This window comes from Enterobacter cloacae complex sp. GF14B, from assembly GCF_004136805.1.
GTDB classification, from domain to species: domain Bacteria; phylum Pseudomonadota; class Gammaproteobacteria; order Enterobacterales; family Enterobacteriaceae; genus Enterobacter; species Enterobacter hormaechei_C.
Genome location: NZ_QFRV01000001.1, coordinates 57672 through 115342, shown reverse-complemented (window position 1 = coordinate 115342; position 57671 = coordinate 57672). Strand labels below are relative to the sequence as shown.

45 protein-coding genes, 1 pseudogene and 1 riboswitch (2 of these 47 cut by a window edge) are annotated in these 57671 nt (G+C 56.0%); of the genes and pseudogenes, 25 read left to right on the top strand and 21 right to left on the bottom strand.

Going from position 1 to position 57671, the window contains the following annotated elements; genetic code table 11:
* Both thrC and DD606_RS00480 read left to right on the top strand, forming a co-directional pair.
* A protein-coding gene (gene thrC / locus DD606_RS00485) for a threonine synthase (RefSeq protein ID WP_109948598.1) crosses the window boundary here: on the top strand, window positions 1-1155 show its 3' portion. It extends 132 nt beyond the left edge of the window; the window shows 1155 of its 1287 coding nt (coding positions 133-1287); the start codon falls outside the window, past its left edge; the stop codon is at window positions 1153-1155.
* Between the two features lie 246 nt (window positions 1156-1401).
* Window positions 1402-1689: a DUF2502 domain-containing protein gene (locus DD606_RS00480; RefSeq protein WP_003856489.1), complete on the top strand. Its 288-nt coding sequence runs from the start codon at window positions 1402-1404 to the stop codon at window positions 1687-1689.
* 31 nt (window positions 1690-1720) lie between these two features.
* Here the strand turns inward: DD606_RS00480 and yaaA are convergent, their stop codons facing one another.
* Window positions 1721-2494, bottom strand: a complete 774-nt coding sequence (gene yaaA / locus DD606_RS00475; RefSeq protein WP_022650381.1) for a peroxide stress protein YaaA — start codon at window positions 2492-2494, stop codon at window positions 1721-1723.
* Between the two features lie 66 nt (window positions 2495-2560).
* Complete coding sequence (locus DD606_RS00470) at window positions 2561-3994, bottom strand: sodium:alanine symporter family protein (RefSeq protein ID WP_129258065.1); 1434 nt, start codon at window positions 3992-3994, stop codon at window positions 2561-2563.
* A gap of 262 nt (window positions 3995-4256) precedes the next feature.
* Here DD606_RS00470 and tal point away from each other — a divergent pair, with 262 nt between their 5' ends.
* The 3 genes from tal (at window position 4257) to DD606_RS00455 (ending at window position 7352) form a co-directional block, all read left to right on the top strand.
* Window positions 4257-5210: a transaldolase gene (gene tal, locus DD606_RS00465; protein WP_003856481.1), complete on the top strand. Its 954-nt coding sequence runs from the start codon at window positions 4257-4259 to the stop codon at window positions 5208-5210.
* Window positions 5211-5320: 110 nt separating this feature from the next.
* The gene (mog, locus tag DD606_RS00460) at window positions 5321-5908 is read left to right on the top strand and encodes a molybdopterin adenylyltransferase (RefSeq protein WP_003856479.1); all 588 of its coding nucleotides are present in this window, start codon (window positions 5321-5323) and stop codon (window positions 5906-5908) included.
* A 121-nt stretch (window positions 5909-6029) separates the two neighbouring features.
* Window positions 6030-7352 (top strand): MFS transporter, encoded by a 1323-nt coding sequence (locus DD606_RS00455; RefSeq protein ID WP_003856476.1) that lies wholly within the window; start codon window positions 6030-6032, stop codon window positions 7350-7352.
* On the opposite strand, the gene satP is transcribed toward DD606_RS00455, so the two are convergent.
* Complete coding sequence (satP, locus tag DD606_RS00450) at window positions 7329-7895, bottom strand: acetate uptake transporter (RefSeq protein ID WP_109948597.1); 567 nt, start codon at window positions 7893-7895, stop codon at window positions 7329-7331. The genes DD606_RS00455 and satP overlap by 24 nt on opposite strands.
* A gap of 295 nt (window positions 7896-8190) precedes the next feature.
* Here satP and dnaK point away from each other — a divergent pair, with 295 nt between their 5' ends.
* The 4 genes from dnaK to nhaR all read left to right on the top strand — a co-directional run bounded on the left by dnaK (window position 8191) and on the right by nhaR (window position 13644).
* Window positions 8191-10104, top strand: coding sequence for a molecular chaperone DnaK (gene dnaK / locus DD606_RS00445; protein WP_003856470.1), 1914 nt, complete (start codon window positions 8191-8193; stop codon window positions 10102-10104).
* 87 nt (window positions 10105-10191) lie between these two features.
* A complete protein-coding gene (dnaJ, locus tag DD606_RS00440; protein ID WP_008502040.1) occupies window positions 10192-11337 on the top strand; it encodes a molecular chaperone DnaJ in 1146 nt (381 codons plus the stop codon).
* 173 nt (window positions 11338-11510) lie between these two features.
* Window positions 11511-12686 carry a Na+/H+ antiporter NhaA gene (gene nhaA / locus DD606_RS00435; protein WP_022650383.1) on the top strand — a complete coding sequence of 392 codons (1176 nt, stop codon included), beginning with the start codon at window positions 11511-11513 and terminating at the stop codon, window positions 12684-12686.
* Between the two features lie 58 nt (window positions 12687-12744).
* Window positions 12745-13644, top strand: coding sequence for a transcriptional activator NhaR (gene nhaR, locus DD606_RS00430; protein WP_003856462.1), 900 nt, complete (start codon window positions 12745-12747; stop codon window positions 13642-13644).
* A 58-nt stretch (window positions 13645-13702) separates the two neighbouring features.
* Here the strand turns inward: nhaR and rpsT are convergent, their stop codons facing one another.
* On the bottom strand, window positions 13703-13966 hold the full coding sequence (gene rpsT / locus DD606_RS00425) for a 30S ribosomal protein S20 (protein ID WP_003856458.1): 264 nt from the start codon (window positions 13964-13966) through the stop codon (window positions 13703-13705).
* A gap of 115 nt (window positions 13967-14081) precedes the next feature.
* On the opposite strand from rpsT, the pseudogene DD606_RS26615 reads away from it, so the two are divergent.
* The 10 genes and pseudogenes from DD606_RS26615 to DD606_RS00370 all read left to right on the top strand — a co-directional run.
* A pseudogene (locus tag DD606_RS26615) lies at window positions 14082-14287 on the top strand (DUF2575 domain-containing protein); the annotation flags it as partial.
* Window positions 14288-14294: 7 nt separating this feature from the next.
* Entirely contained in the window at window positions 14295-15221 is a 927-nt protein-coding gene (ribF, locus tag DD606_RS00410) for a bifunctional riboflavin kinase/FAD synthetase (protein ID WP_003856456.1), read from the top strand.
* 45 nt (window positions 15222-15266) lie between these two features.
* Entirely contained in the window at window positions 15267-18083 is a 2817-nt protein-coding gene (gene ileS / locus DD606_RS00405; protein ID WP_109948596.1) for an isoleucine--tRNA ligase, read from the top strand.
* Complete coding sequence (gene lspA / locus DD606_RS00400) at window positions 18083-18583, top strand: signal peptidase II (protein ID WP_003856452.1); 501 nt, start codon at window positions 18083-18085, stop codon at window positions 18581-18583. Before ileS ends, lspA begins: the two co-directional genes overlap by 1 nt.
* 116 nt (window positions 18584-18699) lie before the next feature.
* A complete protein-coding gene (fkpB, locus tag DD606_RS00395; RefSeq protein WP_003856450.1) occupies window positions 18700-19149 on the top strand; it encodes an FKBP-type peptidyl-prolyl cis-trans isomerase in 450 nt (149 codons plus the stop codon).
* Between the two features lies 1 nt (window position 19150).
* On the top strand, window positions 19151-20101 hold the full coding sequence (gene ispH / locus DD606_RS00390; protein WP_003856448.1) for a 4-hydroxy-3-methylbut-2-enyl diphosphate reductase: 951 nt from the start codon (window positions 19151-19153) through the stop codon (window positions 20099-20101).
* A 205-nt stretch (window positions 20102-20306) separates the two neighbouring features.
* Entirely contained in the window at window positions 20307-21128 is an 822-nt protein-coding gene (gene dapB, locus DD606_RS00385; protein ID WP_109948595.1) for a 4-hydroxy-tetrahydrodipicolinate reductase, read from the top strand.
* Window positions 21129-21582: 454 nt separating this feature from the next.
* A complete protein-coding gene (carA, locus tag DD606_RS00380; protein ID WP_032608475.1) occupies window positions 21583-22731 on the top strand; it encodes a glutamine-hydrolyzing carbamoyl-phosphate synthase small subunit in 1149 nt (382 codons plus the stop codon).
* Between the two features lie 18 nt (window positions 22732-22749).
* Window positions 22750-25974, top strand: a complete 3225-nt coding sequence (gene carB / locus DD606_RS00375; RefSeq protein ID WP_023315370.1) for a carbamoyl-phosphate synthase large subunit — start codon at window positions 22750-22752, stop codon at window positions 25972-25974.
* 140 nt (window positions 25975-26114) lie between these two features.
* Window positions 26115-26348 carry a YgdI/YgdR family lipoprotein gene (locus DD606_RS00370; protein ID WP_003856439.1) on the top strand — a complete coding sequence of 78 codons (234 nt, stop codon included), beginning with the start codon at window positions 26115-26117 and terminating at the stop codon, window positions 26346-26348.
* A gap of 48 nt (window positions 26349-26396) precedes the next feature.
* On the opposite strand, the gene DD606_RS00365 is transcribed toward DD606_RS00370, so the two are convergent.
* Window positions 26397-29408 (bottom strand): autotransporter outer membrane beta-barrel domain-containing protein, encoded by a 3012-nt coding sequence (locus DD606_RS00365; protein ID WP_080461308.1) that lies wholly within the window; start codon window positions 29406-29408, stop codon window positions 26397-26399.
* Between the two features lie 374 nt (window positions 29409-29782).
* Between DD606_RS00365 and kefF the strand changes: the two genes are divergently transcribed.
* The 3 genes from kefF (at window position 29783) to folA (ending at window position 32765) form a co-directional block, all read left to right on the top strand.
* Entirely contained in the window at window positions 29783-30313 is a 531-nt protein-coding gene (kefF, locus tag DD606_RS00360) for a glutathione-regulated potassium-efflux system oxidoreductase KefF (protein WP_003856435.1), read from the top strand.
* Complete coding sequence (gene kefC / locus DD606_RS00355; RefSeq protein WP_003856433.1) at window positions 30306-32171, top strand: glutathione-regulated potassium-efflux system protein KefC; 1866 nt, start codon at window positions 30306-30308, stop codon at window positions 32169-32171. The genes kefF and kefC overlap by 8 nt, the downstream gene beginning before the upstream one ends.
* Before the next feature lie 114 nt (window positions 32172-32285).
* Complete coding sequence (gene folA, locus DD606_RS00350; protein WP_003856431.1) at window positions 32286-32765, top strand: type 3 dihydrofolate reductase; 480 nt, start codon at window positions 32286-32288, stop codon at window positions 32763-32765.
* Window positions 32766-32804: 39 nt separating this feature from the next.
* Here the strand turns inward: folA and apaH are convergent, their stop codons facing one another.
* The 6 genes from apaH to lptD are packed head-to-tail and all read right to left on the bottom strand — an operon-like array spanning window position 32805 to window position 39540.
* Entirely contained in the window at window positions 32805-33653 is an 849-nt protein-coding gene (gene apaH / locus DD606_RS00345) for a bis(5'-nucleosyl)-tetraphosphatase (symmetrical) ApaH (protein ID WP_015572649.1), read from the bottom strand.
* Window positions 33654-33657: 4 nt separating this feature from the next.
* Window positions 33658-34035, bottom strand: coding sequence for a Co2+/Mg2+ efflux protein ApaG (gene apaG / locus DD606_RS00340; RefSeq protein WP_003856425.1), 378 nt, complete (start codon window positions 34033-34035; stop codon window positions 33658-33660).
* Window positions 34036-34038: 3 nt separating this feature from the next.
* Window positions 34039-34860, bottom strand: coding sequence for a 16S rRNA (adenine(1518)-N(6)/adenine(1519)-N(6))-dimethyltransferase RsmA (gene rsmA, locus DD606_RS00335; protein ID WP_003856423.1), 822 nt, complete (start codon window positions 34858-34860; stop codon window positions 34039-34041).
* Window positions 34857-35846 carry a 4-hydroxythreonine-4-phosphate dehydrogenase PdxA gene (gene pdxA / locus DD606_RS00330; protein WP_160863213.1) on the bottom strand — a complete coding sequence of 330 codons (990 nt, stop codon included), beginning with the start codon at window positions 35844-35846 and terminating at the stop codon, window positions 34857-34859. The genes rsmA and pdxA overlap by 4 nt, the downstream gene beginning before the upstream one ends.
* Window positions 35843-37129: a peptidylprolyl isomerase SurA gene (gene surA, locus DD606_RS00325; RefSeq protein ID WP_129258063.1), complete on the bottom strand. Its 1287-nt coding sequence runs from the start codon at window positions 37127-37129 to the stop codon at window positions 35843-35845. Before surA ends, pdxA begins: the two co-directional genes overlap by 4 nt.
* A gap of 53 nt (window positions 37130-37182) precedes the next feature.
* Window positions 37183-39540 (bottom strand): LPS assembly protein LptD, encoded by a 2358-nt coding sequence (gene lptD / locus DD606_RS00320; protein ID WP_048241407.1) that lies wholly within the window; start codon window positions 39538-39540, stop codon window positions 37183-37185.
* Between the two features lie 239 nt (window positions 39541-39779).
* Between lptD and djlA the strand changes: the two genes are divergently transcribed.
* Window positions 39780-40595: a co-chaperone DjlA gene (gene djlA / locus DD606_RS00315; RefSeq protein WP_023315375.1), complete on the top strand. Its 816-nt coding sequence runs from the start codon at window positions 39780-39782 to the stop codon at window positions 40593-40595.
* Between the two features lie 30 nt (window positions 40596-40625).
* Here the strand turns inward: djlA and rluA are convergent, their stop codons facing one another.
* From rluA to araB, 6 genes are all read right to left on the bottom strand, one after another.
* Window positions 40626-41285: a bifunctional tRNA pseudouridine(32) synthase/23S rRNA pseudouridine(746) synthase RluA gene (gene rluA, locus DD606_RS00310; RefSeq protein WP_003856412.1), complete on the bottom strand. Its 660-nt coding sequence runs from the start codon at window positions 41283-41285 to the stop codon at window positions 40626-40628.
* 12 nt (window positions 41286-41297) lie between these two features.
* Window positions 41298-44204 carry an RNA polymerase-associated protein RapA gene (gene rapA / locus DD606_RS00305; protein ID WP_003856411.1) on the bottom strand — a complete coding sequence of 969 codons (2907 nt, stop codon included), beginning with the start codon at window positions 44202-44204 and terminating at the stop codon, window positions 41298-41300.
* A 127-nt stretch (window positions 44205-44331) separates the two neighbouring features.
* A complete protein-coding gene (gene polB / locus DD606_RS00300; protein ID WP_003856409.1) occupies window positions 44332-46689 on the bottom strand; it encodes a DNA polymerase II in 2358 nt (785 codons plus the stop codon).
* Window positions 46690-46845: 156 nt separating this feature from the next.
* The gene (gene araD / locus DD606_RS00295; protein WP_129258061.1) at window positions 46846-47541 is read right to left on the bottom strand and encodes an L-ribulose-5-phosphate 4-epimerase; all 696 of its coding nucleotides are present in this window, start codon (window positions 47539-47541) and stop codon (window positions 46846-46848) included.
* Between the two features lie 86 nt (window positions 47542-47627).
* Entirely contained in the window at window positions 47628-49130 is a 1503-nt protein-coding gene (araA, locus tag DD606_RS00290; RefSeq protein WP_129258059.1) for an L-arabinose isomerase, read from the bottom strand.
* A gap of 10 nt (window positions 49131-49140) precedes the next feature.
* Complete coding sequence (gene araB, locus DD606_RS00285) at window positions 49141-50850, bottom strand: ribulokinase (protein ID WP_059294296.1); 1710 nt, start codon at window positions 50848-50850, stop codon at window positions 49141-49143.
* 337 nt (window positions 50851-51187) lie between these two features.
* Between araB and araC the strand changes: the two genes are divergently transcribed.
* Together araC and DD606_RS00275 are read left to right on the top strand one after the other, a co-directional pair.
* A complete protein-coding gene (gene araC / locus DD606_RS00280) occupies window positions 51188-52033 on the top strand; it encodes an arabinose operon transcriptional regulator AraC (RefSeq protein WP_003856402.1) in 846 nt (281 codons plus the stop codon).
* Window positions 52034-52151: 118 nt separating this feature from the next.
* Window positions 52152-52919: a DedA family protein gene (locus DD606_RS00275; protein ID WP_003856400.1), complete on the top strand. Its 768-nt coding sequence runs from the start codon at window positions 52152-52154 to the stop codon at window positions 52917-52919.
* A gap of 476 nt (window positions 52920-53395) precedes the next feature.
* Here the strand turns inward: DD606_RS00275 and thiQ are convergent, their stop codons facing one another.
* The 4 genes from thiQ to sgrR all read right to left on the bottom strand — a co-directional run.
* The gene (thiQ, locus tag DD606_RS00270) at window positions 53396-54097 is read right to left on the bottom strand and encodes a thiamine ABC transporter ATP-binding protein ThiQ (protein ID WP_032608486.1); all 702 of its coding nucleotides are present in this window, start codon (window positions 54095-54097) and stop codon (window positions 53396-53398) included.
* Complete coding sequence (thiP, locus tag DD606_RS00265) at window positions 54081-55691, bottom strand: thiamine/thiamine pyrophosphate ABC transporter permease ThiP (RefSeq protein ID WP_126297027.1); 1611 nt, start codon at window positions 55689-55691, stop codon at window positions 54081-54083. The genes thiQ and thiP overlap by 17 nt, the downstream gene beginning before the upstream one ends.
* Window positions 55667-56650 (bottom strand): thiamine ABC transporter substrate binding subunit, encoded by a 984-nt coding sequence (gene thiB / locus DD606_RS00260; protein WP_003856391.1) that lies wholly within the window; start codon window positions 56648-56650, stop codon window positions 55667-55669. Before thiB ends, thiP begins: the two co-directional genes overlap by 25 nt.
* 31 nt (window positions 56651-56681) lie before the next feature.
* A riboswitch (TPP riboswitch) is annotated at window positions 56682-56782 on the bottom strand.
* Window positions 56783-56818: 36 nt separating this feature from the next.
* Window positions 56819-57671: the 3' portion of an HTH-type transcriptional regulator SgrR gene (gene sgrR, locus DD606_RS00255; RefSeq protein WP_129258057.1), read on the bottom strand. The gene runs 803 nt beyond the window's last position; only the last 853 of its 1656 coding nucleotides appear in the window; its start codon lies beyond the right edge, outside the window — the gene reads right to left on this strand; its stop codon occupies window positions 56819-56821.

Sequence of the window (57671 nt, the reverse complement as noted above, 5' to 3'; positions counted from 1 at the left end):
GAACTGCTGAAGCAGGACTTTGTCACCCGCAGCACCAAAATTCTGTCTGCGTTTATCGGCGACGAAATCCCACAGGAGCTGCTGGAAGAGCGCGTGCGTGCGGCGTTTGCTTTCCCGGCGCCGGTGAAGCAGGTGGAGCCTGACGTTGGCTGTCTGGAGCTGTTCCACGGCCCGACGCTGGCGTTCAAAGATTTCGGCGGTCGCTTTATGGCGCAGATGCTGACCCACATCAGCGGCGACAAACCGGTGACCATTCTGACCGCGACTTCAGGCGATACCGGTGCGGCGGTGGCCCATGCGTTCTACGGCCTGAAAAACGTCCGCGTGGTGATCCTCTATCCGAAAGGCAAAATCAGCCCGCTTCAGGAAAAACTGTTCTGCACCCTTGGGGGCAACATTGAAACCGTGGCGATCGACGGCGATTTCGATGCCTGTCAGGCGCTGGTGAAGCAAGCCTTCGATGACGAAGAGCTGAAGGCGGCGCTGGGGCTGAACTCTGCCAACTCCATCAACATCAGCCGTCTGCTGGCGCAGATCTGCTACTACTTCGAAGCGGTGGCGCAGTTGCCGCAGGGCGCGCGCAATCAGCTGGTGGTTTCCGTGCCAAGCGGGAACTTCGGCGACCTGACGGCAGGCCTGCTGGCGAAATCACTCGGCCTGCCGGTGAAGCGCTTTATCGCCGCCACCAACGCCAACGACACCGTGCCGCGTTTCCTGAAGGACGGAAAATGGGCGCCGAACGCGACTCAGGCCACGCTCTCCAATGCGATGGATGTGTCACAGCCTAACAACTGGCCGCGTGTGGAAGAGCTGTTCCGCCGTAAGGTCTGGCGTCTGGGAGATCTGGGTTACGCAGCGGTGACGGACGAAACCACGAAAGCCACCATGCGCGAGCTGAAAGCGGTGGGCTATACCTCTGAGCCGCACGCGGCGATTGCCTATCGTGCCCTGCGCGATCAGCTTCAACCGGGTGAGTATGGCCTGTTCCTCGGCACCGCCCATCCGGCCAAGTTCAAAGAGAGTGTGGAAGCGATCCTGGGGGAAACGCTGCCGCTGCCAAAAGAGCTGGCCGAGCGTGCCGACCTGCCGCTGCTGTCTCATGAGCTGCCCGCAGACTTTGCCGCGCTGCGTAAGCTGATGATGACCCGAGCGTAAGTTTGTTGCCCGGTGGCGGCTACGCCTTACCGGGCCTACAACGGCTCAGAACGTAGGCCGGGTAAGCGCAGCGCCACCCGGCTTTTTTATGGAGAAATTAAGGAGAAAAACAGCAGGAAAAAAGCAGAAATTCCCAATAAATGCGGTCACTTAGCGTTTAGGATTGCAGAGAATAACATCCCCCGTTCCCATCACGTACTCTCCTTACATCGGCCCACGTTGGGCAAGAAGAATAAGGAGTCACCTATGTCTACCCTGAAACCTGCACTTATCGCGCTTTCACTGATGCTGGTCGCTCCCATGGCGGTGCAGGCAGCTGAGATCACCCTCGTGCCCGCGGTAAAACTGCAAATTGGCGATCGGGATAATAACGGGCACTACTGGGATGGCGGCCGCTGGCGCGACCATGACTGGTGGAAAGCACACTATGACTGGCGCGATAACCACTGGCGTCCGCACGATGAACATCGCGATCGTGACGATCACCACCGTCATGACGAGCGCCGCCCGGGCCCGGACCGGAAGCACCATTAACATAAACCCCGCCAGCTGGCGGGGTTGTCTTTTATTGCTCGTGACGCTTAAACACCAGCTCGTTTTTTCCTGACGATGCCTCGTCGAAGAAATACCCTTCACTGTTAAAGCCGGTGAGCTGCTCTGGCTTCGTCAGGCGGTTTTGAATGATGAAGCGGCTCATCAGACCGCGCGCTTTTTTGGCGTAGAAGCTGATTACTTTAAATTTGCCGTTTTTCTCGTCGAGGAATACCGGCTTGATAATGTCCGCATCCAGCTTTTTCGGTTTCACCGATTTGAAGTACTCATCGGAGGCCAGGTTGATCACCACGTTGTCCCCCTGGGCTTGCAGCGCCGCGTTAAGCTTGTCGGTAATGACATCGCCCCAGAACTGGTACAGATCTTTACCTTTAGCGTTTTCCAGGCGGATACCCATCTCCAGACGATACGGCTGCATCAGATCCAGCGGGCGCAGCACCCCGTACAGGCCGGATAACATGCGCAGATGCTGCTGGGCAAAATCGAAATCGGCTTCGCTAAACGTTTCTGCTTGCAGGCCAGTGTAGACGTCACCTTTGAAGGCCAACAGCGCCTGGCGGGCGTTGGCGGGCGTGAAGTCAGGCTGCCACTCATGAAAACGGGTGGCGTTCAGGTCGGCAAGTTTATCGCTGATGCTCATCAGCGAAGCGATTTGCGGAGCCGAAAGCTTACGCGCTTCGTGGATCAACTGTTGCGAGTAGTCCAGCAATTCCGGCTGGGTATAACGCTCAGTGGCGAGCGGGCTCTGGTAGTCGAGCGTTTTGGCAGGTGAAATCAGAATCAGCATATCCAGTCCTTGCAGGAAATTTAGAGCGACTTTAACAAAAAATCGCCCTGAATTGATCGATAGCTGTTATTGCCGCGGCAAATCATCCCAGGTGCCAGGGGCAATTTGTGACTCGATTTCGGGATAGCGTGAGGCGTCAAAGACGGGCTGTACGCCGAGCTTGCGCTGACGCAGATAATCGCGCGCGATCAGCGCCACAACCGGTGAAAGCAGCAAAATGGCCGTCAGGTTCGTGATGGCCATCAGCGCCATGATGACGTCCGCTATTTGCCAGACCAACGGCATACTGAGCAGGGAGCCGACGAAAACCATTCCCAGCACACCCGCGCGAAGGACGTTGCGGGTCAGACGCGAATTGACTTTCAGGAAGATAAGGTTGTTTTCGGCATAGATATAGTTCACCGCAATGGAACTAAAGGCAAAAAGTCCCACGACAAGTGCGACAAGGCCCGCGCCCCAGCCGCCGACGAGGGAGACCAGCGCCTGTTGTACCCAATGAATGCCTGCCGTACTACCGGACGGTTGCTCAGCGGCACCGGCCAGCAGCATGATCATCGCGCTGGCGGAGCAGATAACAATGGTGTCTGTGAAGACGCCAATCATCTGTACAATGCCCTGCGCGGCGGGATGCGGGGGCCAGGATGCGGCCGCTGCGGCGGCATTCGGCGTGGAGCCCATTCCCGCTTCGTTGGAGAACATGCCTCGCTGAAAACCCGCAGTGAGAGCCTGGCTAAGGGTGTAACCCAACGCGCCTGAAGCCGCTTCGCGCCAGCCGAACGCGCTTTGGAAAATGGTGACGATGACGTTCGGCACCTCGTCAATATGTATCGCGCATACCATCACGCTGGTGGACACCCACAGCAGCGCCATCAGCGGAACCAGCCACTGCATCAGGCGGGCAACCCCTTTGAGCCCGGTCACAATGGTCAGCAGGGTGAGAAGGGCAAGCGCGCCGCCCGTCAGCCACTCCGGACAATTAAAGGCAAAGCGCAGCGCGTGGGCGACGGAATTTGCCTGAACGGTATTGAAAATAAGGCCATAGGCAATCAGCAAAAAGATCGAGAACAGAACGCCCATCCAGCGCATTCCCAACCCGCGAGCCATATACCAGGCGGGACCGCCGCGAAACTGACCTTTGCCGTCTTTTTCTTTGTAGAGCTGTGCAAGCGAGCATTCAGCAAAGGAGGTGGCCATACCGATAATCGCCGTCACCCACATCCAGAATACCGCGCCCGGACCGCCCGCGCCGATCGCCAGCGCGACACCGGCCAGGTTACCGCTGCCGACGCGCGCGGCAAGGCTAGTACAGAGCGCCTGAAACGATGTCAGGCCGCCCGGCTGTGGGGTGACGCTGTTTTTCAGACTTCTGCCAAATTTGCGGATATAGCGAAACTGAATCAGCCCGCTGCGCCACGTAAACCAGATACCTGCTCCAGAAAGCAGGTATATCATGATCGAACCCCAGAGGACTTCGTTAATAATGAAAAAGAAATCAGGCACTAACGTCCCTCTTGTTGATGCCAAAGTGAATATGTAAGCGCTACCACTGAGTGTGCATGCTGTTACTTAGCAGCCTGTTAATATTCTGAGTTTATCATACTCTGCCTAAGCGCACTGTCTGCGGTTGCGCTGCCTCTCACTCGTGTTATCATCAGGGCAGACCGGTTACATCCCCCTAACAAGTAAACCTGTCATTTTTCCGCTGCTGGCAAGCTGTCGGTAGTGTGAATTATCCAGGGCACGTTAAAAGAGAAACACTATCATGACGGATAAATTGACCTCCCTTCGTCAGTTCACCACTGTCGTCGCTGACACCGGAGATATTGCGGCAATGAAGCTGTACCAGCCGCAGGATGCCACAACCAACCCTTCTCTGATCCTTAACGCCGCGCAGATCCCTGAGTATCGCAAACTGATCGACGAGGCGGTGACCTGGGCAAAAGCACAGAGCAATGACCGCGCGCAGCAGGTTGTGGATGCCACTGACAAACTGGCAGTGAACATCGGTCTGGAAATCCTGAAGCTCGTTCCTGGCCGTATCTCTACCGAAGTTGATGCTCGCCTGTCCTACGACACCGAAGCCTCTATCGCCAAAGCAAAACGCCTGATCAAACTGTACAACGATGCGGGCATCAGCAACGACCGTATCCTGATCAAACTGGCCTCTACCTGGCAGGGCATCCGCGCCGCTGAGCAGCTGGAAAAAGAAGGCATCAACTGTAACCTGACTCTGCTGTTCTCCTTCGCACAGGCGCGTGCATGTGCCGAAGCTGGCGTATACCTGATTTCTCCGTTCGTGGGCCGTATTCTGGACTGGTACAAAGCCAACACCGACAAGAAAGAGTACGCGGCGTCTGAAGATCCAGGCGTGATTTCTGTGACTGAAATCTACGAATACTACAAACAGCACGGCTATGAGACCGTTGTTATGGGCGCAAGCTTCCGTAACGTCGGCGAAATCATCGAGCTGGCTGGCTGTGACCGCCTGACCATCGCCCCTGCGCTGCTGAAAGAGCTGGCAGAAAGCGAAGGTGCTATCGAGCGTAAACTGTCTTACACCGGCGAAGTGAAAGCGCGCCCTGAGCGTATCACCGAGTCCGAGTTCCTGTGGCAGCACAACCAGGATCCAATGGCCGTAGATAAACTGGCGGACGGTATCCGTAAGTTTGCTATCGACCAGGAAAAACTGGAAAAAATGATCGGCGACCTGCTGTAATCATTCTGCGTGACCGGGTTCCCGGTCACGCGTCTTTCCCCCGCCTCTGTCTGAATTTTCTCTCTGCGTGTATCATTCCCTTTAATCAGTACTTTTTGAATGGAATGGATATGAATACCTTACGCATCGGCTTAGTGTCGATTTCTGACCGCGCCTCCAGCGGTGTTTATCAGGATAAAGGCATCCCTGCTCTGGAAGCGTGGCTGGGCAGCGCGCTCACTACCCCGTTTGAGATCCAGACTCGCCTGATCCCGGATGAGCAGCCGATCATTGAGCAAACCCTGTGTGAGCTGGTGGATGAGATGAGCTGCCACCTTGTGCTGACGACGGGCGGCACCGGCCCCGCGCGCCGCGATGTGACACCGGACGCGACGCTGGCTATCGCCGATCGTGAAATGCCGGGCTTCGGTGAACAGATGCGCCAGATCAGTCTACACTTTGTCCCGACGGCCATTCTTTCCCGTCAGGTCGGGGTGATCCGCAAACAGGCGCTGATCCTGAACCTGCCGGGGCAGCCGAAGTCGATAAAAGAGACGCTGGAAGGGGTAAAAGCCGAGGACGGAAGCGTTATCGTCCACGGTATCTTTGCAAGTGTACCGTATTGTATACAACTGCTTGACGGTCCGTACGTGGAAACTGACGGCAACGTGGTAGCAGCATTTCGCCCTAAAAGCGCTCGCCGCGAAACAATCTCCTGAAAATGATTAAAATGTGACATAAGCGCCAGCCGCAGTAGCGTGTAAATGGATTTACGATATAGTAATTTTTTCTTTACGATTGCTGTAAAAATAATCCACAACACATGCACAATGGTTCGCTATGTCACATAATACCCGACCTCTGAATCGACAGGACTACAAAACCCTCACGCTCGCTGCCCTGGGCGGCGCGCTGGAGTTTTACGATTTCATCATCTTTGTCTTCTTCGCCGCCGTTGTGGGGGCGCTGTTTTTCCCGGCGGATATACCGGAATGGCTGCGTCAGGTGCAAACCTTCGGCATTTTCGCTGCCGGGTATCTGGCGCGTCCGCTGGGCGGCATTGTCATGGCGCACTTTGGCGATCTGGTTGGGCGCAAGAAGATGTTTACCCTCAGCATCCTGCTTATGGCCGTGCCGACGCTGGCGATTGGCCTTTTGCCTACCTATGAGTCGATGGGCATTATCGCCCCGTTATTGCTGCTGCTGATGCGTATTCTCCAGGGCGCGGCCATCGGCGGGGAAGTGCCTGGCGCGTGGGTGTTTGTCGCTGAGCACGTCCCGGTGCGCCGCATCGGCATTGCGTGCGGAACGCTGACCGCAGGGCTGACGATCGGGATCCTGCTTGGCTCCGTAGTTGCAACCATCATCAATACCAGCATGACGCAACAGGCCGTTCACGACTGGGGCTGGCGTATACCGTTCCTGCTGGGCGGGGCGTTTGGGCTGGTGGCAATGTACCTGCGACGCTGGTTGCAGGAGACGCCTATATTTCTGGAAATGCAGCAGCGGAAGGCGCTGGCGCAAGAACTGCCGGTGAAAACCGTAGTAGTGCGGCATAAAAAAGCGGTAGTCGTGTCGATGCTTCTGACCTGGCTGCTGTCTGCGGGTATCGTGGTGGTCATTTTGATGTCGCCGGTCTGGCTGCAAAAACAGTACGGTTTTGCGCCTGCCGTGACGTTACAGGCGAACAGTATCGCGACAATTATGCTCTGCTTTGGCTGTCTGGCCGCCGGGCTGGCGGCGGATCGTTTCGGCGCCAGCGTGACCTTTATTGTCGGCAGCCTGCTGCTGGCCGCGTCGAGCTGGGCATTCTATCATCTTGCGGGCACCCATCCTGAACAGCTGTTCCTGCTGTACGGTGTCGTCGGGCTGTGTGTGGGCGTCGTTGGCGCCGTACCGTACGTGATGGTCCGCGCCTTTCCGCCGGAGGTACGCTTCACCGGAATCTCTTTCTCTTATAACGTCTCGTATGCCATTTTCGGCGGGCTGACCCCGATTGTGGTGACGGTGTTGATGGGGCTGTCGCCCCTTGCACCTGCGTGGTACGTGCTGGCGTTATCGCTGATGGGGCTGGTATTGGGGATGTGGCTTCGCCAGTCAGAGGGACGTCGTGCCCGCGACGCGGGCACGACAGAGGGATCAGTGTTTTTCACCAATCGGTAGAATGGTGCGGTCGAACTGCTCGTTCAGCACTTCACCCATGGCCAGGTAGATTGCGCTTGCGCCGCAAACCAGACCGACCCAGCCGGCAACGTGAACGATGCCTTCGTTATCCGCCAGGTGACCGATGGCCAGCAGGGCGAACAGGACGGTCAGGCTCAGGAAGACGAATTGCAGCGCGCGGTTCGCCTTGAGGGTGCCAAAGAACATGAACAGGGTGAACACGCTCCACAGTCCCAGGTACACGCCCAGGAAATGGGCGTTTGCCGCCTCCGCCAGGCCCATTTTAGGCATCAGCAGAATCGCGACCAGAGTCAGCCAGAAAGAACCGTAAGAGGTAAAGGCGGTTAAGCCGAAGGTGTTGCCTTTCTTATATTCCAGCAGGCCCGCAAAGATTTGTGCGATACCGCCGTAAAAAATGCCCATCGCCAGGATAATGCCGTCCATCGGGAACATCCCGATATTGTGCAGGTTCAGCAGAATGGTGGTCATGCCAAAACCCATCAGGCCCAGCGGAGCCGGATTAGCCAACTTAGTGTTGCCCATAAGTCCTCAAAAAATCATCATTAATATGGTGAAATGGTTAAACCCGCGCCAGTTCTCCCTGACGGGGCGCGGCATCATAATGGGCGGCATCGACGCCGTCTATGATCTCATCGGGGTGAAATTAAAAAATTTTTTATCCTTCCCCCTTGATGGATGCCGTTGTGACCCCATCTTGTAAGCAACCGCAGTGTGTGGACCTGAAAAAAATCAAATCTGGGCAGTTGAAAAAGCACGTTCTGCCCTTATTACAGGTACACAACCACATGTTGACTGAATTTTTAGTGGAGACGTTTAGATGGGTAAAATTATTGGTATCGACCTGGGTACTACCAACTCTTGTGTAGCGATTATGGATGGCACTACTGCACGTGTGCTGGAGAACGCCGAGGGCGATCGCACCACGCCTTCTATCATTGCTTATACCCAGGATGGTGAAACTCTGGTTGGTCAGCCGGCTAAACGTCAGGCAGTGACAAACCCGCAAAACACCCTGTTTGCGATCAAACGCCTGATTGGCCGCCGCTTCCAGGACGAAGAAGTTCAGCGTGACGTTTCCATCATGCCTTACAAAATCATCGCAGCCGATAACGGCGATGCATGGCTTGATGTGAAAGGCACCAAAACTGCACCTCCGCAGATCTCTGCTGAAGTGCTGAAGAAAATGAAGAAAACTGCGGAAGATTACCTGGGTGAACCGGTAACTGAAGCTGTTATCACCGTACCTGCTTACTTCAACGATGCTCAGCGTCAGGCAACCAAAGATGCTGGCCGTATCGCAGGCCTGGAAGTAAAACGTATCATCAACGAACCAACCGCAGCAGCACTGGCTTACGGTCTGGATAAAGAAGTTGGCAACCGTACTATCGCGGTTTACGACCTGGGTGGTGGTACCTTCGATATTTCTATTATCGAAATCGACGATGTTGACGGCGAAAAAACCTTCGAAGTTCTGGCAACCAACGGTGATACCCACCTGGGTGGTGAAGACTTCGATACCCGTCTGATCAACTACCTCGTTGACGAGTTCAAGAAAGATCAGGGCATTGACCTGCGTAACGACCCGCTGGCTATGCAGCGCCTGAAAGAAGCCGCTGAGAAAGCGAAGATCGAGCTGTCTTCCGCTCAGCAGACCGACGTGAACCTGCCTTACATCACCGCAGACGCGACCGGTCCAAAACACATGAACATCAAAGTGACCCGTGCGAAACTGGAAAGCCTGGTAGAAGACCTGGTGAACCGTTCTATCGAGCCACTGAAAGTTGCATTGCAGGACGCTGGCCTGTCCGTGTCTGACATTCAGGACGTTATCCTGGTAGGTGGTCAGACTCGTATGCCGATGGTTCAGAAGAAAGTGGCTGAATTCTTTGGTAAAGAGCCACGTAAAGACGTGAACCCGGACGAAGCGGTTGCTATCGGTGCTGCGGTTCAGGGTGGTGTACTGACCGGTGAAGTGAAAGACGTACTGCTGCTGGACGTTACCCCGCTGTCTCTGGGTATCGAAACCATGGGTGGCGTGATGACTCCGCTCATCAACAAAAACACCACTATCCCGACGAAACACAGCCAGGTGTTCTCTACCGCTGAAGACAACCAGTCTGCGGTAACCATCCATGTGATTCAGGGTGAGCGTAAGCGCGCGGCGGATAACAAATCTCTGGGTCAGTTCAACCTGGACGGTATTAACCCGGCACCACGCGGCATGCCACAGATCGAAGTCACCTTCGACATCGATGCTGACGGTATCCTGCACGTGTCTGCGAAAGACAAAAACAGCGGTAAAGAACAGAAGATTACCATCAAGGCATCTTCTGGCCTGAACGAAGCGGAAATCGAAAAAATGGTTCGTGATGCCGAAGCTAACGCGGAATCCGACCGTAAGTTTGAAGAGCTGGTTCAGACCCGTAACCAGGGTGACCATCTGCTGCACAGCACCCGTAAGCAGGTTGAAGAAGCGGGCGATAAACTGCCAGCGGAAGACAAAACTGCAATCGAAACTGCACTGAGCGCGCTGGAAACGTCTCTGAAAGGCGAAGACAAAGCGGACATCGAAGCGAAGATGCAGGAGCTGGCACAGGTTTCTCAGAAGCTGATGGAAATCGCTCAGCAGCAGCACGCACAGCAGCAGGCGGGCGCTGATGCTTCGGCGAACAACGCGAAAGACGACGATGTTGTCGACGCTGAGTTCGAAGAAGTGAAAGACAAAAAATAATCGCCCTGATGCAGGGTAAGTAATCGGCACGGGCGTAGGAGAATTCTCCACGCCCGTGCTCGCATGTTAAGGGGCTTAAAAAAACCAATGGCAAAGCAAGACTATTACGAGATTTTAGGCGTTCCGAAAACTGCGGAAGAGCGTGAAATCAAAAAGGCGTATAAGCGCCTGGCCATGAAATTCCACCCTGACCGTAATCAGGGTGACAAAGAGGCTGAAGCCAAATTTAAAGAGATTAAAGAAGCCTACGAAGTCCTGACCGATGCACAAAAACGTGCGGCCTATGATCAGTACGGACACGCGGCCTTTGAACAGGGCGGCATGGGCGGCGGTGGATTTGGTGGCGGCGGCTTCGGCGGCGGCGCTGATTTCAGCGATATCTTTGGTGATGTATTTGGCGATATCTTCGGTGGCGGGCGTGGCCGTCAGCGCGCGGCGCGCGGCGCAGACCTGCGCTATAACATGGACCTGACGCTGGAAGAAGCGGTTCGTGGCGTCACCAAAGAGATCCGTATTCCGACGCTGGAAGAGTGTGACGTTTGCCACGGCAGCGGTGCGAAAGCGGGGACTCAGCCACAGACCTGCCCAACCTGTCACGGTTCCGGTCAGGTGCAGATGCGCCAGGGCTTCTTCGCGGTGCAGCAGGCCTGTCCGCACTGTCATGGTCGCGGTACGCTGATTAAAGATCCGTGCACCAAATGTCATGGTCACGGTCGCGTGGAGAAAACCAAAACGCTGTCCGTTAAGATCCCGGCAGGCGTCGATACGGGCGACCGCATCCGTCTGGCAGGTGAGGGTGAAGCCGGCGAGCACGGCGCACCGGCAGGCGATCTGTACGTTCAGGTTCAGGTGAAGCAGCACGCCATCTTCGAGCGTGAAGGTAACAACCTGTACTGTGAAGTGCCGATCAACTTTGCGATGGCGGCGCTGGGCGGCGAAATCGAAGTGCCGACGCTGGACGGTCGCGTTAACCTGAAAATCCCTGGCGAAACCCAGACCGGGAAACTGTTCCGCATGCGCGGCAAAGGCGTTAAATCCGTTCGCGGTGGCGCGCAGGGTGACCTGTTATGCCGCGTGGTCGTGGAAACGCCGGTCGGCCTGAACGATAAGCAGAAACAGCTGCTGAAAGAGCTTCAGGAAAGCTTTGGTGGCCCGACAGGTGAGAAAAACAGCCCGCGCTCCAAAAGCTTCTTCGATGGCGTCAAAAAATTCTTCGACGATTTAACCCGCTAACCCGCCAGCTGGTTACTATCATTTAAAGCCCGGAAGCGATTCCGGGCTTTTTGCTTTATAGCGTTATACCTCGGTTAAACTGAATCTATAACCAATATTAATCTGTTTTTACCGATCTGTTTGCGCTGATATTATGGTTTTACCGAGGTATTGTTGTAAAAGAGAGTTTAAACGTGAAATTACTACACCGTTTCTTTAGCAGTGAGGCATCCGGCGGCGTTATCCTGATTATTGCTGCTGCGGCTGCCATGCTGCTCGCCAATATGGGCATGACACGCGATCTCTATCACGCATTTCTGGAAACGCCCGTCGAGCTGAAGGTCGGGGCGCTGGAAATTAATAAGAACATGCTGCTGTGGATCAACGATGCGCTGATGGCGGTGTTCTTCCTGCTGGTGGGCCTGGAAGTTAAACGTGAGCTGGTGAGCGGTTCGCTTGCCAGCCGTCAGCGTGCGGCGTTTCCGGTGATCGCGGCTATTGGCGGGATGATCGTTCCGGCGTTGCTCTTTCTCGCATTTGCGTGGCAGGATCCGGTTGCTCGTGACGGCTGGGCGATCCCGGCCGCAACGGATATCGCGTTTGCGCTCGGGGTCTTAGCCTTGCTCGGTAGCCGCGTCCCGGTAGCACTGAAAATTTTCCTGATGGCGCTGGCGATTATCGATGATCTTGGCGCTATCGTGATTATCGCGCTGTTCTACACCAGCGATCTGTCCGTTCTGTCGCTGAGCGTGGCGGCCGTGGCTATTGCGGTGCTGGCGTTGCTGAACGTCTTCAACGTTCGACGCACGGGGATTTATATTCTGGTGGGGATGGTGCTGTGGACGGCGGTGCTGAAGTCTGGCGTGCATGCCACGCTGGCGGGCGTCATCGTTGGCTTCTTTATTCCGCTGAAGGAACAGGACGGCAAATCGCCTGCCAGACAGCTGGAGCATGTGCTTCATCCGTGGGTGGGTTTTATGATCCTGCCGCTGTTTGCGTTTGCCAACGCGGGTGTTTCCCTGGCCGGGGTTACCCTGGACGGACTCACCTCTGTGCTGCCGCTGGGTATCATCGCCGGTCTGTTTATTGGTAAGCCGCTGGGCATCAGCCTGTTCTGCTGGCTGGCGCTGAAGCTGAAGCTGGCGTCATTGCCAAACGGAACCACCTTTAGCCAGATTATGGCCGTTGGCGTGCTGTGCGGTATTGGATTCACCATGTCGATCTTTATCTCGACGCTGGCGTTTGGCGCAAGCGCGCCTGAGCTTATCGTCTGGGCGAAACTCGGCATTCTTATCGGGTCGTTCCTGGCCGCGGTTATGGGTTACACCTTGTTGAAGGTGAAGTTGTCCGGACAGGCTGTCCAGGCATAACAGGAAACCGGGAGAAGGGAAGCCTTCTCCCGATAAACTATCAGGGAGTGAAAACGTGATGTCTCATTTGAACTATAACCATCTCTATTACTTCTGGCATGTCTACAAGCAGGGCTCGGTCGTGGGTGCCGCAGAGGCGCTCTACCTGACGCCACAGACTATCACCGGGCAAATCAAAGCCCTGGAAGAGCGCTTGCAGGGAAAGCTTTTTAAGCGGAAAGGGCGTGGCATTGAGCCGAGCGAGCTGGGTGAACTGGTATTCCGCTATGCGGACAAGATGTTCACCCTGAGCCAGGAGATGCTGGATATCGTTAACTATCGCAAAGAGTCGAACCTGCTCTTTGACGTGGGCGTGGCGGATGCGTTGTCCAAACGGCTGGTAAGCGGTGTGCTGGATGCGGCGGTGGTGGAAGATGAACAGATACATTTACGCTGCTTTGAGTCCACTCACGAGATGCTGCTGGAACAGCTGAGCCAGCATAAGCTGGATATGATTATTTCGGATTGTCCTATCGATTCCACGCAGCAGGAAGGCTTGTTCTCGGTGAAAATTGGCGAATGCGGTGTCAGTTTCTGGTGCATCAATCCACCGCCGGAAAAACCGTTTCCGGCTTGCCTGGAAGAGCGCCGCTTGCTGGTTCCGGGGAGGCGGTCCATGCTCGGACGTAAGCTGCTGAACTGGTTTAATTCGCAGGGGCTAAACGTAGAAATTCTCGGTGAGTTCGACGATGCGGCGCTGATGAAAGCCTTTGGCGAGGCGCACAACGCTATCTTCGTTGCCCCGACGCTGTATGCGCACGATCTCTATTCAGACGACAAGATTACCGAGATTGGCAGGGTGGATAACGTGATGGAAGAGTATCACGCCATATTCGCCGAAAGGATGATTCAGCATCCGGCGGTGCAGCGAATCTGCAACCGGGACTACTCGGCGCTGTTTACGCCGCCGGCAATCTGAAGGCATAAAAAAACCCGCGTTAAGCGGGTTCTTTCAAACAAGCAACAACAAGTGGCGATTAAGCCAGTTTGTTGATCTGCGCGGTCAGGTTTGCTTTATGACGCGCTGCTTTGTTTTTGTGGATCAGACCTTTAGCAGCCTGACGATCCACGATTGGTTGCATTTCGTTAAATGCGTTCTGCGCTGCAGCTTTGTCGCCAGCTTCGATTGCTGCGTATACTTTCTTGATGAAAGTACGCATCATAGAGCGACGGCTTGCATTGTGCTTACGAGCCTTTTCAGACTGAACGGCACGTTTCTTAGCTGATTTGATATTAGCCAAGGTCCAACTCCCAAATATGATCTATGTGGACAATTCAAAGGCCGAGGAATATGCCCTCTATACCTTCTTTTGTCAATGGATTTGTGCAAATAAGCGCCGTTAATGTGGCGACGCTACGTTACGTAGTGATGGCGCAGGATTCTACCAGCTTGTCGTTCGTGAATACAGCTTTTCGGCGTAAAAATCGCAGTTGGCGGGCAGATTTTTTTGCTGTGAAAGGTCAGCGTGATGAAATCATACGGCTTTCTGTTTAGCGTGAACAATCGCCGGTTAACCTTAACCGCTGTACAAGGTATACTTTGGCGATTTTCACTGTTTTGAGCCAGTCATGAAGCTGATACGCGGCATACATAATCTCAGTCAAGCCCCGCACGGGTGCGTGCTGACCATTGGTAATTTCGACGGCGTGCATCGTGGGCATCAGGCGCTGTTGCAGGGATTGCGTAAAGAAGGCGAGGCGCGAGGCCTGCCCGTCGTGGTGATGATTTTCGAGCCTCAGCCGCTGGAGCTGTTTGCAGGCGAGAAATCCCCCGCGCGGCTGACGCGTCTGCGTGAGAAGTTACGCTACCTGGCGGAGTCAGGGGTGGACTACGTCCTGTGTGTACGGTTCGACCGTCGTTTTGCCGCGCTGACCGCACAAAATTTTGTCAGCGACCTGTTGGTCAGGCAGCTTGGCGTGCAGTTTCTCGCCGTGGGCGATGATTTCCGCTTTGGCGCTGGTCGTCAGGGCGATTTCTTGTTATTACAGAAGGCTGGCCTGGAGTACGGGTTTGACGTCACCAGTACAATGACCTTCTGCGAGGGCGGCGTGCGCGTCAGCAGCACGGCGGTACGTCAGGCGCTGGCGAACGATGAACTGGACACGGCAGAAACGCTGCTGGGTCACCCGTTCACGATTTCAGGTCGCGTGGTCCATGGCGATGCGCTGGGCCGCACGATAGGTTTCCCGACGGCGAATATACCGCTGCGTCGTCAGGTCTCCCCGGTTAAAGGGGTCTATGCGGTGGAAGTGGCAGGACTGGGCGAGAAGCCTTTCTACGGCGTCGCCAACATTGGCACACGTCCAACGGTTGCCGGTGTGCGTCAACAGTTAGAAGTACACCTGCTGGACGTTGTAATGGACCTGTATGGTCGCCATATAGATGTGATACTGCGTAAAAAAATACGCAATGAACAGCGATTCGCTTCGCTGGATGAACTTAAGGCGCAAATCGCGCGAGATGAATTAACGGCCCGCGAGTTTTTTGGGCTTTAGAACCGGCTTAACTGCCTACGTGATAAATACGGAACCGAGAATCTGATGAGTGACTATAAATCAACCCTGAATTTGCCGGAAACAGGGTTCCCGATGCGCGGCGATCTCGCCAAGCGTGAACCGGGAATGCTGGCGCGTTGGACCGATGATGACCTGTACGGCATCATTCGTGCAGCCAAAAAAGGCAAAAAAACCTTCATTCTGCATGATGGCCCTCCATATGCGAATGGCAGCATTCATATTGGTCACTCTGTAAACAAGATTCTGAAAGACATTATCGTGAAGTCCAAAGGACTCGCGGGATATGACTCGCCTTACGTTCCGGGCTGGGACTGCCATGGTCTGCCAATCGAGCTGAAAGTGGAGCAAGAGTACGGTAAGCCGGGTGAGAAGTTCACCGCCGCAGAATTCCGCGCGAAATGCCGCGAATACGCTGCCACCCAGGTTAACGGTCAGCGCGCTGACTTTATCCGTCTGGGCGTGCTGGGCGACTGGTCGCATCCGTACCTGACCATGGATTTCAAAACCGAAGCCAACATCATCCGTGCGCTGGGTAAAATCATCGGTAACGGTCACCTGCACAAAGGCGCGAAGCCGGTGCACTGGTGCGTGGACTGCCGTTCTGCGCTGGCAGAAGCGGAAGTAGAGTATTACGACAAAACCTCGCCTTCTATCGACGTGGCGTTCGAAGCGGTCGATCAGGATGCGATCAAAGCTAAATTTGGTCTGCCTGGGGTAAGCGGTCCAGTCTCGCTGGTTATCTGGACAACCACCCCGTGGACGCTGCCTGCTAACCGCGCGATCTCCCTCTCTGGCGAGTTTGAGTATGCGCTGGTGCAGATTGATGGCCGTGCGGTTATCCTGGCGAAAGACCTGGTCGAAAGCGTACTGAAACGCGCGAACATCACCGATTACACCGTGCTGGGCACCGTAAAAGGCGACGCGCTGGAACTGATGCGCTTCAAACACCCGTTCCTGGACTTCGACGTTCCGGCGATTCTGGGCGACCACGTAACGCTGGACGCGGGTACCGGTGCGGTACATACCGCCGGTGGCCACGGCCCTGACGACTACAACATCAGCCTGAAGTACGGTCTGGAAATCGCCAACCCGGTTGGGCCGGACGGCTCCTACCTGCCTGGCACCTACCCGGCGCTGGACGGCATCAACGTCTTCAAAGCGAACGACATTATTGTCGACATGCTGCGCACCAGCGGCGCGCTGCTGCACGTTGAAAAAATGCAGCACAGCTATCCGTGCTGCTGGCGTCACAAGACGCCAATCATCTTCCGTGCGACCCCGCAGTGGTTCGTCAGCATGGATCAGAAGGGCCTGCGCGAGCAGTCTCTGAAAGAGATCAAAGGCGTGCAGTGGATCCCGGACTGGGGCCAGGCGCGTATCGAATCCATGGTGGCTAACCGTCCTGACTGGTGTATCTCCCGTCAGCGCACCTGGGGCGTGCCGATGTCGCTGTTCGTGCACAAAGAGACGCAGGAACTGCATCCGAACACCCTGGAACTGATGGAAGAAGTGGCGAAACGCGTTGAAGTTGACGGCATTCAGGCGTGGTGGGATCTCGACGCCCGCGACATCCTGGGCGCGGACGCGGACAACTACGAGAAAGTGCCGGATACCCTGGACGTGTGGTTCGACTCCGGTTCAACCCATGCCTCTGTGGTTGACGTGCGCCCTGAGTTCGCCGGTCACGCTGCCGACATGTATCTCGAAGGCTCCGACCAACACCGCGGCTGGTTCATGTCATCCCTGATGATCTCCACCGCCATGAAGGGCAAAGCACCTTACCGTCAGGTACTGACTCACGGCTTCACCGTGGATGGTCAGGGCCGTAAGATGTCCAAGTCCATCGGTAACACCGTTTCGCCGCAGGACGTAATGAACAAGCTGGGCGCGGACATCCTGCGTCTGTGGGTAGCCTCTACCGACTACACCGGCGAAATGGCGGTGTCTGACGAGATCCTGAAGCGTGCTGCCGACAGCTATCGTCGTATCCGTAACACCGCGCGCTTCCTGCTGGCGAACCTGAACGGGTTCGATCCGGTAAAAGATATGGTGAAGCCGGAAGAGATGGTCGTGCTCGATCGCTGGGCGGTAGGCTGCGCGAAAGCGGCGCAGGAAGATATCCTGAAAGCGTATGAGTCTTACGATTTCCACGAAGTGGTGCAGCGCCTGATGCGCTTCTGCTCCATCGAGATGGGCTCGTTCTACCTCGACATCATTAAAGACCGTCAGTACACCGCGAAAGCGGACAGCGTGGCGCGCCGCAGCTGTCAGTCTGCGCTGTACCACATCGCAGAAGCGCTGGTGCGCTGGATGGCGCCGATCATGTCCTTCACCGCGGATGAAATCTGGGGTTACCTGCCGGGCGACCGTGAGAAGTATGTCTTCACCGGCGAGTGGTATGAAGGTCTGTTCGATCTCTCCAGCACCGAAGCGATGAACGATGCCTATTGGGACGAGCTGCTGAAAGTGCGTGGCGAAGTGAACAAGGTTATCGAGCAGGCGCGCGCTGACAAGAAAGTCGGTGGCTCTCTGGAAGCGACGGTGACCCTGTACGCAGAGCCTGAGCTGGCCGCGAAGCTGACCGCGCTGGGCGATGAATTACGATTTGTCCTGTTGACCTCCGGTGCGAAAGTTGCGGATTATGCCGAGGCGTCTGCTGATGCTCAGCAGAGCGAACTGCTCAAAGGACTGAAGGTCGCACTGAGCAAAGCCGACGGTGAGAAATGCCCGCGTTGCTGGCATTACACTACCGATGTCGGTCAGGTGGCGGAACACGCAGACATCTGCGGACGCTGTGTAAGCAACGTCGCCGGTGACGGCGAAAAACGTAAGTTTGCCTGATGAGTAAAACTCTCTGTTCAACAGGACTGCGCTGGCTGTGGCTGGTGGTAGTGGTGCTGATTATTGATTTGGGGAGCAAGTTCCTGATCCTCCAGAATTTCGCTCTGGGGGATACGGTCCCGCTATTCCCGTCGCTTAACCTGCACTACGCCCGCAACTACGGTGCGGCGTTTAGTTTCCTTGCCGACAGCGGTGGCTGGCAGCGCTGGTTCTTCGCGGGTATCGCTATCGGTATCTGCGTCGTGCTGGCGGTGCTGATGTACCGCTCGAAGGCCACGCAAAAGCTGAATAACATCGCCTACGCGCTGATTATTGGCGGCGCGCTGGGTAACCTGTTTGACCGCCTGTGGCACGGCTTTGTGGTCGATATGATCGACTTCTACGTCGGCGACTGGCACTTCGCGACCTTTAACCTCGCCGATAGCGCAATATGCGTTGGTGCGGCGTTAATCGTGCTGGAAGGCTTCTTGCCTAAACCGGCAGCGAAAGAGCAGGCGTAACAAAACCAGCCGGGTGACGCGTAGCGATCCCGGCCTACAGAATTTGTGGCCCCCGTAGGCCCGGTAAGCGTAGCGCCACCGGGCAACAGGTGACCCAAAACAAGCGAGCAATTTGCATGTCTAAATCCGTACAGAGCAACAGCGCGGTTCTCGTTCACTTTACGCTGAAGCTGGATGACGGCTCTACGGCCGAATCCACCCGCAACAACGGCAAACCAGCCCTGTTTCGTCTTGGCGATACCTCCCTGTCTGAAGGTCTTGAGCAGCAGCTTCTCGGTCTGAAAGAGGGTGAGAAAAAAGCCTTTTCGCTGGAGCCGGATGCCGCGTTTGGCGTGCCAAGCCCGGATCTGATCCAGTACTTCTCCCGTCGTGAGTTTATGGACGCGGGTGAACCGGAGATCGGGGCAATTATGCTCTTTACCGCTATGGACGGCAGCGAAATGCCTGGCGTGATCCGCGAAATCAACGGCGACTCGATTACCGTTGACTTCAACCATCCGCTTGCCGGGCGCACTGTCCATTTTGATGTAGAAGTGCTGGAGATCGATCCGGCACTGGAGGCCTGAAATGCAGATCCTGTTGGCTAACCCGCGCGGTTTTTGCGCCGGTGTAGACCGCGCTATCAGCATTGTTGAAAACGCGCTGGAGATTTACGGCGCGCCGATTTACGTGCGTCACGAAGTGGTGCACAACCGCTACGTGGTCGACAGCCTGCGCGAGCGCGGTGCGATTTTTATCGAGCAGATCAGCGAAGTGCCGGACGGCGCAATTCTCATCTTCTCCGCGCACGGCGTCTCGCAGGCGGTACGCAACGAGGCGAAAAACCGCGATCTGACCGTTTTCGATGCCACCTGTCCGCTGGTGACCAAAGTGCATATGGAAGTGGCGCGCGCCAGCCGTCGCGGTGAAGAGTCAATTCTGATTGGTCACGCCGGTCACCCGGAAGTGGAAGGCACCATGGGCCAGTACAGCAACCCGGAAGGGGGCATGTATCTGGTTGAGTCACCGGAAGACGTCTTTACGCTGAATGTGAAAAACGAAGCCCGACTGTCGTTTATGACCCAGACGACGCTTTCCGTGGACGACACCTCAGACGTGATTGACGCCCTGCGCCAGCGCTTCCCGAAAATCGTCGGGCCGCGCAAAGATGATATCTGCTACGCAACCACCAACCGTCAGGAAGCCGTGCGCGCGCTGGCTGAACAGGCGGACGTGGTGCTGGTGGTCGGCTCGAAAAACTCCTCTAACTCTAACCGTCTGGCCGAACTGGCGCAGCGTATGGGGAAAGCGGCGTTTTTAATCGACGACGCAACGGACATTCAGGAAGCGTGGGTGAAAAACGCGGTCTGCGTCGGTGTTACCGCAGGCGCTTCAGCGCCGGATATTCTGGTGCAGAACGTCATTGCCCGCCTGCAAGAGCTGGGCGGTGGCGAAGCGGTGCCGCTGGAAGGCCGCGAAGAGAACATTGTCTTTGAAGTGCCGAAAGAGTTGCGTATTGACGCGCGAGAAGTGGAATAGTTCTTTATCTGATGAAAGGCCAGCACCTCCTGTGCTGGCCTTTTTTTTGCCCCAAACTTTATCGTGACGACAAAATCATGTCTTTTACTGATATTTAAGTCGGTTTCACGTTAAATTCTAATTATCGGTGTTTTCAGTTGGCAGGCTTTGCCAAGGCTGGTTAATCTGAAAACGGTTTACATCATTTTAACGTAAGAGAATAACTATGCATGATGCACAGATCCGCGTTGCTATTGCGGGCGCGGGTGGACGTATGGGTCACCAGCTGATTCAGGCGGCACTACAGATGGATGGCGTGGCACTCGGCGCGGCGCTGGAGCGTGAGGGTTCATCCCTGCTGGGAGCCGATGCAGGCGAACTGGCGGGCGCGGGCAAGACAGGCGTAACCGTACAGAGCAGCCTTGAGGCAGTGAAAGAAGACTTTGATGTGTTCATCGACTTTACCCGTCCGGAAGGCACGCTGGCTCATCTGGCGTTTTGCCGTCAGCACGGTAAAGGGATGGTGATTGGTACCACTGGTTTCGATGATGCCGGTAAACAGGCCATTCAGGACGCAGCCACCGACATTGCGATTGTCTTCGCTGCGAACTTTAGCGTCGGCGTTAACGTCATGCTGAAACTGCTGGAAAAGGCAGCGAAGGTGATGGGCAATTATACCGACATTGAGATTGTTGAAGCACACCACCGCTATAAAGTTGATGCTCCATCAGGCACGGCGCTGGCGATGGGCGAAGCGATTGCTCATGCACTTGATAAAGATTTAAAAGAGTGCGCGGTCTATACCCGTGAAGGACATACCGGCGAACGCGTGCCCGGGACAATTGGTTTCGCAACCGTTCGTGCAGGCGATATCGTCGGTGAACATACGGCGATGTTCGCCGATATTGGCGAACGTGTTGAGATTACCCACAAAGCGTCAAGCCGCATGACGTTTGCGAATGGTGCAGTTCGCGCCGCTTTGTGGCTTAACGCGAAGGAAAAGGGTCTTTTTGATATGCGAGATGTGCTTGATCTCAATAATTTGTAAGCGATATTACCCATCGTGATGTGGTTATTGCAGTCGTAATTACTTGATTGCATGGGGCAATAATTTATTGCCCTCTTATTTTATCCGTTTTAGATAAAAAATAATGCTTAGGCGGTATAAAGCTTATTGATGTGCCATTTTTCTGTGAAATATATGTAAATTTTGACCATCTGGTCCACTTTTTGTCACCCGCCTCCCTAAAATTCTAACAAACCTGCCGCGCAAGCGTTTTCCGGAATGATTTACCTGATCTTTTTGCCCATTAAATCCCATTCCAGATGCCAGGCTTGCAAAAGAATAAACAAAACTCCCGTTTTAAGTTGACTTTTACATGGCAAATCCCCAGAATGCCGCCGTTTGCCAAAAATCCGCTGGCAACACATTTGCATTGATCCATGATATGGTTATGAATTAATATGCAAATAAAGTGAGTGAATATTCTCTGGAGGGTGTTTTGATTAAGTCAGCGCTATTGGTTCTGGAAGACGGAACCCAGTTTATCGGTCGGGCCATAGGGGCAACGGGTTCGGCGGTTGGGGAAGTCGTTTTCAATACTTCAATGACCGGTTATCAAGAAATCCTCACTGATCCTTCCTATTCTCGCCAAATCGTTACTCTTACTTATCCTCATATCGGCAATGTCGGCACCAATGCGGCTGACGAAGAATCCTCTCAGGTACATGCGCAAGGCCTGGTCATTCGCGACCTGCCGCTGATTGCCAGCAACTTCCGCAACACCGAAGACCTCTCTTCTTACCTGAAGCGCCATAACATTGTGGCGATTGCCGATATCGATACCCGTAAGCTGACGCGTCTGCTGCGCGAGAAGGGCGCACAAAACGGTTGTATCATCGCAGGGGATAACCTCGATGCGACGCTGGCGCTGGAAAAAGCGAAAGCCTTCCCGGGTCTGAACGGTATGGACCTGGCGAAAGAAGTGACCACGGCGGAAGCCTACAGCTGGACGCAGGGTAGCTGGACGCTGGAAGGCGACCTGCCGGAAGCGAAACCGGAAAGCGAGCTGCCGTTCCACGTGGTGGCCTACGATTTTGGCGCCAAGCGCAACATCCTGCGTATGCTGGTTGACCGTGGCTGCCGCCTGACGGTCGTCCCGGCACAAACGTCTGCGGAAGATGTTCTGAAGATGAACCCGGACGGCATCTTCCTCTCTAACGGTCCTGGCGACCCGGCGCCGTGCGACTACGCTATCGACGCCATCAAGTCCTTCCTTGAAACCGATATCCCGGTATTCGGCATCTGTCTCGGCCATCAGCTGCTGGCGCTGGCGAGCGGAGCGAACACCGTCAAGATGAAGTTCGGCCACCACGGTGGTAACCACCCGGTGAAAGATATCGACAACAACACGGTGATGATCACCGCGCAGAACCACGGCTTCGCTGTGGATGAAGCGACGATGCCAGCTAACCTGCGCGTGACGCACAAATCACTGTTCGATGGTACCTTGCAGGGTATCCATCGTACCGATAAGCCTGCGTTCAGCTTCCAGGGCCACCCTGAAGCCAGCCCGGGCCCACACGATGCCGCACCGCTGTTCGATCACTTCATCGAACTTATTGAGCAATACCGTAAGATCGCTAAATAATCAGGAGCTGAGAAGACCATGCCAAAACGTACAGACATAAAAAGCATCCTGATCCTTGGCGCTGGCCCGATTGTCATCGGCCAGGCCTGTGAATTTGACTACTCTGGCGCGCAGGCGTGTAAAGCCCTGCGTGAAGAGGGTTACCGCGTCATTCTTGTGAACTCTAACCCGGCGACCATCATGACCGACCCGGAAATGGCGGATGCGACCTACATCGAGCCGATTCACTGGGAAGTGGTACGCAAAATTATCGAGAAAGAGCGTCCGGACGCGGTGCTGCCGACCATGGGCGGCCAGACGGCGCTGAACTGTGCGCTGGAGCTGGAGCGTCAGGGCGTGCTGGAAGAGTTCGGCGTGACCATGATCGGTGCGACCGCCGACGCGATTGATAAAGCAGAAGACCGTCGCCGCTTCGACGTGGCAATGAAAAAAATTGGCCTTGATACCGCGCGTTCCGGTATCGCGCACAATATGGAAGAAGCGCTGGCCGTTGCGGCTGAAGTGGGCTATCCGTGCATCATCCGTCCATCGTTCACCATGGGCGGCACCGGCGGCGGCATTGCCTACAACCGCGAAGAGTTTGAAGAGATTTGTGAGCGCGGCCTGGATCTCTCCCCAACCAAAGAGCTGCTGATTGATGAATCGCTGATTGGCTGGAAAGAGTACGAGATGGAAGTGGTGCGTGATAAAAACGACAACTGCATCATCGTCTGCTCCATCGAAAACTTTGACGCGATGGGGATCCACACCGGCGACTCTATCACCGTTGCGCCAGCTCAGACGCTGACCGACAAAGAGTACCAAATCATGCGTAACGCCTCGATGGCGGTACTGCGTGAAATCGGCGTGGAAACCGGCGGCTCTAACGTGCAGTTCTCGGTGAACCCGAAAACCGGCCGTCTGATTGTTATCGAAATGAACCCGCGCGTGTCCCGTTCCTCCGCGCTGGCCTCCAAAGCCACCGGCTTCCCGATTGCGAAGGTGGCGGCGAAACTGGCGGTGGGTTACACCCTTGACGAGCTGATGAACGACATCACCGGTGGCCGCACCCCTGCGTCCTTCGAACCGTCCATCGACTACGTTGTGACTAAAATTCCTCGCTTTAACTTCGAGAAATTCGCCGGCGCCAACGACCGTCTGACCACCCAGATGAAATCTGTTGGTGAAGTCATGGCGATTGGCCGCACGCAGCAGGAATCCCTGCAAAAAGCGCTGCGTGGCCTGGAAGTGGGCGCGACCGGCTTTGACCCGAAAGTCAGCCTGGACGACCCGGAAGCGCTGACCAAAATCCGCCGTGAGCTGAAAGACGCGGGCGCAGAGCGTATCTGGTACATCGCCGATGCCTTCCGCGCGGGCCTGTCCGTCGACGGTGTATTTAACCTGACTAACATTGACCGCTGGTTCCTGGTGCAGATTGAAGAGCTGGTGCGTCTGGAAGAGAAAGTGGCGGAGCTGGGCATCAACGGCCTGGACGCTGACTTCCTGCGTATGCTGAAGCGTAAAGGCTTCGCCGATGCGCGTCTGGCTAAACTGGCGGGCGTGCGCGAAGCGGAGATCCGCAAGCTGCGCGACCAGTATGACCTGCATCCGGTTTACAAGCGCGTGGACACCTGTGCGGCAGAGTTCTCGACCGATACCGCGTACATGTACTCCACCTATGAAGACGAGTGCGAAGCGAACCCGTCCGTCGACCGCGACAAGATTATGGTGCTGGGCGGCGGTCCAAACCGTATCGGCCAGGGCATCGAGTTTGACTACTGCTGCGTACACGCCTCTCTGGCGCTGCGCGAAGACGGTTACGAGACCATCATGGTCAACTGTAACCCGGAAACCGTCTCGACCGACTACGATACCTCCGACCGCCTCTACTTCGAGCCGGTTACCCTGGAGGACGTGCTGGAAATCGTGCGCATCGAGAAGCCAAAAGGCGTGATCGTGCAGTACGGCGGCCAGACTCCGCTGAAGCTGGCGCGCGCGCTGGAAGCAGCAGGTGTACCGGTTATCGGCACCAGCCCGGATGCGATTGACCGTGCGGAAGACCGCGAGCGTTTCCAGCAGGCGGTTGACCGTCTCAAGCTGAAACAGCCGGCGAACGCCACCGTGACCGCGATTGAAATGGCCGTTGAGAAAGCGAAAGAGATCGGCTACCCGCTGGTGGTGCGTCCATCCTACGTACTGGGCGGCCGCGCGATGGAAATCGTCTACGACGAAGCGGACCTGCGTCGCTACTTCCAGACGGCGGTGAGCGTTTCCAACGATGCGCCAGTGCTGCTCGACCGCTTCCTCGACGACGCGGTTGAAGTCGACGTGGATGCCATCTGCGACGGCGAAATGGTGCTGATTGGCGGCATCATGGAGCACATCGAGCAGGCGGGCGTGCACTCGGGTGACTCCGCCTGTTCTCTGCCAGCGTACACCCTGAGCCAGGAGATTCAGGACGTGATGCGCCAGCAGGTGCAGAAGCTGGCCTTCGAGCTTCAGGTTCGCGGCCTGATGAACGTTCAGTTCGCGGTAAAAGACAACGAAGTCTATCTGATTGAAGTCAACCCGCGTGCGGCGCGTACCGTACCGTTTGTCTCTAAAGCGACCGGTATTCCGCTGGCGAAAGTGGCGGCGCGCGTGATGGCTGGCCAGACGCTGGCTCAGCAGGGCGTCACGAAAGAAATCATCCCGCCGTACTACTCGGTGAAAGAGGTGGTGCTGCCGTTCAACAAATTCCCGGGCGTTGACCCGCTGTTAGGGCCAGAGATGCGCTCTACCGGGGAAGTAATGGGCGTGGGCCGCACCTTCGCAGAAGCGTTTGCGAAAGCGCAGCTGGGCAGTAGCTCCACCATGAGAAAATCTGGCCGTGCGCTGCTCTCCGTTCGCGAAGGCGATAAAGAGCGCGTGGTTGACCTGGCCGCCAAGCTGCTGAAACAGGGCTTCGAGCTGGACGCCACTCACGGTACGGCGATTGTGTTGGGTGAAGCGGGTATCAACCCGCGTCTGGTGAACAAAGTGCATGAAGGTCGTCCGCACATTCAGGATCGTATCAAGAATGGCGAATATACCTACATCATCAACACCACCGCAGGACGCCAGGCGATTGAAGACTCCAAGCTGATTCGCCGCAGCGCGCTGCAATACAAAGTGCACTACGACACCACCCTGAACGGCGGTTTCGCAACAGCGATGGCGCTGAATGCGGATGCCACCGAGAAGGTGATTTCGGTGCAGGAAATGCACGCGCAGATTAGCAAGTAACCCCCATTGCCCGGTACCGTTCGGTTACCGGGCAATTTTCCCATCTTAAGAACCTTCTGGTTTTTCATCCGCTTTCAGTCAGTTAGCCTAAAATAGTTAGGTCGATAACGAAAATTCAACTGAGAGCAGGGGAATACACCATGCAAAATAAATTACTGATCGCTTCCGTTCTGGCTGCCACCGCAATGTTCACCGTGGCGGGCTGTTCGTCCAATCAGGCCGTAAAAACCACCGATGGCAAAACGATTGTTACTGACGGGAAACCGCAGGTGGATGACGATACCGGTCTGGTATCGTACAAAAACGCCGAAACCGGTCAAACTGAACAGATTAACCGCGACCAGGTTAAATCAATGGGTGAGCTGGATAACTAAAAAAAAGCAGTGGCACATGCCACTGCTTTTTTGCTTCAGAATGATCGATTACCACCGATGGTTTAACAAAATATGACCGCCGTATGCGGCATAGCTGTTTTCACCCCATTCGCCGCTGGCTCGCAGGGAGATTGTCGTGGTTTCGTTCAGGTTGCCGGTTACGCCCAGCTCTAACTGACCACGATCTTCCGGCGTATCGTTGCTGACGGTCTCGTCGTTGAATGCCAGATCGTTTTGACCAGCACCTTTCAACCAGTTAACCGCGACGTACGGCTGCCAGGCCTTGACGTCCTTCTGCTGGAAGTAGCTTGCTTTAACGCCGAGACGACCAAAGACGCTGTCGTTGTCCAGGGTAGTGACGCGTACGCCGTCGCGATCGGTATGATTTTCCTGATCGAGATAGCTGTAGATCACCTGCGCCTGCGGCTCGATCTTCCAGGTACGTTCATTTTCTGACTGGATAACCCACGCGTGGCCGACTTCAACAGACGCGGCGAAACCTTCGCTATCGTAGTCTTCGTCGTTGCGGTTGCTGGTGACTTTGTTGTTGTACCAGCTGTATGCGGCCCAGGTATCAACGTAGCTGCCCAGACGTAATTTCTGATCTTCCTGCCAGGTGGCGTAAAGCCCAACATTGAAACCATCAACCTTACCCTGTGCGTCACGCACGTTGTGCTTCGCATCAGAGTGGGTCTTCGCCTGGCCTGCACCGAACATCCCGCCAGCACGCAGGATACCGTTATCCATTGGCTTGCTCATGAAATCGCTGCCGACTTGCAGTACGGTCGTGGTGGTGTCATAGCTGACTTTATCGCCACCCGCATCGTTCTCGTGATAGCGACCCTTAACGTACATCCAGGTGTTCAGGTCGTCTTCATTGCGGAAGGTGATCTGGTCGCGATCGTCACGTTTATGCAGGAACATGCCCTGTGCGGCAAGGTAGTTGCCTAAGTAAGCACCCACTTCAGGCGCCATGACTTCCGGCGCATTGTTACCGCCGTTGTCAGTGCTACCGCCGTTGTCGGTGTTGCCGCCGTTGTCAGTGTTACCGCCGTTGTCGGTGTTACCACCGTTGTCGGTGTTACCACCGTTGTCGGTGTTACCGCCGTTATCGGTGTTGCCGCCGTTGTCAGTGTTACCGCCGTTATCGGTGTTACCGCCGTTATCGGTATTACCGCCGTTATCGGTGTTGCCGCCGTTATCGGTGTTGCCGCCGTTATCGGTGTTGCCGCCATCATCGGTATTGCCACCGTCATCGGTGTCGTCAGAAGGATCATCAGAAGGCGTCGCCTTTGATTCCAGATACCAGTTGCCGTCACTGTGCTGGTAGAGGTTATATTCCCAGGCGCCTGCGACGACCGGTTTTGCCAGCGTCAGTTGGGCTTCGGAACTGCCGCCGATGCTGACAATTTCCATACCGTTAATGGTTTGCGCGCCTGCGCCGCCAATGTTGGTAATGCTGACGCCGGACTGACCGAAGCTGCTGCCCGTAATAGTGAGGTGGTCAGTTGGTGAATTATCTTCACCCAGGGTGCTGTTCATCACAATCTGGCTACCGTCAGAGCCGGTGTAGTCGCCATTAATCGTAAAATTATTGCCAACGCTATTATCAGCCGCACTGAGTAACAGCGTACCACCATTAGTCACGTTACCGTTGATGGTATCGACGTCGGAAGCGCTGAGCGTGGAGTTACCCTGGACGGCATTCCATGCCGCCAGCGTACCGCCGCTAAGAACTGCGATGTTGTTGTTCACTTCGCCTGCGGTGGCAAAGGTCGCGCCATTTTCAACGGTAACAGTGGCGTTACTGCCCTTGACGCCGAGCGTTGCGCCGGTGGAGACCAGCGTGGTGCCGCCGTGCAGAACCGTATCCCCTGTGTAGCTATTTTTGCCCGTCAGGGTCAGGGTGTTGGAGTCTACTTTTTCGACGTTACCGCTACCGGTCATGTCGGTGGCGAAAGTGAAATCGCTACCCTGATTGAAAATGACGGTACCGTTGTTGGTGATCCCACCGCTGAGCATCGCAGTTTTTTCGCCATCGCCCAGTTGCAGCGAGGCGTCTTTGGCCACCCGCGTATTACCGGTGTTGGATACTTCGCCCGCCAGGGTTAACGCGCCCTTGTCTATCAGCAAGGAGTCGCCAGAGCCAATAATGTCAATATCGCCCGACAGCGCCCAGTTTTCGCCGTTCATTGTGACGCTGGCAAAACCGTCCCCTTCATTCAGACCCACAAAATTGCTGTCTTCTGTACCGGTGCCGATCAGAGTGAGGGTGTTTCCCGTGGAATTGGTGGAAATAACGTCACCGACAAGGACGGAACCCGTATCAAGCACCAGCGTGTTATTTTTATTGCTGGCAAAAATAATAGCGGCTGTATTACCACTAATCGTTCCGCTATTCTTGATATCCAATTTTGCAGTATCTTTTACATTGATACCGTTCTCGGTTCCCTGCACAAGGGCACTGTTAGTAAGCTTGGTGTTGCCATTAGTTGCCGTAATAGCATCACCATTTGTACCGATAATTGCGCCACTGTTATTAATGCCAATACCATACCGAGTACTTAGACCCGTTTTTCCTTTTATCATTCCGGTGCTGGTATTGATAATGTTTACTGCGGAAGAGTTTTCGCCGACAAACATGCCATTTTCCGCACCGATAATATTTCCACTGTTATTAAAATCACCGAGCATTGACTGAATATTAACAGCATTCGCGGTGGTGGAGGAAATGGTTGCACCGATGTCGTTATTAATTAAAATGCGCTGTTCACCAGTATTAATATCCAGGCCATTTCCCGTGCCAGAAATATTGCCATAATTAGTGGTAGTAGTGGTAGTAAACCCAGTGACAGACACCGCCGCTTCACTACCCGCGGAGGATATCGTCACGTCTTTATTAATAACATATTCAGCATCGGCTGAAAAATCTTGAGGGACTGAGGTTGATTGATCAATGATTGCAGAAAATGCAACCGCGGGGGTGCATATCAACAAAGCAGGAAATATCTTCCCTAGAGTTTTGGTTGTATTATTTAATTTGAAGAATTTTTTGCTCATGTACACATCCATTTGAGTGAGAAGGAACATCAGATAACGTGTGTAAAACGTATATTGACTATCTTTAAGGTTGAGCTCAAAACAAAAAAGCATAAAATTATTATTTTTTCAATGAGTTATGTACAGGTTGATTTATTAAAATATGACTTAAGATAATCTAAAAATATTCGTTAAAAATATGAGTCTGCATAATCATTTTGCAGGGTTAATTCGTCGCTAGCGTGGTGCTCCTTCTTTCGCGTCAGTCGCGTTTGTATGGCGACAAAGGTTGCCAATCCTTGCGATTTACTTTGAAGCGGTCGTTAGCCTCTTTCAGTTGGGGGGGGAACTGTCTACACTCATTGCTACAAGAAAAGCAGAAGACAGGCATATTCATGGTTCTGATAATTTATGCGCACCCCTATCCGCAGCATTCGCATGCGAATAAGCGGATGCTTGAGCAGGCAAGGACGCTCGAAAACGTAGAGATACGTTCCCTCTATCAACTCTATCCTGATTTTAATATCGATGTCGCCGCCGAACAGGAGGCGCTCTCTCGTGCCGATCTGATCGTCTGGCAGCATCCGATGCAGTGGTACAGCACCCCTCCGCTGCTGAAATTGTGGATCGACAAAGTTTTCTCCCACGGTTGGGCATACGGACACAACGGCAACGCGCTTCATGGCAAAAGCCTGATGTGGGCTGTTACCACCGGCGGGGGGGAAAGCCATTTTGAGATTGGCGCCTTCCCCGGATTTGACGTGCTGGCGCAGCCGCTCCAGGCTACTGCCCTTTACTGCGGTCTGAACTGGCTTCCGCCTTTTGCGATGCACTGTACCTTTGTCTGCGACGATGAAACCTTGCAGGCGCAGGCTCGTCACTACAAACAACGCTTACTTGAGTGGCAGGAGACGCACAATGGATAGCCATACGCTGATACAGGCGCTGATTTATCTTGGCGCGGCGGCATTAATTGTGCCCGTGGCGGTTCGTCTGGGGCTGGGCTCGGTGCTCGGCTATCTGATTGCCGGGTGTGTAATTGGCCCCTGGGGTTTTCGGCTGGTGACGGATGCCGAGTCGATCCTGCATTTTGCGGAGATCGGCGTGGTGCTTATGCTGTTCGTGATTGGCCTGGAGTTGGATCCGCAGCGGCTGTGGAAACTGCGCGCCTCGGTGTTTGGCGGAGGCGCTCTGCAAATGCTGGCCTGCGGTCTGCTGTTGGGCGGGTTCTGCATTCTGCTCGGGATGGAGTGGAAAGTCGCGGAGTTGATCGGCATGACGCTGGCGCTCTCCTCGACGGCTATTGCCATGCAGGCTATGAACGAGCGTAACCTGACGGTGTCGCAAATGGGGCGCAGCACCTTCTCCGTACTGTTGTTCCAGGATATTGCTGCCATCCCGCTGGTGGCGATGATCCCGCTGCTGGCAACCAGCGGCGCATCAACGACGCTGGGGGCATTTGCCTTATCAGCGCTGAAGGTTGTTGGTGCGCTGGCGCTGGTTGTTCTGCTTGGTCGCTACGTAACGCGTCCGCTGCTGCGCTTTGTTGCTCGCTCTGGCCTGCGCGAAGTATTCAGCGCCGTTGCGTTATTCCTGGTGTTTGGTTTTGGATTGCTGCTTGAAGAGGCCGGGCTGTCGATGGCAATGGGCGCCTTCCTCGCGGGGGTCTTACTGGCTAGCTCCGAATACCGTCACGCGCTGGAAAGCGATATCGAGCCGTTTAAAGGATTGCTGCTGGGGCTGTTTTTCATCGGCGTCGGGATGTCTATCGACTTCGGGACGCTGGTGACCCATCCGCTGCGCATCATCATTCTGCTGGTGGGTTTCCTGGTCATTAAAATGGCGATGCTGTGGCTGATCGCCCGCCCGTTAAACGTGCCAAAACCGCAGCGTCGCTGGTTTGCCGTGCTGCTGGGGCAGGGGAGTGAGTTTGCTTTCGTGGTCTTTGGCGCAGCGCAGATGGCAAATGTACTCGATCCGGAATGGGCAAAAGCGCTGACGCTGGCGGTTGCGCTGTCGATGGCCGCAACGCCGATCCTGCTGGTGTTGCTGACGCGTCTGGAAAAAACGGGAAGCGAACAGGAACGAGAAGCCGATGAGATCGACGAGGAGCAGCCGCGGGTGATCATCGCCGGATTTGGCCGCTTCGGGCAGATTACCGGCCGTTTACTGCTCTCCAGCGGAGTCAAAATGGTTATCCTCGATCACGATCCTGACCATGTGGATACGCTGCGTAAATTCGATATGAAAGTATTTTACGGTGATGCGACCCGGGTTGATCTGCTGGAATCCGCCGGCGCGGCGAAGGCCGAGGTGCTGATTAACGCCATCGACGATCCAGAGACCAGTATGCAGATGGTTGAGCTGGTCAAAGAGCATTTTCCGCATCTGACCATTATCTCTCGTGCGCGCGATGTGGATCATTACATCCAGCTCCGTCAGGCGGGTGTGGCAGCCCCTGAACGTGAAACCTTCGAAGGGGCGCTCAAATCTGGCCGCATGGCGCTGGAAAGCCTGGGACTTGGCGCGTATGAAGCGCGTGAGCGTGCCGATTTATTCCGCCGTTTTAACCATGAGATGGTGGAAGAGATGGTGGCGATGGCGAGCAGTACGGCAACCGAACGCGCTGCGGTGTTTAAACGCACCAGCACCATGCTGACGGAGATCATCAACGAGGATCGTAATCACCTGTCGCTGGTTCAGCGCCACGGCTGGCAAGGAACGGAAGAGGGCAAGCATACCGGTGATCCTGAGGATGAACCGGAGAGTAAACCCTCTGCGTGAAGTGGAGTTGCCAGCAATATTAAAAAATTTCTAATTCTTTACCCTGCCGCCAGTCGACGAAAGATTAAGCTTTCCGTATAGTGGCGGCAATTTTTTGCATCCGGGAAATTTTCAATGATCAGTCTGATTGCAGCGCTGGCGGTAGACCGCGTTATCGGCATGGAAAACGCCATGCCGTGGAACCTGCCTGCCGATCTCGCATGGTTTAAACGTACTACGTTAAACAAGCCGGTAGTGATGGGCCGCCTGACCTGGGAGTCGATTGGTCGTCCATTGCCGGGTCGTAAGAATATTGTGATCAGTAGCCAGCCGGGCACTGACGATCGCGTGCAGTGGGTTAAGTCCGTTGATGAAGCCATTGCCGCCTGCGGCGATGCCGAAGAGATCATGGTGATCGGCGGCGGGCGTGTGTATGAGCAGTTCCTGCCAAAAGCGCAGAAACTGTATCTGACGCACATTGATGCGGAAGTGGAAGGGGATACCCATTTCCCGGATTACGATCCGGACGAGTGGGAGTCTGTATTCAGTGAGTTTCACGATGCGGATGCGCAAAACTCGCACAGCTACTGCTTCGAAATTCTGGAACGTCGTTAACGGTTTTATCCTCTCCTCGAAGGGAGAGGATAAACATCTTCAGGAGGCGACCGCCTCACCTTCGCCTAAGTCCAGCTGTCGGTTGGATGGCTGCACAAAGTAGGTCTTATCTTCCCAGCGTAAGCAGGTTAAATCCCCGCCCCAGCAGCATCCGGTATCCAGCGCGTAGATATTTTCCGGGGTGCCTTTTCCTTCCAGCGATGCCCAGTGCCCAAATACCACGCTATATTCGTTTGTCACGGGGCCCGGAATGGCAAACCACGGCTTAAGCGGCGCAGGCGCATTTTCCGGCGTATCTTTGCAATACATATCCAGCTGTCCGTTCGGGAAGCAGTAGCGCATGCGCGTAAAGGCATTGGTGATAAAACGCAGTCGCGCCAGGCCGCTGAGATCATCACTCCAGTTATTTGGCATGTCGCCGTACATCGCATCGAGGAAGAACGGGTAGGAGTCGCTCGCCAGCACCGCTTCGGCGTCGCGCGCGCAGGTTTTTGCCGTCTCAAGATCCCACTGAGGCGTGATGCCGGCATGCGCCATCACCAGTTTTTTCTCTTCGTCAATCTGTAGCAGCGGCTGGCGACGCAGCCAGTTGAGCAACTCATCGGCATCCGGCGCTTCCAGCAGGGGGGTAATGCGATCTTTCGGCTTATTACGGCTGATCCCGGCGTATACGGCCAGCAGATGCAGATCGTGGTTGCCCAGCACCATGCGCACGCTGTCGCCCAGCGATTTGACATAGCGGAGAACGTCCAGGGAACCGGGACCGCGCGCCACTAAGTCGCCCGTCAGCCAGAGCGTATCCTGCCCGGGGGTGAAGTCGACCTGTTTTAATAATGCGATCAGTTCATCGTAGCAACCGTGAACGTCGCCAATCAGATATGTAGACATTAGATTAATGAATAAGTGTAGGTACGGCGAGACGGAATACGGGAATAGCAATGCGGAAAGCATTACCGTCGGCATCGACCATTTCGTAATGGCCCTGCATGGTACCCAGCGGCGTTTCAATTACCGCGCCGCTGGTGTACTGATACTCTTCGCCAGGGGCGATATGGGGTTGTTCACCGACCACACCTTCGCCCTGGACTTCAATTTCACGGCCATTGCCGTTGGTGATAAGCCAGTAGCGCCCGAGCAGTTGCACAGGCATCCGCCCCAGATTGCGAATGGTTACGGTATAAGCAAAGACAAAACGTTCTTCATCCGGTGTGGATTGGGACTCAATGTAGACGCTTTGAACCTGAACACAGACGCGGGGCGAATCAATCATGGCTTAGCTCTCCTTCGGCGGCGCATTGTCGCTGATGTAATTAGCCAGCTTGCAGTACTGCTCTACGGAAATATTTTCCGCACGCATTGCCGGGTCGATGCCCAACTCAGCTAATACGTCAACGGTAAACAGATTGCCAAGGCTGTTACGAATCGTTTTACGGCGCTGGTTAAAGGCTTCTGTCGTGATACGGCTCAGCACGCGCAGGTCTTTGACCGGGTACGGCATCGTTTTATGTGGCACCAGGCGCACAACCGCAGAATCTACCTTTGGCGGTGGCGTGAATGCGGAAGGCGGTACTTCTAATACCGGGATCACGTTGCAGTAATATTGCGCCATCACGCTTAAACGACCATACGCTTTACTGTTCGGCCCTGCAACCAGACGGTTAACGACCTCTTTTTGCAACATGAAGTGCATGTCGGCAATGGCATCAGTATAGCTAAACAGATGGAACATCAGCGGGGTGGAGATGTTGTACGGCAGGTTACCGAACACGCGCAGCGGCTGTCCCATTTTTTCTGACAGTTCGCCAAAGTTCATGGTCATCGCATCCTGCTGATAAATCGTCAGCTTCGGCCCGAGGAACGGGTGCGTTTGCAGACGCGCGGCCAGATCGCGGTCGAGTTCGATAACGGTCAGTTCGTCGAGGCGTTCGCCTACCGGCTCGGTCAGCGCGGCAAGTCCCGGGCCGATTTCGACCATGGCCTGACCTTTCTGCGGATTAATGGCAGAAACGATACTGTCGATCACAAACTGATCGTTGAGGAAGTTTTGCCCGAAGCGTTTACGGGCTAAGTGGCCCTGATGGACTCGATTAGTCATTGAGTATTAACAATCATTTTGATGGCGAGATTAAGCGCCGTAATAAAACTGCCGACATCCGCTTTTCCCTGGCCTGCCAGATCCAGCGCAGTACCGTGGTCAACGGACGTTCGAATAAAGGGTAAACCGAGGGTGATATTCACCCCGCGGCCAAAGCCCTGGTATTTTAGCACGGGCAGACCCTGATCGTGGTACATCGCGAGTACGGCGTCGGCATTATCCAGGTATTTGGGCTGGAAAAGGGTGTCGGCAGGCAGAGGCCCGCTGAGGTTCATCCCCTTCGCCCGCATCTCCTCAAGCACCGGAATGATGGTGTCGATCTCTTCGGTGCCCATATGTCCGCCCTCACCCGCGTGCGGATTCAGGCCGCAAACCAGCACATGCGGCTGCGGAATGCCGAATTTGGTTTGCAGATCGTGATGCAAAATGCCAATGATCTCACGCAGGAGTTCAGGCGTAATGGCATCCGGAATGGCTTTGATCGGCAGGTGCGTTGTCACCAGCGCAACGCGCATTGCTTCGGTTGCCAGCATCATCACCACTTTCGGGCTGTGCGAACGCTCTTCGAAAAATTCGGTATGCCCGGTAAACGGAATGCCCGCGTCATTGATCACGCCTTTATGCACCGGACCGGTGATCAGGGCGGCAAATTCGCCCTGAAGGCAACCGTCACAGGCGCGCGCCAGCGTCTCGACAACGTAGTGGCCGTTTTCGGTGTGTAACTCGCCGGGGACAACAGGCGCACGAAGCGGAACAGAAAGCAGGGTGAGAGTACCAGACTGCTGCGGTGCGGGCTGTTGGCCTTCAACGTAAGGGAGGAGCGTTAAAGGCAGACCGAGCAAAGCTGCCCGGTCTTGTAACAGTGTTGCATCTGCACAGACAACCAACTCTACCGGCCAGCTGCACTGGGCGAGCTGAACCACCAGGTCAGGCCCAATCCCGGCGGGTTCGCCGGGGGTGATCACAACACGATGCGGTTTCATCAGTTGCTCAACACTTTCACGTAAGCGCTGGCGCGTTGTTCCTGCATCCAGGTTGCGGCTTCTTCAGAGAACTTACGGTTAAACAGCATGCGATACGCGCGGTCTTTCTGCGCCGCGTCGGTTTTATCCACGTTGCGCGTGTCCATCAGCTGGATCAGATGCCAGCCGAAGGAAGAGTGTACCGGCGCGCTCATCTGGCCTTTATTCAGCTTCATTAACGCATCGCGGAAAGCCGGATCGTAAATATCAGCGGCCGCCCAACCCAGGTCACCGCCCTGGTTTGCAGAGCCAGGATCCTGAGAGAACTCTTTTGCTGCTTTATCGAAGGTGGTTTTACCGCTCTTGATGTCTGCGGCGATCTGTTCCAGCTTCGCACGGGCCTGATCGTCAGTCATGATCGGAGACGGCTTAAGCAGGATATGACGCGCGTGAACTTCAGTAACCGAAATGTTCTGGCTCTGGCCGCGCAGGTCGTTCACTTTCAGAATGTGGAAGCCCACACCGGAACGGATTGGACCGACGATATCGCCTTTCTTCGCGGTGCTCAGCGCCTGGGCAAACAGGGATGGCAGCTCCTGAATACGCCCCCAGCCCATCTGGCCGCCTTTCAGCGCCTGCTGGTCAGCGGAATAGGTGATCGCCAGCTTGCCGAAGTCATCGCCATTACGCGCCTGCTCAACGATAGCGCGCGCCTGGCTTTCCGCCTCTGCCGCCTGATCGGAGGTTGGGTTTTCCGGCAGTGGGATCAGGATGTGGCTCAGGTTAAGCTCTGTGCTGGCATCATTCTGATTCCCCACCTGTTTTGCCAGGGCATCCACTTCCTGCGGCAGGATGGTGACGCGGCGACGGACTTCATTATTACGCACTTCTGAAATCAGCATCTCTTTACGGATCTGATTGCGGTAGGTGGCGTAGCTGATGCCGTCATAGGTGAGGCGGCTACGCATCTGGTCCGGGGTAATGTTGTTCTGCTTTGCAATGTTGGCGATCGCCTGATCGAGCTGCTCGTCAGAGATCTTCACACCCATTTTCTGGCCCATTTGCAGGACAATCTGATCCATGATCAAACGTTCCAGGATCTGGTGGCGCAGCGTAGCGTCATCCGGAAGTTGTTGACCTGCCTGGCCCGAGTTGAGCTTTACAGATTTCATCAAACCGTCAACGTCACTTTCAAGCACGACGCCGTTGTTAACCACAGCCGCGACTTTATCGACAACCTGTGGGGCCGCGAAGCTGGTATTCGCAACCATAGCGACACCGAGTAGCAGCGTTTTCCAGTTCTTCATACTTTTTCCATTTCAATTAACCGCAAAGCGGATTACGTTGTAAATCAAGCATATTACAATGAACTACGATACGGCAGAATGTTCGAGCGCAGCATCTGCTGCGTGCCCAGACCGTAGTTAGAACTCAGGCCGCGCAACTCGATATTAAAGCCAATCACGTTATCGTATTTACCCTGACTGTTTTGCGTATCCCAACCGTTAAGTTTGCGTTCGTAACCGACACGTATTGCGTAACAGCAGGAGTTATATTGCAGACCCAGCATCTGGTCAGCAGGTTTTTGGGCATTCGTGTCATAGTAGTAGGCCCCGACGACTGACCAACGATCGGCAATCGGCCAGCTCGCGGCGGTACCCACCTGTGAAATACCGTCTTTGTATGGGTCGGAAGTGGAATAATTAGGCAGTGTCGCCTGAATGTATTCCGGGCTGGCGTATCGGTATGTCAACTGCAACATACGGTCTTCATCACGACGATACTCGATGGCAGCGCTGCCCGTCGCGATATTGTCCAGTCGAGTATCGTACTGAACACCACCGCGCAGACCCCAACGATTCGTCATGCGCCAGTAAGTGTCGCCCGCCCATACCAGTGAGCCCGTTTTGTTGTCTTTCTCCCACTGAATTTTATCATCGCCAGTGCGTGATTCTGTGAAATAGTAGATTTGACCAACAGAAACGTTAAAACGTTCAACGGCAGCATCATCATATATACGCGTTGTGACGCCGGTCGTTAACTGGTTAGCAGACGCAATACGGTCAAGGCCGCCGTAGGTACGGTCGCGGAACAGGCCGCTATAGTCAGATTGCAGTAAAGACGAGTCGTAGTTTTGAATCTTGCTCTGATCGCGATAAGGCACGTACAGATACTGCATACGTGGCTCAAGCGTCTGGGTATATCCATCCGCGAGCATGCCCATATCGCGTTCGAAAATGAGCTTGCCGTCCATTTTAAACTGAGGGAGGACACGGTTTACTGAATCTGCAAGATCGTTCGCGTTGTTCGGATTCGCATTGTATTTATCAATATTTTTCTGCTGGTAGTGGGTGGCCATCACTTTGGCTTCGGTATTCAGGCTAGCCCAGTCGTTTGACCACGGCAGGTTGATCGTCGGCTCGATATGCAGACGCGTAGCTTCCGGCATATCTGAGTTGGTGTTGACGAAATGGACCGCCTGAGCGTAAACGCGCGTGTCGAAAGGACCCACATCGTTCTGGTACCAGTTCACGTCCAGCTGCGGCTCTGCACCGTAGGTGCTGTTTGTTTGCGTATCAAATACCTGGAACTGTTTGGTCGACACCGTCGCGTCAAAGTTCTCAATGGCGTAGCCCACGCTGAATTTCTGCGTGGCGTAACCGTCGGTACTGGAGCCGTATTTAGAATCAAAGTCGTTGAAGTAATACGGATCGCTGACTTTGGTGTAGTCGATGTTGAAGCGCCACACCTGATCCAATACCCCGGCGTGCTTCCAGTAGTACATCCAGCGGTGCTTATCACCTTCGCTTGGATGTTCGTCCTGGAAGACCTTATCTGATGGCAGATAATCAAATTCCATCAGACCCGCGCCCGCCTTGGTCAGATAGCGGAATTCGTTCTCCCACATGATGTTGCCGCGCTTATGGATATAGTGCGGCGTGATCGTGGCGTCCATGTTGGGCGCAATGTTCCAGTAGTACGGCAGGTAGAACTCAAAGTAGTTCGATGTGCTGTACTTGGCGTTCGGGATCAGGAAACCTGAACGACGTTTGTCACCCACGGGCAGTTGCAGGTAAGGACTATAGAAAATGGGCACCGGGCCGAGTTTAAAACGAGCGTTCCAGATCTCTGCAACCTGTTCTTCACGGTCGTGGATCACTTCACTGCCCACAACGCTCCAGGTATTTGACCCTGGCAAACAGGAGGTAAACGTGCCGTTTTCGAGAATGGTGTAGCGGTTTTCGCCGCGCTGCTTCATCAGGTCCGCGGTACCGCGCCCCTGACGACCGACCATCTGGTAATCACCTTCCCAGACGTTGGTGTCTTTGGTATTCAGATTCGACCAGGCTTTCGGACCTTTCAGGATGACCTGATTGTCGTCATAGTGCACATTACCCAGCGCATCCACCGTACGGACAGGCGCCTGAGCACCTTCCGGTTGCTTCTGGTGCAATTGCACTTCGTCAGCAAGCAGGCGACTGTTGCCCTGGTTAATATCGACATTGCCCGTAAAGGTTGCATTGTCAGGATAATTACCTTTTGCGCTGTCGGCATTAATGGTGACGGGTAAGTCATTCGTATCGCCTTTCACCAGTGGGCGATTGTAACTTGGGACGCCAAGCATACACTGCGAGGCGAGATCGGCTGCGAGCCCCTGTTGGCTATACAGGGCGGTGCCAATCATTGTGGCCAGAAGGGTGGGGATACGTTTTTTCATACGTTGTATTTTATTGTTCCGTCATCAGTGGCTACGGCTTACAAACGCTCAGAGACTATCTTACTCATCAGCGCAGTACCAGCGTTAATCCTGCCCGTTTGCGCGCCAGAGTGTTAGGCTCGCTATCGAATGACGAGTATGATAATGCAAATTATAGGCGATGTCCCTCAATTGACCGTGGCGCGACCACTGTAATGATGGCGTTGCGTCGGCCAGGAACATGACCATTCGGGGAGTATATGCAGTATTGGGGTAAAATAATCGGCGTTGCGTTCGCAATTATTATGGGTGCCGGATTCTGGGGTGTCGTTCTTGGCCTCATTATCGGCCATATGTTTGATAAAGCACGCAGCCGCAAAATGGCCTGGTTTGCCAACCAGCGCGAGCGCCAGTCACTCTTTTTCTCCACCACCTTCGAGGTGATGGGGCACTTAACCAAATCAAAAGGGCGCGTAACGGAAGCCGATATTCAGGTGGCCAGCGTCTTTATGGATCGCATGAATCTGCACGGCGAATCCCGCATCGCGGCGCAGAATGCGTTCCGGATTGGTAAATCAGATAACTACCCGCTGCGTGAAAAAATGCGGCAGTTCCGTAGCATCTGTTTCGGGCGTTTTGATTTAATTCGGATGTTTCTGGAAATTCAAATCCAGGCCGCCTTCGCGGATGGTTCTCTGCATCCGAATGAACGGGACGTTTTATATGTGATTGCCGAAGAGCTGGGCATTTCCCGCATGCAGTTCGACCAGTTCCTGCGTATGATGCAGGGCGGCGCGCAGTTTGGCGGTGGTTATCAGCAACAGCACTCCTCCGGCGGCTGGCAGCAGGCGCAGCGTGGCCCCACGCTTGAAGATGCCTGCAACGTCCTCGGCGTGAAGCCGTCTGACGATGTCACGACCATCAAACGCGCCTATCGTAAGCTGATGAGCGAGCACCATCCGGATAAGCTGGTGGCGAAAGGCCTGCCGCCAGAGATGATGGAGATGGCGAAGCAAAAAGCGCAGGAAATTCAGAAAGCCTACGAGCTGATTAAAGAGCAGAAAGGTTTTAAATAAAAAATGGCCCGACAGTGTCGGGCCATTTTTTCAGAAGTCCACCGGGGCTTTGAACGTCATGGCGTTGCCGAAAGCAGGGTGGGTAATGGTGAGCGTCTGCGCATGCAGTTGCAGGCGCGGCGCTAAGGCCAGCGCTTCCGGCGGCGCATAGAATCTGTCCCCCAGAATCGGGTGACCCATCGCAAGCATATGCACACGCAGCTGGTGGGAGCGCCCGGTAATCGGCTTTAGCAGGACGCGCGCGGTGTTATCCGGCGCGTACTCCAGCACTTCATACTCGGTTTGCGCGGCCTTGCCGGTTTCATAACACACCTTCTGCTTTGGCCGGTTCGGCCAGTCGCAAATCAGCGGTAAATCCACCAGCCCTTCCGCCTGCGCCGGATGACCCCAGACGCGCGCGACATACTGCTTCTTCGGCTCGCGCTCGCGGAACTGACGCTTCAGCTCGCGTTCTGCCGCTTTATTCAGAGCCACCACAATCACGCCGCTGGTCGCCATATCCAGACGATGGACAGACTCGGCCTGAGGATAATCACGCTGGATACGCGTCATCACGCTGTCTTTATGCTCTTCCAGACGCCCCGGCACGGATAACAAGCCGCTCGGCTTGTTAACCACCATAATGTGCTCATCCTGATACAGAATGACCAGCCACGGATCCATCGGGGGATTGTAGGGCTCCATTACCATCTTGCGCTCCGCTTACTGATGCGTCACAACGATAAGACGCAGGGCGTCGAGACGCCACCCCGCCTGATTCAGGCTTTCCAGCACCTGCTGGCGATTGCTCTCAATAGCGGCCAGCTCATCGTCACGAATGTTCGGGTTCACCGCTTTCAACGCTTCCAGGCGCGACAGCTCGGCAGAAAGCTTCTCATCGGCTTCGCTACGCGCCGCATCGATCAGTTCTCTGGCCGCTTTTTCGGCCTGGGCTTCACCCAGTTGCAGAATGGCATGCACGTCCTGCTGCACCGCATTCACCAGCTTGCTGCCGGTATGGCGGTTCACCGCGCTCAGCTGACGGTTGAAGCTTTCAAACTCTACCTGACCGGCCAGATTCGTACCGTTTTTATCCAGCAGCAGACGCACCGGGGTTGGCGGCAGGAAGCGGTTAAGCTGAAGCTGTTTCGGCGCCTGCGCTTCCACAACGTAGATCAGCTCCACCAGCAGCGTGCCCACAGGTAAGGCTTTGTTCTTCAACAGGGAGATGGTGCTGCTGCCGGTATCGCCTGAGAGGATCAGATCCAGGCCATTGCGGATCAGCGGGTGCTCCCAGGTGATGAACTGTGCGTCTTCGCGGGACAGCGCCACATCACGCTCAAAGGTGATGGTGCAGCCGTCTTCCGGCAGGCCCGGGAAATCCGGCACCAGCATATGATCGGACGGGGTCAGCACGATCATGTTCTCGCCGCGATCGTCCTGGTTAATGCCGACGATGTCGAACAGGTTCATGGAGAAGCTAATCAGGCTGGTGTCATCGTCCTGTTCTTCAATACTTTCGGCCAGCTGCTGCGCTTTTTCACCGCCGTTGGAGTGGATCTCCAGCAGGCGATCGCGCCCCTGCTCCAGCTGGGCTTTCAGCGCGTCGTGCTTCTCTCGACAGGATTTGATCAGCTCATCAAAGCCCTCGGTGTTTTCCGGCGCCGCAAGGTAACCGATCAGGTCTGCATGCACCTGATCGTAAATGGTGCGGCCGGTCGGGCAGGTATGTTCAAACGCATCCAGGCCTTCGTGGTACCAGCGAACCAGAACGGACTGGGCGGTTTTCTCCAGATACGGAACGTGGATCTGAATATCGTGCGCCTGACCGATACGATCCAGACGGCCGATACGCTGCTCAAGCAGATCCGGATTAAACGGCAGATCGAACATCACCAGATTGCTGGCGAACTGGAAGTTACGGCCTTCAGAACCGATTTCGGAGCACAGCAGAACCTGCGCGCCGCTGTCCTCTTCACTAAACCACGCCGCAGCGCGGTCGCGCTCGATAATAGACATGCCTTCATGGAACACGGCGGCGCGAATACCTTCGCGCTCGCGCAGCACTTGTTCAAGTTGCAGGGCGGTGGCTGCCTTGGCGCAGATCACCAGCACCTTCCGGGAACGGTGCGCGGTCAGATAACCCATCAACCACTCCACGCGCGGATCGAAGTTCCACCAGGTGCCAGTGTCGCCTTCAAATTCCTGATAAATCTGCTCCGGATAGAGCATGTCGCGCGCGCGATCTTCCGCAGATTTACGGGTGCCCATAATGCCGGAGACTTTGATCGCCGTCTGGTACTGGGTCGGCAGCGGCAGTTTGATGGTGTGCAGTTCGCGTTTCGGGAAGCCTTTTACACCGTTACGGGTGTTACGGAACAGCACGCGGCTGGTGCCGTGGCGGTCCATCAGCATGTCGATCAGCTCTTTACGCGCAGATCCCGCATTATCGCTGTCGCTGTTCGCGGCCTGAAGCAGCGGCTCAATATCCTGCTCGCCGATAAGATCGCTGAGGGTGTTAAGTTCATCATTAGAGAGACGATTACCGGCCAGCAGCAGCGCGACGGCGTCCGCCACCGGACGATAGTTTTTCTGCTCTTCCACAAACTGCTCAAAATCGTGGAAACGGTTCGGATCGAGCAGGCGCAGACGGGCGAAGTGGCTCTCAAGACCCAGCTGCTCCGGGGTGGCGGTCAGAAGCAGAACACCCGGTACGCGCTCGGCAAGCTGCTCAATCGCCATGTATTCGCGGCTTGGCGCGTCCTCGCTCCAGACGAGGTGGTGTGCTTCGTCGACGACCATCAGATCCCATTCAGCGTCGCACAGATGCTCCAGGCGTTGCTTGCTGCGGCGCACGAAGTCCAGGGAGCAGATCACCAGCTGTTCGGTTTCAAACGGGTTGTCCGCGTCGTGCTGGGCTTCGGCGTAGCGTTCGTCATCGAACAGAGAGAAGCGCAGGTTAAAGCGGCGCAGCATCTCGACCAGCCACTGGTGTTGCAGCGTTTCCGGCACCACAATCAGCACGCGCTCGGCAGCGCCAGAGAGCAGCTGCTGGTGCAGGATCATGCCTGCTTCGATGGTTTTACCCAGGCCCACTTCGTCAGCCAGCAGCACGCGAGGCGCATGGCGACGGCCCACGTCATGGGCGATATTCAGCTGATGGGGAATAAGGCTGGTACGCTGACCGCGCAGGCCGCTCCACGGCATGCGGTACTGTTCACTCTGGAACTTACGCGCGCGGTAGCGCAGAGAGAAGCGATCCATTCGGTCGATTTGCCCGGCAAACAGACGGTCCTGCGGCTTGCTGAAAACCAGTTTGCTGTCGAGCAGCACTTCACGCAGGATAACATTCGTCTCGTCGGTATCAAGACGCGTACCGATGTAGGCGAGCAGTCCATTCTCTTCTTTTACGTCTTCAACCTTCAGCTGCCAGCCTTCGTGGCTGGTCACGGTGTCGCCCGGATTGAACATTACGCGGGTAACAGGGGAGTCATTGCGAGCGTACAGGCGGTTTTCACCGGTAGCAGGGAAAAGGAGGGTAACCATGCGCGCATCGACGGCAACGACGGTTCCTAATCCAAGTTCGCTTTCTGTATCGCTGATCCAGCGTTGACCAAGTGTAAAAGGCATAGTTGTTCGGCTCTAATCTTTAATTGCAGGCAATAGTTCGACCCCGTCAAAAAAGACGGTCATCGAAAAATGGGTCCGGGAATGGAAAGGGCGCTATGGTACTGGATGGCAACGGTTTCGTCACGCGTCAAAATAGCCCAAGTTGTCCTGTCACTAGTGTAGCAAAGTCGTCATTGATGAACGGTAAAATTCCCTCCGCAACCGGCTGAAGCTGGCGGGTCAGGTAGTGATCGTAATCAAGCGGAGACTGCTGGTAATCAACGGGTTCCGGGCCGTTAGTGGTCCAGACGTATTTGATCGTTCCCCGGTTCTGATACTGCGGCGCACGGCCCCGGCGAACGTTCTCTTCATCCGCCAGCCGCGCGGCGCGTACGTGGGGAGGAACGTTACGTTGATATTCGGCCAGGGGGCGGCGCAGGCGCTTGCGATACACCAGTTGGTCATCCAGTTCACCCGCCATCAGGCTGGCGATGGTGTCGCGCACATAATCCTGATAAGGCTCATTGCGGAACACCCGCAGGTAGAGCGTCTGCTGGAACTGCTGTGCCAGCGGCGTCCAGTCGGTGCGCACTGTCTCCAGCCCTTTAAACACCATCCGCTGCGTGTCACCTTCCTGAATCAGCCCGGCGTAGCGCTTCTTGCTGCCCTGGTCGGTTCCGCGAATGGTCGGCATTAAAAAGCGGGCAAAATGGGTTTCAAACTCCAGCTCTAACGCGCTGGTTAACCGCTCTTTTTGCAAACTTTCGCGCCACCAGTCGTTCACAAAGGCGACCAGATCTTTGCCGATTTGTGCGGCGTCGTCTTCCGAATGGGCGGCTTTCAGCCAGACAAAGGTGGAGTCTGTATCGCCATAAATCACATCATAGCCCCGGGATTCAATCAGCGCTTTGGTCTGGCGCATAATCTCGTGCCCGCGCATGGTGATGGACGACGCCAGACGGGGATCAAAGAAGCGGCAGGCACTGGTACCCAGCACGCCGTAAAAGGCGTTCATAATGATTTTCAGCGCCTGTGAGAGCGGCTTGTTGCCGTGGCGCTTGGCCTCATCGCGGCCGTGCCAGATGTTTCCCACAATTTCGGGCAGGCAGTGTTTTTCCCGCGAGAAGCGTGCTCCAAGAAAACCTTCGGTGCTGTGCGCATCGTCTGGCTGCGCCATCCCCTCCACCAGCCCCACCGGATCAATCAGAAACGTGCGGATAATGGACGGATACAGGCTTTTATAATCCAGCACCAGCACCGAGTCATACAGCCCGGGCCGTGAATCCATCACGTAACCGCCGGGGCTGGCCTGCGGCGGCACGTCGCCGAGGTTAGGGGCGACATAGCCAGCCCGGTGCATCCGCGGGAAATAGAGGTGGCTGAAGGCCGCTACCGAGCCGCCGTGCCTGTCGACCGCAAGGCCGTTCACCGTCGCCCGCTCCAGCAGGAAGGGCATGATCTCGGTTTTGTGGAAGATCTGCGTCACCAGCTCGCAATCTTTCAGGTTATAGGTGGCGAGCGCGGGTTTGTCTTCATTAAAGCGCCGGTCGATCTCGTCCATTCGGTCCCAGGGATTGTCGATGGATTTACCTTCGCCGAGCAGTTCCTGGGCGACCGCTTCCAGCGAGAAGGAAGAGAAGTTCCAGAAGGCGGATTTCAGCGCCTCGATGCCGTCGATAATCAGGCGACCGTTAGCCTGCGCGAAGAAAACACCGTTCTTAAAACCATGCTCACGCCACTCCAGCTCGCTGTTTCCGCGCCCCAGCATCAGCGGGATACGGTAACGCTCGGCATGTTTTTGCAGCACGCGCAGGTCAAACTGCACTACGTTCCAGCCGATCAGAACATCCGGATCGTGCTCGGCAAACCACTGGTTAAGCTTCTCCAGCAGTTGCGGGCGGCTGTTGACGTACTCCAGATTAAAATCCAGCGCGGACGCATCGCCGTTTGGCGGCCCGAGCATATAGACAACCCGCTGCCCACAGCCTTCCAGACCAATGCAGTACAGTTCGCCGTGGCGGGTGGTTTCGATATCCAGCGAGACCCACTTGAGCGGGGGGCGATAATTCGGGCTAGGCTTGAGGCGCGCGTTAACGATCCTGCCATTTTGCGCGGTGCCATCTACCCAGACGGGGGCGGTGATAAACCGCTCCATCAGAAAGCGTTCAGGCGGGCGAATGTCGGCCTCGTAAAGCGTCACGCCCGCTTCACGGAGCAGTTTTTCATAGCGCATTAACTGGCGATGGGCGCGGCAATAGAGGCCGTAAACCGGCTGGCGGTGGAAATCTTTCAGTTCAAGCGGGGTTATGCGCCAGCCGTTTTCGCCGCGCAGCATTTGTTTCACTTTCTCGACGTGAGCTTCAGGAATAAAGGCCACGGACTCCTGCGGCGGGAGCGTAACGTTTAGCGGGCCGTTGTCCGTTGCCAGCCAGAATTCAACCTCAGTACCCTGAGGGGTATCCCGCCAGTGTCTGGTCAGTAAAAAGCCTTCTTGCGCCTGCGTCACGGCGTTATCCCATAAAACAAAACCAGGCCTGATTATAGCCTGGTTGAGGGGTGTTTGCTGGGGTTTTATACAGTGCCTGTTCAGTCGGATGGCGCTGCGCTTATCCGGCCTAGAGGTTCCGCAGTCACGGTAAGCGCAGCGCCACCGGGCAAAGGTTTACTGCCCGTAGTAGGCTTTCGCACCGTGCTTACGCAGGTAATGCTTATCCAGCAGGGTTTGCTGCATGTCCGGCAGCTGCGGTGCCATCTGGCGGCAGAAGATCCCCATATAGGCGACTTCCTCCATCACGATCGCGTTGTGCACAGCGTCCTCCGCGTTTTTACCCCAGGCAAACGGGCCGTGGGAGTGCACCAGCACGCCGGGCATTTGCGCCGCGTCGATTCCCTGTTTTTCGAAGGTTTCGACGATCACGTTCCCGGTTTCCCATTCGTACTCACCGTTGATCTCCGCATCGGTCATCAGACGCGTGCAGGGAATGGTGCCGTAAAAGTAGTCCGCGTGGGTGGTGCCGGTCGCCGGAATAGGCTGGCCCGCCTGCGCCCAGATGGTCGCGTGACGCGAATGGGTATGCACAATCCCACCGATGGTCGGGAAGGCCTGATACAGCAGGCGGTGAGTCGGCGTATCGGAGGAGGGCTTTTTTTTGCCTTCAACCACTTCACCCGTTTCGATGCTGACCACCACCATGTCTTCTGCGGTCATTACCGTGTAATCCACGCCGGAAGGCTTGATCACGAACACCCCTTTTTCCCGGTCAACGGCGCTGACGTTGCCCCAGGTCAGGGTCACCAGGTTATGTTTTGGCAGCGCCAGGTTGGCTTCGAGTACCTGACGTTTGAGATCTTCTAACATTGTCGTCTCCTGCCAGATGGCGCTTCGCTTATCCGGCCTACAGAACCGTAGGCCCGGTAAACGAAGTGCCACCGGGCATTCAGGGCTTAGCGTTTTGAACCGTAATAGACTTCGTTCCAGCGCAGCGCGTCTTTAAAGGCTGGCAGACGGGTATCGTTATCAATCACGGTCAGTTCGATGTCGTGCAGCTCGGCAAACTGACGCATATCGTTCAGGTCAAGCGCGTGGCTGAATACGGTGTGGTGCGCGCCGCCGGCCAGGATCCAGGCTTCCGACGCGGTTGGCAGGTCAGGCTGCGCTTTCCACAAGGCGTTGGCGACCGGCAGTTTCGGCAGAGAATGCGGAGTTTCCACCGCATCGACGCAGTTCACCAGCAGGCGGAAACGGTCGCCGAGGTCGATCAGGCTGGCGTTAATGGCCGGGCCGGTACGGGTGTTGAAGATCAGACGGGCCGGATCCGCTTTGCCGCCAATGCCGAGGTACTGCACGTCGAGGATCGGTTTCTCTTCAACCGCGATGGATGGACACACTTCCAGCATGTGCGAGCCGAGCACCAGATCGTTGCCGTTCTCGAAGTGGTAGGTGTAGTCCTCCATAAAAGAGGTGCCGCCCTGTAGACCGGTTGACATCACCTTCATGATGCGAAGCAGAGCGGCAGTTTTCCAGTCGCCTTCGCCCGCAAAGCCGTAGCCCTGCTGCATCAGACGTTGTACCGCCAGACCCGGGAGCTGTTTCAGGCCGTGGAGATCTTCAAAGGTGGTGGTAAAAGCGTGGAAGCCGCCCTGTTCCAGGAAGCGCTTCATGCCCAGCTCAATGCGCGCCGCGTCCAGCACATTCTGGCGCTTGTCGCGGTTGATTTGTGCCGCAGGCGTCAGACGGTAGCTGCTTTCGTACTCGTCCACCAGCGCGTTAACGTCGCCATCGCTGATGTCATTCACCACCTGCACCAGGTCGCCCACCGCCCAGGTGTTGACGGAAAAGCCAAATTTAATCTGCGCGGCCACTTTATCACCGTCGGTGACCGCCACTTCGCGCATGTTGTCGCCGAAACGCACCACTTTCAGGTGACGGGTATCCTGCTTAGATACCGCCTGACGCATCCAGGAGCCAATGCGTTTTTGTGCCTGGCCATCCTGCCAGTGGCCGGTCACCACGGCATGCTGTTGACGCATGCGCGCGCCGATGAAGCCGAACTCGCGGCCGCCGTGCGCGGTCTGGTTCAGGTTCATGAAGTCCATGTCGATGCTGTCCCACGGCAGGGAGGCGTTGAACTGCGTGTGGAATTGCAACAGCGGTTTGTTGAGGATAGCCAGGCCGTTGATCCACATTTTGGCTGGTGAGAAGGTGTGCAGCCACACCACCAGGCCAGCGCATTTGTCATCGTAATTGGCATCGCGGCAAATGTTGGTGATTTCGTCCGGGGTAGTCCCCAGCGGCTTCAGCACCAGTTTGCACGGCAGTTTGGCTTCCGCGTTCAGCGCATTCACAACGTGCTCCGCGTGTTTCGTCACCTGCTGCAACGCTTCCGGTCCGTACAAATGCTGGCTGCCAATCACAAACCACACTTCATAATTATTAAAAATGGTCATTATCGTGTCCTTAATGTGTCAGGGTTGCCGTAGTGTCCGCGGTGCTTTTGGCCGGGGCGGCGACAGGGAGATAGTGAAGTTCGGCGCTTTTTGCCCATTGCTGGTAGCGCTGATAAAGCTGTTCAAAGCGTTGTGCCTGCTGAGTCTGCGGATGGAGCGTATTTTCGACGGCGCTCGCCATATGCTGTTGCGCGGTCGGGATATCCGCATGGACGCCTGCGGCCACGGCAGCGAAAATCGCGGCACCCAGCGCACAGCACTGATCGGAGGCCACAATTTGCAGCGGCCGGTTCAACACGTCGCAGCAGGCCTGCATAATCACCGGATTTTTACGGGCGATCCCGCCCAGCGCCATCACGTTGTTCACGTCAATGCCCTGATCGATGAAGCACTCCATGATGGCGCGCGCGCCGAACGCGGTGGCGGCGATCAGGCCGCCAAACAGCGCGGGCGCGTCGGTCGCGAGGTTGAGATCGGTAATCACTCCTTTCAGACGCTGGTTGGCAAACGGCGTACGACGGCCGTTGAACCAGTCCAGCACCACCGGCAGGTGGTCGAGAGACGGATTTTTTGCCCAGGCGTCGGTGAGCTGCGGCAGGAGCTGTTTTTTGCTCGCCGTAATCTGCGTTTTCAGTTCAGGATGCGCGGCAGCCAGCTGATCCAGCGGCCAGCCGAGCACGCGGCCAAACCAGGCATAGATATCACCGAAGGCGGACTGGCCCGCTTCAAGGCCGATAAAATCAGGCACCACGCTGCCGTCAACCTGGCCGCAGATGCCTTTCACCGCGCGGTCGCCGACGCTGGCTTTATCTGCCGTCAGAATGTCACAGGTGGAGGTGCCGATAACTTTCACCAGCGTGTTGGGCTGCGCACCCGCGCCCACGGCCCCCATATGGCAGTCGAACGCGCCGCCGGAAATGGTCACGTTTTGCGGCAGACCGAGGCGTTTCGCCCACTCTTCGCAGAGCGTGCCGACCGGGATATCGGCGGTGAAGGTGTCGGTGAACAGCGGGTATGTCAGGTTTTTGTTGATGATCGGGTCGAGTTCATCGAAGAACGCTGCCGGAGGCAGACCACCCCAGCTTTCATGCCACAGCGATTTATGCCCGGCGCTGCAACGGCCGCGGCGAATATCCTGCGGACGCGTGGTGCCGGAGAGCAGGGCGGGAACCCAGTCGCACAGCTCAATCCATGACGCCGCTGCCTGTGCGACCGACGCGTCCGCGCGGGTAACGTGCAGGATCTTGGCCCAGAACCACTCGCTGGAGTAAATCCCGCCGATGTAGCGGGAGTAGTCATTTTTGCCCGGCTGATGGCATAAGCGGGTGATGGCTTCCGCCTCTTCCACGGCGGTATGGTCTTTCCACAGCACAAACATGGCGTTCGGGTTGTCGGCAAACTCCGGTAGCAGCGCCAGTACGCGGCCTTCGGCATCGACAGGGGCAGGCGTTGAGCCGGTGCTGTCGACGCCAATCCCCACGACATCGGCCCGCTGGGCGTCGGTCAACTCCGCCAGAACGGTTTTGATCGCCGCTTCCATCGACTCGATGTAGTCCCGCGGGTGGTGACGGAACTGGTTGTTTGGCGCATCGCAGTAGCGCCCCTCTTGCCAGCGCGGATACCACTCAACGCTGGTTGCTATCTCCTGGCCAGTCGTACAGTCCACTGCCAGCGCGCGAACTGAGTCGCTGCCAAAATCGAGGCCAATTGCAATTGCCATGATGTTGCTCCATCCAAAAAACAGGTATGGAAGAACATTAGAGACTAGGGACAAAAATCGTCAGGCAGGATCCGCTAATCTTATGGACTAAATTGCTGTAGCCACGCAAAGTGTGACGCCGTGCAAATATTCTATGTGGACATTTCTGCCGCACTTATAGACACTTTTGTTACTGCTTATCCACCCGTGCTGGCGGAGAAATCAGGGGGAAAGGCTGAAACATGGCGGACGTAAAAGAGGCGTGATGCTTTTTGGATCTTTTCGCGGGCCATTTTTATACTGCTTTTATCGATATGGACAATTGGTTTCCTTCAGGACCCTTGGGAGAACTGAATCTATGGCCGAACCGCAAAACGATCCTTTACTGCCGGGCTACTCATTTAACGCCCATCTGGTGGCGGGACTGACGCCAATTGAGGCCGAGGGATATCTCGATTTTTACGTCGATCGCCCTCTTGGCATGAAGGGATATATCCTGAACCTGACCGTACGCGGAGAAGGGGTCGTCAAAAATGGGGATCAACAGTTTATCTGCCGCCCCGGTGATATGCTGCTGTTCCCGCCGGGGGAGATCCATCACTACGGGCGCCACCCGGATGCCAAAGAGTGGTATCACCAGTGGGTCTATTTCCGTCCGCGCGCCTACTGGCAGGAGTGGCTCTCGTGGCCGGCCATTTTCGCCCATACCGGTTTATATCGCCCGGATGAGGCGCATCTGGCGCAGTTCCGTGAGCTGTTCGCACAGATTATTGAGGCAGGGCAGGCGGGCGGGCGCTACGCCGAACTGCTGGCCATCAACCTGCTTGAACAGGTGCTGCTGCGCCGCATGGAGGCCATCAACGAGTCGCTTAATCCGCCGCTGGACAACCGCGTCCGCGACGCCTGCCAGTACATCAGCGACCACCTTGCCGACAGCCAGTTTGATATTGCCAGCGTCGCCCAGCATGTGTGCCTGTCGCCGTCACGGCTGTCGCATCTGTTCCGCCAGCAGCTTGGCGTGAGCGTACTCAGCTGGCGCGAGGATCAGCGCATCAGCCAGGCGAAACTGCTGCTCAGCACCACCCGAATGCCTATCGCCACCGTCGGGCGTAACGTCGGCTTTGAAGATCAGCTCTATTTCTCTCGCGTGTTTAAGAAGTGCACCGGTGCCAGCCCGAGCGAATTCCGTGCGGGATGTGAATAATCGGTAAACATTCAGGTGAACTTCAGGCGCATCTTGTAAACTATTCAGACAATTGATGCCTTGACGCGGTGCAGGGCGCTAAGCAGAATCGCTGATTCGTTTTCTGACCGGAATAGTTATGCAGGCATTGCTGGAACATTTTATTACCCAGTCCGTTATGTATTCGCTCATCGCCGTGGCGCTGGTGGCATTTCTGGAGTCGCTGGCGCTGGTCGGGCTGATCCTGCCCGGCACCGTGATGATGGCGGGGCTTGGGGCGCTTATCGGCAGCGGCGAGGTCAATTTCTGGCAGGCGTGGATGGCCGGTATTATCGGCTGTTTGCTGGGGGACTGGATCTCCTTCTGGCTGGGCTGGCGCTTTAAGAAGCCGCTGCACCGCTGGTCGTTCATGAAAAAGAACAAAGCGCTGCTGGATAAAACCGAGCACGCGCTGCACCAGCACAGCATGTTCACTATCCTTGTGGGGCGCTTTGTTGGCCCAACGCGCCCGCTGGTGCCGATGGTGGCGGGGATGTTGGATCTGCCCGTCGCGAAGTTTGTGTTGCCGAATATCATCGGCTGCGTCTTCTGGCCGCCGTTCTACTTCCTGCCGGGTATCCTGGCGGGCGCGGCGATTGATATTCCTGACGGTATGCAAAGCGGTGAGTTTAAATGGCTGCTGCTGGGCACGGCGGTGCTGCTGTGGCTGGCGGTCTGGCTCTGCTGGCGCCTGTGGCGCAGCGCGAAAGCCAGTGTTGATCGTCTGACGCGCTATCTTCCGCGCACTCGCCTGCTCTGGCTGGCCCCGCTGACGCTCGGCGTGGCAGTGGTCGCGCTGGTCGCGCTGATTCGTCACCCGCTGATGCCGGTGTACGGTGAGATCCTGTTAAAGGTGGTGAGCCGTTAAGGTGTTTTCCCTCTCCCTGTGGGCTGAGGGTTCCCCACAAAATAATGCCTGCACAGACGGCCCCCTCTCCCTTGAGGGAGAGGGCTGGGGTGAGGGGGAACATACGGCTCTGGTGGTCATTCCGTTCACTATATGTTCCTTGCTACTCTGTCACGACATGGCCGGTGAACGTGCCAGGGTGGCTCAGTCGCCACCACCCTGGCGACCCGGGCTTCCGGCGGAAAATCGCCGCTTCGCGGTGCCTTCGGCTTATTCCTTCAGGCTATCGGGTCGGGCATGAGCCTGCATCCATGCAGGCCACGCCCTCTCGGCGCATCCCTGCGCCTCGCCCCGGCCTACAGGAAACGCCTCAGCGATTTACAGCCGGACCAGGGCATCGCTGAAAGCCCTCAGTTATTCTGAGGCAACGTTATCGCTTTTGCTTTCAAATTACTGGGGATCCCTCTCCCCTGTGGGAGAGGGCAAGGGTGAGGGCATCAGACCTCACGAATACCTAAAAGTGAAGATGCCCCCGCCTTACCACTCAGAAGTTCTTCTGTTTCCCCATCCCACAAAATACGTCCCTCCGCGATCACCACCGATCGCGGCGCGATGCGTGCGGCATCTTCGATGCTATGCGAAACCATCAGCATCGTCAGTTGTTCGCGCTCGCAAACCTCCTCAACCAGCGAGAGCATTTCCTGACGCAGAGCGGGGTCGAGCGCCGAAAAGGGTTCATCGAGCAGCAGTAGCGGCTGCTTGCGCACCAGGCAGCGCGCCAGCGCCACGCGCTGGCGCTGGCCGCCGGAAAGCTCACCCGGTAGTCTGTTGATAAACGCAGCCAGGCCCATTTGTTCGGCGATCGCCTCCAGCGTCTGACGCTGCGCAACATTGAGCTTCAACCCCGGATCCATACCCAGCGCGATGTTCTGCCACACCGTAAGATGATTGAACAGATTGTTTTCCTGGAACAGCATCGACACCGGGCGCTTAGCCGGCGGAGCGTAGGTATACTCGCCATTATCAATGACGATCGACCCGCTGGCAGGCTGTAAAAAACCGGCAATCAGATTGAGCAGGGTACTTTTTCCGGCCCCGCTGGGGCCAAGCACTGCGATTCGCTCTCCCTGACGAACGGAGAGGGTAAAACGCATTGGCAGGTGCTCATAAAGCCAGGTTACATCAGTCAGTTTTAACATCACGCCCCGGAAGTTTTTCGATAACGGTAAATAACGCAAAGCACAGCAGTAACAGGAGCAGCGCCGTGACGGCGCCGTCCTGGCTACGATAGGAGCCAATTTGCTGATAAAGCCAGAACGGCAGCGTGCGGAAATCCTCGTTGCCGAAGAGGGCCACCACGCCAAAATCGCCAATCGACAGCACGCAGGCAAACGCCAGCGCCTGGGCCAGCGGACGCTTTAGCGCGCGCAGTTCGACCACCTTCAGACGCTGCCAGCCCTGCATGCCCAGCGACTGACACAGCAAACTGTAGCGGCTGTTGACGTCGCGCATCGGGTTTTCCAGCACCTTGAGCGCGTAAGGGATGGCCATCAGTGCGTTGGTAAAAATGACGATGCCGTCGGCGCTTTCCGGCAGGCCGATGGTGCTGTTGAACAGTAAAAAGAATCCGGTCGCCAGCACAATGCCCGGCATCGCCAGGATCAGCATACCCGTCAGCTCCAGCGCGTGTGCGGCTTTACGGGCATGACGCGCGTACAGCTCGCGGCTGCTCCAGAGCAGCATCATGGTCAGGATCACGCACAGGATCCCGGCTGCCAGCGCGATGCGCAATGAGGTCCACGTCGCCTGCCACAGGACAGGCTGTTGCAGTACCGACAACACATTGCGATTCAGGCCATCAACAATAACGGCCAGCAGCGGGGGCAGCAGAAGCAGGAGTGCCAATGCGATTAGCATAAAATCCGCGACGCGGCTGTGCAGGCTGTCCTGCGGATCGCGCCAGCCTGTCAGGTTATTGCTACCTGTGGGGATCGCTTTACTTAGCCGCTGGCTGAGTAACACCAGCGCCAGGCAGCAGACCATCTGCACGATCGCCAGCAGCGCGGCGCGGCCCGGATCGTAGTCGTAACTTAAGGCCTGATAGATCGCCAGCTCAATGGTGGTGGCCTGCGGCCCGCCGCCGAGAGAAAGTACGGTCGCGAAGCTGGCGAAGCAGAGCATAAAGATTAGCGCGGCAACCGGAGCAATCTGGCGTCGCAGCCACGGCCATTCGACAAAGCGGAAGAACGACCAGCCGCGCATGCCAAGCTGGGCGGCAATCTGACGCTGCTCACCGGGAATGTTTTCCAGCGCCTGTAAAAAGAGGCGCGTCGCCATCGGCATATTGAAAAAAATATGCGCCAGCAGAATGCCTTTCAGGCCGTAAGGGGAGAAGGTCCATTCCAGACCAAGCAGGTTGAAGAGGGATGCCAGCCAGCCCTGCCGACCGTAGACGCTCAGAATGCCGAACACCGCCACCAGCACGGGCAGGATCAGCGTCATCGCGCACAGCCGCAGCAGGGCAAGCCTGCCGGGGAAACGTCTGCGATAGAGGGCGCGTGCAAGGAAAATGGCCGGGATCGCCGACAGCAGCGCGGAGAGAAACGCCTGCCAGAAGGAGAAGCGGATGACGTGCCAGAGATAGCTGTCGTGCCAGAGGGCGAGCAGATCGCTCTCTGGCGCGTTAAACCACAGCGCAAGGAATGCACCCAGGCTGACGACGACCATCAGTACGGCGGCGAGCAGCCCGGGAACTAACCAGCCGGGGATCAGCGGCTGACGGCGCGTTGCCATTCACTAATCCATGCGGCGCGCTGGGCGGCAACCTGCTGCGGCGTAAATTCCAGTGAGGTTTGCGGCTTGTTTAGCTGCTCAAAGCCTGCCGGCAGCGCAACGTCAGTGACCGGGTACATCCAGTTGCCGGTCGGAATAGCGTTCTGAAATGCCGGGGAGATCATAAATTTCAGGAATTTTTCCGCAAGCTCCGGCTGTTTGCTCGCGGCGGTGCGGGCGGCCACTTCCACCTGCAAATAATGCCCTTCAGCAAAGTTCGCGGCGGCGTAGTTGTCTTTCTTCTCGGCGATAATGTGGTAGGCCGGAGAGGTAGTGTAGCTCAGCACCAGGTCGCTTTCGCCTTTCAGGAACAGGCCATAGGCTTCGCTCCAGCCTTTGGTGACGGTAACGGTTTTCGCGGCCAGCTTCTGCCACGCTTCCGGCGTTTTATCCCCGTAAACTTTTTGCATCCACAGCAGCAGCCCCAGACCCGGCGTGCTGGTACGCGGATCTTCGTAAATCACGCGCCATTTCTGGTCACTTTCGACCAGCTCTTTCAGGCTTTTGGGCGGATTCTTCAGCTTGTTTTTATCGTAGACAAACGCAAAGTAACCGTAATCAAAGGGAACGAAGGTGTCGTTTTTCCAGCCGCCCGGTACGTTAACGGCATCTGCCGCCACGCCGCTTTTGGCGAACAGTCTGGTTTGGGTGGCGGCTTCCAGCAGGTTGTTATCCAGCCCGAGCACCACGTCGGCTTTGCTGTTTTTGCCTTCCATGCGCAGCCGGTTAAGCAGCGAGACGCCATCTTCCAGCGCCACGAATTTCAGCTCGCAGTTGCAGTCCGCTTCAAAGGCTTTTTTTACCACCGGGCCAGGGCCCCAGTCGGCGGAGAAGGAGTCGTAGGTGTAGACCGTCAGAACAGGCTTAGCAAAAACAGGCAGCGCAAACAGCGCCAGCAGAGGAAGAACGTTTTTTAACACTTTGCACCTCAGGGTTGAGTGGCAAAGGATTTTGAGAGACAGCCTCAAATCCCTTCGCCGGCGTTATCCGGATCAGGTTCGACGGGTATTATCTCAGCGCACATCTGTGATGCAGCACCCCGTTGAGAACGGCGCTATTGTAATGATTTGGTGAATATTACGAAAGCGTTATGGCTCCGGCGGCGCAAACCAGGCGGATTTAAAATCAAACCAGCCCAGGGTGTTCATCCGCAGGCCGCGCATGCTGCGCTGGCCCTGGATCAGCAGCCAGTGGTGAATCAACGGTACGATCGTCTGCCCGGCCAGTAATTCCTGACACCAGGCGGCCAGATCCATTTCTCCTGCCCGCCACCGTGCGGCGTCCTGCTGCCAGTCCCGGTTGATACAGTGCTGAATCAGGGGCACTTCGTACAGGTGAGAAAAGAGCGAGAAATCAAGCGGCAGCGTAAAGTTTGCGCTGTTGAGCCAGATATCGCTGATGACGTCTCCGCGATGCCATTCATCATAATCGACTTCCTGTATCGCCAGCGTCACGCCTTCGGCTGCCAGCAGCGTGCTCATGATCCTTGCGATAAACCTGTGCTCAATGTGATCGCGATAGTAGCTGAGGGTGATGGTCTCCAGTCCGGCAGGTTTTTCACTGCGCACTGGCTGCGCATGGTGCCAGCGCGGAAGCAGGCCATAGGCCGGGAACCACCAGGTCTGGTATTGCTCCTCTGCGTGATAAATCAGGTTAGCAGGGGCAAGAATATGGCTTATCCACCTGCGTACGTCGTGGTTTGCCCCGCGATGGCTGCGGCTATCAAAGAGCAGGTAGTAGCAGCCCTCCTCCAGGCGGCTTTCGAACGCCCTTTCACCGGCTGTTGGCCCTTCCAGGGTCAGGCCTGCGCTCAGCTCTTCGTTGAGATCCGGTAACACCCAGACGTTCACTTCGTCGATCAACGCCCTGTAGCCAAAGTAATCATCAAAGGCGCGGATCTTCAGCTGATTACTGTTGTTTCGTGTAACGGAGTAGGGGCCC

Coding starts and splice junctions, on each gene's coding strand:
- DD606_RS00480 (WP_003856489.1), top strand. CDS start 1,402: ATGTCTACCCTGAAACCTGCACTTATCGCGCTTTCACTGATGCTGGTC.
- yaaA (WP_022650381.1), bottom strand. CDS start 2,494: ATGCTGATTCTGATTTCACCTGCCAAAACGCTCGACTACCAGAGCCCG.
- tal (WP_003856481.1), top strand. CDS start 4,257: ATGACGGATAAATTGACCTCCCTTCGTCAGTTCACCACTGTCGTCGCT.
- mog (WP_003856479.1), top strand. CDS start 5,321: ATGAATACCTTACGCATCGGCTTAGTGTCGATTTCTGACCGCGCCTCC.
- DD606_RS00455 (WP_003856476.1), top strand. CDS start 6,030: ATGTCACATAATACCCGACCTCTGAATCGACAGGACTACAAAACCCTC.
- satP (WP_109948597.1), bottom strand. CDS start 7,895: ATGGGCAACACTAAGTTGGCTAATCCGGCTCCGCTGGGCCTGATGGGT.
- dnaK (WP_003856470.1), top strand. CDS start 8,191: ATGGGTAAAATTATTGGTATCGACCTGGGTACTACCAACTCTTGTGTA.
- dnaJ (WP_008502040.1), top strand. CDS start 10,192: ATGGCAAAGCAAGACTATTACGAGATTTTAGGCGTTCCGAAAACTGCG.
- nhaR (WP_003856462.1), top strand. CDS start 12,745: ATGTCTCATTTGAACTATAACCATCTCTATTACTTCTGGCATGTCTAC.
- ribF (WP_003856456.1), top strand. CDS start 14,295: ATGAAGCTGATACGCGGCATACATAATCTCAGTCAAGCCCCGCACGGG.
- ileS (WP_109948596.1), top strand. CDS start 15,267: ATGAGTGACTATAAATCAACCCTGAATTTGCCGGAAACAGGGTTCCCG.
- lspA (WP_003856452.1), top strand. CDS start 18,083: ATGAGTAAAACTCTCTGTTCAACAGGACTGCGCTGGCTGTGGCTGGTG.
- fkpB (WP_003856450.1), top strand. CDS start 18,700: ATGTCTAAATCCGTACAGAGCAACAGCGCGGTTCTCGTTCACTTTACG.
- ispH (WP_003856448.1), top strand. CDS start 19,151: ATGCAGATCCTGTTGGCTAACCCGCGCGGTTTTTGCGCCGGTGTAGAC.
- dapB (WP_109948595.1), top strand. CDS start 20,307: ATGCATGATGCACAGATCCGCGTTGCTATTGCGGGCGCGGGTGGACGT.
- carB (WP_023315370.1), top strand. CDS start 22,750: ATGCCAAAACGTACAGACATAAAAAGCATCCTGATCCTTGGCGCTGGC.
- DD606_RS00370 (WP_003856439.1), top strand. CDS start 26,115: ATGCAAAATAAATTACTGATCGCTTCCGTTCTGGCTGCCACCGCAATG.
- DD606_RS00365 (WP_080461308.1), bottom strand. CDS start 29,408: ATGAGCAAAAAATTCTTCAAATTAAATAATACAACCAAAACTCTAGGG.
- kefF (WP_003856435.1), top strand. CDS start 29,783: ATGGTTCTGATAATTTATGCGCACCCCTATCCGCAGCATTCGCATGCG.
- kefC (WP_003856433.1), top strand. CDS start 30,306: ATGGATAGCCATACGCTGATACAGGCGCTGATTTATCTTGGCGCGGCG.
- folA (WP_003856431.1), top strand. CDS start 32,286: ATGATCAGTCTGATTGCAGCGCTGGCGGTAGACCGCGTTATCGGCATG.
- apaH (WP_015572649.1), bottom strand. CDS start 33,653: ATGTCTACATATCTGATTGGCGACGTTCACGGTTGCTACGATGAACTG.
- apaG (WP_003856425.1), bottom strand. CDS start 34,035: ATGATTGATTCGCCCCGCGTCTGTGTTCAGGTTCAAAGCGTCTACATT.
- rsmA (WP_003856423.1), bottom strand. CDS start 34,860: ATGACTAATCGAGTCCATCAGGGCCACTTAGCCCGTAAACGCTTCGGG.
- surA (WP_129258063.1), bottom strand. CDS start 37,129: ATGAAGAACTGGAAAACGCTGCTACTCGGTGTCGCTATGGTTGCGAAT.
- lptD (WP_048241407.1), bottom strand. CDS start 39,540: ATGAAAAAACGTATCCCCACCCTTCTGGCCACAATGATTGGCACCGCC.
- djlA (WP_023315375.1), top strand. CDS start 39,780: ATGCAGTATTGGGGTAAAATAATCGGCGTTGCGTTCGCAATTATTATG.
- rluA (WP_003856412.1), bottom strand. CDS start 41,285: ATGGTAATGGAGCCCTACAATCCCCCGATGGATCCGTGGCTGGTCATT.
- rapA (WP_003856411.1), bottom strand. CDS start 44,204: ATGCCTTTTACACTTGGTCAACGCTGGATCAGCGATACAGAAAGCGAA.
- araD (WP_129258061.1), bottom strand. CDS start 47,541: ATGTTAGAAGATCTCAAACGTCAGGTACTCGAAGCCAACCTGGCGCTG.
- araA (WP_129258059.1), bottom strand. CDS start 49,130: ATGACCATTTTTAATAATTATGAAGTGTGGTTTGTGATTGGCAGCCAG.
- araB (WP_059294296.1), bottom strand. CDS start 50,850: ATGGCAATTGCAATTGGCCTCGATTTTGGCAGCGACTCAGTTCGCGCG.
- araC (WP_003856402.1), top strand. CDS start 51,188: ATGGCCGAACCGCAAAACGATCCTTTACTGCCGGGCTACTCATTTAAC.
- DD606_RS00275 (WP_003856400.1), top strand. CDS start 52,152: ATGCAGGCATTGCTGGAACATTTTATTACCCAGTCCGTTATGTATTCG.
- thiQ (WP_032608486.1), bottom strand. CDS start 54,097: ATGTTAAAACTGACTGATGTAACCTGGCTTTATGAGCACCTGCCAATG.
- thiP (WP_126297027.1), bottom strand. CDS start 55,691: ATGGCAACGCGCCGTCAGCCGCTGATCCCCGGCTGGTTAGTTCCCGGG.